41 protein-coding genes and 1 tRNA gene (1 of these 42 running past the window's edge) are annotated in these 48819 nt (G+C 59.0%); 23 read left to right on the forward strand and 19 right to left on the reverse strand.

Features of this window, described 5'->3' with window-relative positions:
* From AC4HNJ_RS13230 to AC4HNJ_RS13240, 3 genes are all read right to left on the reverse strand, one after another.
* Positions 1 to 2940 carry the 5' portion of an efflux RND transporter permease subunit gene (locus AC4HNJ_RS13230; protein WP_490480053.1) on the reverse strand. Its footprint begins 168 nt before the window's first position, so only the first 2940 of its 3108 coding nucleotides appear in the window; the start codon lies at positions 2938 to 2940; its stop codon lies off the left edge, out of view.
* 19 nt (positions 2941 to 2959) lie between these two features.
* On the reverse strand, positions 2960 to 4204 hold the full coding sequence (locus tag AC4HNJ_RS13235) for an efflux RND transporter periplasmic adaptor subunit (protein ID WP_490480054.1): 1245 nt from the start codon (positions 4202 to 4204) through the stop codon (positions 2960 to 2962).
* Between the two features lie 335 nt (positions 4205 to 4539).
* Positions 4540 to 5415: a DMT family transporter gene (locus AC4HNJ_RS13240; protein WP_490480055.1), complete on the reverse strand. Its 876-nt coding sequence runs from the start codon at positions 5413 to 5415 to the stop codon at positions 4540 to 4542.
* A 246-nt stretch (positions 5416 to 5661) separates the two neighbouring features.
* Here AC4HNJ_RS13240 and AC4HNJ_RS13245 point away from each other — a divergent pair, with 246 nt between their 5' ends.
* The 4 genes from AC4HNJ_RS13245 to AC4HNJ_RS13260 all read left to right on the forward strand — a co-directional run bounded on the left by AC4HNJ_RS13245 (position 5662) and on the right by AC4HNJ_RS13260 (position 9998).
* Positions 5662 to 6831: an acyl-CoA dehydrogenase family protein gene (locus AC4HNJ_RS13245; RefSeq protein ID WP_490480056.1), complete on the forward strand. Its 1170-nt coding sequence runs from the start codon at positions 5662 to 5664 to the stop codon at positions 6829 to 6831.
* Positions 6832 to 6936: 105 nt separating this feature from the next.
* Positions 6937 to 7476: a GNAT family N-acetyltransferase gene (locus AC4HNJ_RS13250; protein ID WP_490480095.1), complete on the forward strand. Its 540-nt coding sequence runs from the start codon at positions 6937 to 6939 to the stop codon at positions 7474 to 7476.
* Positions 7477 to 7478: 2 nt separating this feature from the next.
* A complete protein-coding gene (locus AC4HNJ_RS13255; RefSeq protein ID WP_490480057.1) occupies positions 7479 to 7619 on the forward strand; it encodes a hypothetical protein in 141 nt (46 codons plus the stop codon).
* 105 nt (positions 7620 to 7724) lie between these two features.
* Positions 7725 to 9998 (forward strand): thiamine pyrophosphate-dependent enzyme, encoded by a 2274-nt coding sequence (locus AC4HNJ_RS13260; protein WP_490480058.1) that lies wholly within the window; start codon positions 7725 to 7727, stop codon positions 9996 to 9998.
* 57 nt (positions 9999 to 10055) lie between these two features.
* Here AC4HNJ_RS13260 and AC4HNJ_RS13265 read toward each other — a convergent pair whose 3' ends face one another.
* Entirely contained in the window at positions 10056 to 11750 is a 1695-nt protein-coding gene (locus AC4HNJ_RS13265; RefSeq protein ID WP_490480059.1) for a sensor domain-containing diguanylate cyclase, read from the reverse strand.
* Between the two features lie 387 nt (positions 11751 to 12137).
* Between AC4HNJ_RS13265 and AC4HNJ_RS13270 the strand changes: the two genes are divergently transcribed.
* Positions 12138 to 12695, forward strand: a complete 558-nt coding sequence (locus tag AC4HNJ_RS13270; RefSeq protein WP_490480060.1) for an NADPH-dependent FMN reductase — start codon at positions 12138 to 12140, stop codon at positions 12693 to 12695.
* Between the two features lie 83 nt (positions 12696 to 12778).
* Here the strand turns inward: AC4HNJ_RS13270 and ppk1 are convergent, their stop codons facing one another.
* Positions 12779 to 14929, reverse strand: coding sequence for a polyphosphate kinase 1 (gene ppk1 / locus AC4HNJ_RS13275; RefSeq protein ID WP_490480061.1), 2151 nt, complete (start codon positions 14927 to 14929; stop codon positions 12779 to 12781).
* A gap of 119 nt (positions 14930 to 15048) precedes the next feature.
* Positions 15049 to 15834, reverse strand: a complete 786-nt coding sequence (locus tag AC4HNJ_RS13280; protein ID WP_490480062.1) for an AraC family transcriptional regulator — start codon at positions 15832 to 15834, stop codon at positions 15049 to 15051.
* Between the two features lie 120 nt (positions 15835 to 15954).
* On the opposite strand from AC4HNJ_RS13280, the gene AC4HNJ_RS13285 reads away from it, so the two are divergent.
* Positions 15955 to 17208 carry an MFS transporter gene (locus AC4HNJ_RS13285; protein WP_490480063.1) on the forward strand — a complete coding sequence of 418 codons (1254 nt, stop codon included), beginning with the start codon at positions 15955 to 15957 and terminating at the stop codon, positions 17206 to 17208.
* A gap of 65 nt (positions 17209 to 17273) precedes the next feature.
* On the opposite strand, the gene AC4HNJ_RS13290 is transcribed toward AC4HNJ_RS13285, so the two are convergent.
* On the reverse strand, positions 17274 to 19985 hold the full coding sequence (locus AC4HNJ_RS13290) for a M16 family metallopeptidase (RefSeq protein WP_490480064.1): 2712 nt from the start codon (positions 19983 to 19985) through the stop codon (positions 17274 to 17276).
* 219 nt (positions 19986 to 20204) lie between these two features.
* Between AC4HNJ_RS13290 and AC4HNJ_RS13295 the strand changes: the two genes are divergently transcribed.
* From AC4HNJ_RS13295 to murJ, 3 genes are all read left to right on the forward strand, one after another.
* Complete coding sequence (locus AC4HNJ_RS13295; RefSeq protein ID WP_490480065.1) at positions 20205 to 20528, forward strand: YbjQ family protein; 324 nt, start codon at positions 20205 to 20207, stop codon at positions 20526 to 20528.
* 12 nt (positions 20529 to 20540) lie between these two features.
* Complete coding sequence (locus AC4HNJ_RS13300; RefSeq protein WP_490480066.1) at positions 20541 to 20849, forward strand: hypothetical protein; 309 nt, start codon at positions 20541 to 20543, stop codon at positions 20847 to 20849.
* 108 nt (positions 20850 to 20957) lie between these two features.
* Positions 20958 to 22538, forward strand: coding sequence for a murein biosynthesis integral membrane protein MurJ (murJ, locus tag AC4HNJ_RS13305; RefSeq protein WP_490480067.1), 1581 nt, complete (start codon positions 20958 to 20960; stop codon positions 22536 to 22538).
* A 59-nt stretch (positions 22539 to 22597) separates the two neighbouring features.
* Here murJ and poxB read toward each other — a convergent pair whose 3' ends face one another.
* The 6 genes from poxB to amaB form a co-directional block, all read right to left on the reverse strand.
* Positions 22598 to 24328, reverse strand: a complete 1731-nt coding sequence (poxB, locus tag AC4HNJ_RS13310; RefSeq protein WP_490480068.1) for a ubiquinone-dependent pyruvate dehydrogenase — start codon at positions 24326 to 24328, stop codon at positions 22598 to 22600.
* 123 nt (positions 24329 to 24451) lie between these two features.
* Positions 24452 to 25480 (reverse strand): UDP-N-acetylmuramate dehydrogenase, encoded by a 1029-nt coding sequence (gene murB / locus AC4HNJ_RS13315; RefSeq protein ID WP_490480096.1) that lies wholly within the window; start codon positions 25478 to 25480, stop codon positions 24452 to 24454.
* A gap of 10 nt (positions 25481 to 25490) precedes the next feature.
* A complete protein-coding gene (locus AC4HNJ_RS13320) occupies positions 25491 to 26528 on the reverse strand; it encodes a quinone-dependent dihydroorotate dehydrogenase (protein WP_490480069.1) in 1038 nt (345 codons plus the stop codon).
* Positions 26528 to 27295 (reverse strand): class I SAM-dependent methyltransferase, encoded by a 768-nt coding sequence (locus AC4HNJ_RS13325; RefSeq protein WP_490480070.1) that lies wholly within the window; start codon positions 27293 to 27295, stop codon positions 26528 to 26530. The genes AC4HNJ_RS13320 and AC4HNJ_RS13325 overlap by 1 nt, the downstream gene beginning before the upstream one ends.
* 6 nt (positions 27296 to 27301) lie before the next feature.
* Positions 27302 to 28075, reverse strand: a complete 774-nt coding sequence (locus tag AC4HNJ_RS13330; protein ID WP_490480071.1) for an SDR family NAD(P)-dependent oxidoreductase — start codon at positions 28073 to 28075, stop codon at positions 27302 to 27304.
* Between the two features lie 81 nt (positions 28076 to 28156).
* The gene (gene amaB / locus AC4HNJ_RS13335) at positions 28157 to 29692 is read right to left on the reverse strand and encodes an L-piperidine-6-carboxylate dehydrogenase (RefSeq protein WP_490480072.1); all 1536 of its coding nucleotides are present in this window, start codon (positions 29690 to 29692) and stop codon (positions 28157 to 28159) included.
* 143 nt (positions 29693 to 29835) lie between these two features.
* Here amaB and AC4HNJ_RS13340 point away from each other — a divergent pair.
* A tRNA-Arg gene (locus tag AC4HNJ_RS13340) sits at positions 29836 to 29912 on the forward strand.
* 619 nt (positions 29913 to 30531) lie between these two features.
* A complete protein-coding gene (locus AC4HNJ_RS13345; protein WP_490480073.1) occupies positions 30532 to 30870 on the forward strand; it encodes a hypothetical protein in 339 nt (112 codons plus the stop codon).
* Positions 30871 to 30986: 116 nt separating this feature from the next.
* On the opposite strand, the gene AC4HNJ_RS13350 is transcribed toward AC4HNJ_RS13345, so the two are convergent.
* Together AC4HNJ_RS13350 and AC4HNJ_RS13355 are read right to left on the reverse strand one after the other, a co-directional pair.
* Positions 30987 to 32003 (reverse strand): LacI family DNA-binding transcriptional regulator, encoded by a 1017-nt coding sequence (locus tag AC4HNJ_RS13350; protein ID WP_490480074.1) that lies wholly within the window; start codon positions 32001 to 32003, stop codon positions 30987 to 30989.
* 170 nt (positions 32004 to 32173) lie between these two features.
* Positions 32174 to 34597 (reverse strand): TonB-dependent receptor, encoded by a 2424-nt coding sequence (locus tag AC4HNJ_RS13355; protein ID WP_490480075.1) that lies wholly within the window; start codon positions 34595 to 34597, stop codon positions 32174 to 32176.
* A 187-nt stretch (positions 34598 to 34784) separates the two neighbouring features.
* On the opposite strand from AC4HNJ_RS13355, the gene AC4HNJ_RS13360 reads away from it, so the two are divergent.
* Positions 34785 to 36368 carry a tryptophan halogenase family protein gene (locus AC4HNJ_RS13360; RefSeq protein WP_490480076.1) on the forward strand — a complete coding sequence of 528 codons (1584 nt, stop codon included), beginning with the start codon at positions 34785 to 34787 and terminating at the stop codon, positions 36366 to 36368.
* Between the two features lie 60 nt (positions 36369 to 36428).
* Here the strand turns inward: AC4HNJ_RS13360 and AC4HNJ_RS13365 are convergent, their stop codons facing one another.
* The gene (locus AC4HNJ_RS13365; RefSeq protein ID WP_490480077.1) at positions 36429 to 38969 is read right to left on the reverse strand and encodes a glycoside hydrolase family 3 protein; all 2541 of its coding nucleotides are present in this window, start codon (positions 38967 to 38969) and stop codon (positions 36429 to 36431) included.
* Between the two features lie 254 nt (positions 38970 to 39223).
* Positions 39224 to 39826 (reverse strand): glycine zipper 2TM domain-containing protein, encoded by a 603-nt coding sequence (locus AC4HNJ_RS13370; protein ID WP_490480078.1) that lies wholly within the window; start codon positions 39824 to 39826, stop codon positions 39224 to 39226.
* A 316-nt stretch (positions 39827 to 40142) separates the two neighbouring features.
* Between AC4HNJ_RS13370 and AC4HNJ_RS13375 the strand changes: the two genes are divergently transcribed.
* The 5 genes from AC4HNJ_RS13375 to AC4HNJ_RS13395 all read left to right on the forward strand — a co-directional run bounded on the left by AC4HNJ_RS13375 (position 40143) and on the right by AC4HNJ_RS13395 (position 42552).
* The gene (locus tag AC4HNJ_RS13375; RefSeq protein ID WP_490480079.1) at positions 40143 to 40352 is read left to right on the forward strand and encodes a hypothetical protein; all 210 of its coding nucleotides are present in this window, start codon (positions 40143 to 40145) and stop codon (positions 40350 to 40352) included.
* A 63-nt stretch (positions 40353 to 40415) separates the two neighbouring features.
* Complete coding sequence (locus tag AC4HNJ_RS13380; RefSeq protein WP_490480080.1) at positions 40416 to 40655, forward strand: hypothetical protein; 240 nt, start codon at positions 40416 to 40418, stop codon at positions 40653 to 40655.
* 276 nt (positions 40656 to 40931) lie between these two features.
* Complete coding sequence (locus AC4HNJ_RS13385; RefSeq protein WP_490480081.1) at positions 40932 to 41300, forward strand: hypothetical protein; 369 nt, start codon at positions 40932 to 40934, stop codon at positions 41298 to 41300.
* A gap of 300 nt (positions 41301 to 41600) precedes the next feature.
* A complete protein-coding gene (locus AC4HNJ_RS13390; protein ID WP_490480082.1) occupies positions 41601 to 41831 on the forward strand; it encodes a hypothetical protein in 231 nt (76 codons plus the stop codon).
* A gap of 442 nt (positions 41832 to 42273) precedes the next feature.
* Positions 42274 to 42552, forward strand: coding sequence for a hypothetical protein (locus AC4HNJ_RS13395; RefSeq protein ID WP_490480083.1), 279 nt, complete (start codon positions 42274 to 42276; stop codon positions 42550 to 42552).
* A gap of 43 nt (positions 42553 to 42595) precedes the next feature.
* On the opposite strand, the gene AC4HNJ_RS13400 is transcribed toward AC4HNJ_RS13395, so the two are convergent.
* On the reverse strand, positions 42596 to 42835 hold the full coding sequence (locus AC4HNJ_RS13400; protein WP_490480084.1) for a hypothetical protein: 240 nt from the start codon (positions 42833 to 42835) through the stop codon (positions 42596 to 42598).
* Between the two features lie 43 nt (positions 42836 to 42878).
* On the opposite strand from AC4HNJ_RS13400, the gene AC4HNJ_RS13405 reads away from it, so the two are divergent.
* From AC4HNJ_RS13405 to AC4HNJ_RS13430, 6 genes are all read left to right on the forward strand, one after another.
* Positions 42879 to 43289 carry a hypothetical protein gene (locus AC4HNJ_RS13405; RefSeq protein WP_490480085.1) on the forward strand — a complete coding sequence of 137 codons (411 nt, stop codon included), beginning with the start codon at positions 42879 to 42881 and terminating at the stop codon, positions 43287 to 43289.
* A gap of 82 nt (positions 43290 to 43371) precedes the next feature.
* The gene (locus AC4HNJ_RS13410; protein ID WP_490480086.1) at positions 43372 to 43884 is read left to right on the forward strand and encodes a hypothetical protein; all 513 of its coding nucleotides are present in this window, start codon (positions 43372 to 43374) and stop codon (positions 43882 to 43884) included.
* Positions 43885 to 44284: 400 nt separating this feature from the next.
* Entirely contained in the window at positions 44285 to 44647 is a 363-nt protein-coding gene (locus AC4HNJ_RS13415) for an ArsR/SmtB family transcription factor (protein ID WP_490480087.1), read from the forward strand.
* Positions 44625 to 45125 carry an SRPBCC family protein gene (locus AC4HNJ_RS13420; RefSeq protein WP_490480088.1) on the forward strand — a complete coding sequence of 167 codons (501 nt, stop codon included), beginning with the start codon at positions 44625 to 44627 and terminating at the stop codon, positions 45123 to 45125. The genes AC4HNJ_RS13415 and AC4HNJ_RS13420 overlap by 23 nt, the downstream gene beginning before the upstream one ends.
* A 21-nt stretch (positions 45126 to 45146) precedes the next feature.
* Positions 45147 to 46100: an alpha/beta fold hydrolase gene (locus AC4HNJ_RS13425; RefSeq protein ID WP_490480089.1), complete on the forward strand. Its 954-nt coding sequence runs from the start codon at positions 45147 to 45149 to the stop codon at positions 46098 to 46100.
* A gap of 757 nt (positions 46101 to 46857) precedes the next feature.
* On the forward strand, positions 46858 to 47112 hold the full coding sequence (locus tag AC4HNJ_RS13430; protein ID WP_490480090.1) for an XAC0095 family protein: 255 nt from the start codon (positions 46858 to 46860) through the stop codon (positions 47110 to 47112).
* Between the two features lie 419 nt (positions 47113 to 47531).
* Here the strand turns inward: AC4HNJ_RS13430 and AC4HNJ_RS13435 are convergent, their stop codons facing one another.
* Complete coding sequence (locus AC4HNJ_RS13435) at positions 47532 to 48329, reverse strand: hypothetical protein (RefSeq protein ID WP_490480091.1); 798 nt, start codon at positions 48327 to 48329, stop codon at positions 47532 to 47534.
* Positions 48330 to 48819: the final 490 nt, after the last annotated feature.

The following is a 48819-nucleotide window of genomic DNA, read 5'->3' on the forward strand; positions in this document are numbered from 1 at the left end:
GCCCGTGCCGAGCAGCATCGGCAATGCACCAAGCATGGCTGCCAGCGTAGTCATCAGGATCGGGCGGAAACGCAGCAGGGACGCCTCGAAAATTGCTTCTGCCGGTGATTTGCCGTGATCGCGCTCGGCTTCGAGCGCGAAGTCCACGATCATGATCGCGTTCTTCTTCACGATACCGATCAGCAGCACGATGCCGATGATGCCGATCACGTCCAGGTCGGCGCCCGCGACCATCAGCGCCAGCAGCGCACCGATGCCGGCGGAAGGCAACGTGGAGAGAATCGTCACCGGATGGATGAAGCTCTCGTACAACACGCCAAGCACGATATAGACGGCGACCAGCGCGGCGATCAGCAAGTACACCTCGCTGGAAAGCGAATCCTGGAAAGCCTGGGCGGCGCCCTGGAACGAGGAGGTGATCGATGGTGGCAGATGCACCGCTTGTTCGGCCTGGTGGATCTCGTCGACGGCCTTGCTCAGCGAGGCGCCCTGCGCCAGGTTGAACGAAACGGTGACCGCCGGAAACTGTGCCAGATGGCTGATGACCAGCGGCGACTTGGTCACCTGGATCTTGGCGATGGCCTTGAGCGGAACCTGCCCATTGCTGCTGGTCTGACTGGGCAGATAGAGATCGCCCAGCGATGCCAGCGTCGGCAGTTTCTCGGGTTTGGCGACCAGGATGACGCGATATTGGTTGGACTGGTCGAAGATGGTCGACACGATGCGCTGGCCGAGCGTGTCGTACAGCGCGTTGTCGATCGTTGCCGCGGTGATGCCGAAGCGCGCCGCCAGCTGGCGATTCACTTCAACGTTGACACTCAGGCCTTCATTATTCAAATCACTGGTGACGTCCCTGATCGACGTGATGTGTTTCATCTTGTCGATCAGCGCGGGCACGTACTTGTCGAAGGCCTGCTGGCTCGGTCCGCGCAACACGAATTGGTATTGGTTCGGCGAGACAGTAGTGTCGAGCGTCAGGTCCTGCTCCGGCTGCAGATAGAGCTTGATGCCTGGCACATTGGTGACTTCGGTTTGGATGCGACGTGCGATTTCAGAGGCGGTTTCCGAGCGATCATCGCGCGCCTTCAGGTCGATCAGGAAACGGCCTTGGTTGAGCGTGGTGTTGGTGCCGTCGATGCCCACGTAAGAAGTAAGGTTGGTGACGTCCTTATCCTTGAGGATCGCCTGCGCCAGTTGCGCCTGCCGGTCCACCATCGTTGTGTACGACACCGAATTGTCGGCGATGCTGATGCCCTGGAGTACGCCCACGTCTTGCACGGGGAATAATCCCTTGGGAATCGCAACATAAAGCATGATAGTGATCGCCAGCGTGACGATGAAGGTCACCAGCGTTGCCGTTTGGTGATCCATGACAAAGCGCAGGCCGCGTTCATAGGCAGCAAGCGTCTTGTCGAAAATACCCTCGCTGATCTGTTCGAAGCGGCTCGGATGGCGTTCGGCCTGCGCGCGCAGAATGCGCGCGCACAGCATGGGCACCAAGGTAAGCGATACCACGCCGGAGAGCACGATAGTCACGGCCAGCGTGACGGCGAACTCACTGAACAGGCGGCCGATCACGCCACCCATGAAGAGCAGGGGAATCAAGACCGCGATCAGCGATACGGTCAGCGACAGGATGGTGAAGCCGATCTGGCCCGCGCCGATCAGCGCCGCATTCAAGGGCGTTTCACCTTCTTCCAGGTAGCGCACGATGTTCTCGATCATCACGATCGAGTCATCCACCACGAAACCCGTGGCGATGATCAGCGCCATCAAAGAGAGATTGTCGATGGAGTAATTCAACTCATACATCATCGCCAGCGTGCCGATCAGCGAGACCGGCACGGAAATGCTGGGAATGATGGTGGCGGGCAGGTTGCGCAGGAAGACGAAGATCACCAGCACCACCAGCACCACCGCCAGGATCAGTTCAAAAGCGGCGTCCGACACCGATGCGCGGATCACGCCGGTGCTATCGGAAACGATTTCGACCTTCATGCCGGCAGGCAGCGTGGATTCGAGCTGCGGCAGCTCGCGTTTGATCTGGTCCACCGTGGCAATCACGTTCGCACCAGGCTGGCGCTGCACATTGAGCACAATGGCAGGCGTCCCGTTGTACCAGGCCCCTTGCTCGGTGTTTTGCGCCGCTTGCGTCACGCGTGCGACATCGCGCAGGAATACCGGCGCGCCGTTCTGATAGGAGACGACCGTATTCAGGTAATCCTTCGGATCCTGGATCTGGTCATTGCCGTTGATGGTGTAGTCCAGCTCAGGGCCATCGAAATTGCCTTTGGGCTGGCTTACGTTGACGTTGGAAATCAGTGAGCGAAGATCATCGATGTTGAGCCCGTAGGCGGCCAGCTTCTGCGGATCGGCTTCGACTCGCACGGCCGGTACATTGCCGCCGGAGGGCGTCACCAAGCCGACGCCCGGGACTTCAGCGATCTTCGTGCCCAGTCGGTTGTTGGCAACGTCCTGCAACTGTGGCAGCGACATCGATTTGGAAGTTACGGCGAGGGTAAGAATCGGCAAGTCAGCCGGATTCACCTTGGCGTATGTCGGCGGTGCAGGCAGTCCGCTCGGCAACAGACTGTTTGCCGCGTTGATGGCTTCCTGCACATTCTGTTCGGCCACGTCGAGGTTGAGCGACAGGTTGAACTGCAGGGTGATGACAGATGCGCCGGCCGAACTGTTGGACGTCATCTGCTGGAGGCCGGGAATTTCACCGAGCTGCACTTCCAGCGGCGCCGTCACGGTGGTGGCCATCACGGAAGGGCTGGCGCCGGGATAGAAGGTCTGCACCTGGATGGTCGGATAGTCGACGTTGGGCAGCGACGAGACGGGCAGGAAGCGCATGGCGACCAGGCCCACCAGCACGAGGGCGATCATCAGCAGCGATGTCGCCACGGGCCTGAGTATGAACAGGCGAGAGATGTTCATTGAACCGCGCGCCTACCGATCACGATGCCGAAGCGTTGGAGCTGGAGCCGTGTTTCCGTCGGCCGCCTGCGTGCGTGTTGCCCGTCGACGACGATGCTGCCGGGGCCGATGCACCCTTGGCGCCGGCAATGCGGATCTTCGCGCCATCGGCGAGGCGATCCGTGCCATCCGTGACCACCGTCTGGCCGGGAGAGACGCCAGACAGGATCACCGTGTATTTGCCATTGCTCGGTCCCAGCGTCACCTTTTGCACGGATACGGTGTCGTTACTGTTGACCAGGAACACGTAATTGCCTGGCGCACCGGTCTGCACTGCCGGCGTAGGTACCAGCAAGGCATTGCGCAACGTGTCGACCAGCAACTGCACGTTGACGAACTCATTGGGGTACAGCGACTCATCCTCGTTGGGGAACGTGGCGCGCAAGGTGATGGTGCCGGTGCTGGTCGCCATTTGGTTGCTGATGGCATACAGCGTGCCGGTAGCGAGCTTCTTGGTGTTGTCGCTGTTGTAGGCCGTGACGGGCAACTTCGCGCCACTGTTGAAACGCTCCAACACCTTGCCCAACGAGTTCTGCGGCACGGTGAATTGCACTGTGGTGGGTTTCATGGAGGTGATCACCACGATGCCGGTAGAGCTCGATGGCGTGACATAGTTGCCGGGATCGACCAGGCGCAAGCCGACGCGGCCATCCACCGGCGCCGTGATGTGGCAGTACGCAAGATCGAGATCGAATTGCGCGATGTTTGCTTGATCCGCTTTGACCGCCGCTTCGTCCTGCTCGACCAGAAATTTCTGGTCCATGTACGTTTGCTCGGCGATCGATTTTTGCTGGTAGAGCTGCGTAAAGCGGGCCAGGTCGGTGCGTGCCTGATCAAGGCTGGCCTGATCCTTGGCGAGTTGCGCTTCGGCTTGCTGCTTGCTGATCTCGTACTGGCGCGGATCGATCTGGGCGAGGAACTGCCCTTTCTTCACGTCCTGGCCTTCCGTATAGCCCACTTCAGTGAGGTAGCCGCTTAGCTGCGGCAGCACCGTCACGGTGGCAACAGGTGTCACCGTACCAAGCTCATCCAGAACCTCCGGCATGTTGCCCTCAGTGGCGACAGCCGTGCTCACTACCTGGGCAGGCATGCCGGTTCTGGCCGGCTTGGCGCGGTACAAATGAAACACGACCAGGATGATGGCTGCGGCAATGATCGCCACCGCGATCCACAGGCCGCGTCTGCTACGAAAATGTCCGGCTGTTCGCGGGGTATCCGCACTCATAACCATCTCCACATACTCGCTCCCGCGTTGGGTCAGGAGCACTTTCATTTGCCGAAAACGTGAACCGCCGGGGGAAAGGCGGAAAGTGGCCGTCGGCACGACGGTCGGGGGTGTCAGAATGCTTCTAACGGTTCTTCGCACACATGGTTGACGCGAAGATCCCCGATACATTGCACTAATGGATTAGTACGGATTTGAAGCGCCCTGAACCTTTGTAAGGATTTGGAGTGCCATTCTGAAGTGATTGCGGCGGGGCGAAGACTGCGAAGAGACCTATTGCACTACGCGTCCGACTATGGCTGGTTTTGAAAATGGATGTGAGGCAGGGCGACGGTTCAAACGATTTTCTGCCGCCGCCACCATGGCGTCACCTTTTCTTCGCGCACCAAAGTGAACAGGCCTGCCCCGAGAATCATCACGATACCGATCAGCATCGGCCAATCCAGCCCATCGCCAAACAACCAATAACCGAAGGCGATCGCCCATAGCATTTGGCTGTATTGCGTAGGCGCCACGCGATTGGCAGGAGCGATCAATGTGGCATACATCAACAGCACGCCGGCCAATGCGGCCAGCAAGCCATAGCCGGCCAGCAAGCCCCATTGATGCAGGTTGGGCCATGCAAATCGCGGAATCATGAGCAGCCCCCCGATGATGAGCGGGCCGAGCACGCCGGCACCGTAAAGGCTGAGGCGCTTTTCATGTGGGCCAGCCATGCGCAGCGCCACCACGGATGCCGCGGCGAACAGCCCGCATACCAACCCGGCGATATCGCCGATGCCTAATGCACGAAAGCCTGGCCGCAGCACGACTAGTACGCCCGCAAAACCTACGACGACTGCCGACCAGCGCCGCCAGCCGACGTGTTCTTTCAGGAAAATCACCGAAAGCAGCGTCACGAAAATCGGCATCAGGAAAATCATCGTGAATACTTCAGCCATCGGCAGCAACGTAAAAGCGGTGACCGAGGCAATATTGCCGAATGCACCGGCCGCCGCGCGCAGCCACCACAATGCCGGGCGTTGGGCCGTGACGACATCACGCCAGCGATCGCCCCTGTTCATGATGAAAGGCAACGCCGCCAACCCGAACATGGCGCCGAAGAACACCGATTCATACGGAGGGATGGAACCGTGCAGGGATTTCACGAAGGCGTCGCTGATCGCATAGGCCGCGAAGCTGGCGAAGCCAAGAAGGATGCCTTTGATCACGTACGGGGTCCGATCGATGGATGCGCGAGGTCTAGCTGCGATCGATCCGGCGGAATAGGCAAGAACCGCTCGCCACCGGCTTCAGTACCGGCAGCCGCGGCGGCTTCCGCGGATGACACGCTGCAGCATAGCGGGGAATACCGGAATGACAAGGCGCCGGCAGTGGCCCGGTGCTGCACCCCGGCGTGACCGCCAAGACACCCGCCAGCTACCATATAGGGCTCCCCAGATCGCTTCGGAACGTTTATGGCAGCCCGATTGAACCCGCTCGACCTGTATGACGTGCGCGCCCTCCTTACCGACGAGGAGCGTATGGTGCAGGACACCGTTGGCCGTTTCGTCGACGAGAAGGTGTTGCCCATCATTGCTGATTGTTTTGACCAGGGCCGCTTCCCCAGCGAATTGATTCCCGAAATTGCCAACCTGGGTCTGCTGGGCGCCACGATTCCCGAAAAATACGGTTGCGCCGGCATGAACGGCGTCAGCTACGGCCTGATCTGCCAGGAGCTTGAGCGTGGCGATTCCGGCTTGCGCAGCTTCGCTTCCGTGCAGAGCTCGCTTTGCATGTATCCGATCTACGCCTATGGTAATGAAGAGCAGAAGATGCATTACCTGCCGCGCATGGCGGCAGGCGAAGTGATCGGTTGCTTTGGTCTGACCGAACCGCATGGTGGTTCCGACCCGGCCAACATGAAGACCCATGCCAAAAAGGATGGCGGCGACTGGATCATCAACGGCGCCAAGATGTGGATCACCAATGGCAATCTCGCGCATATCGCGATCGTGTGGGCGCAGACCGATGACGGCATCCAGGGCTTTATCGTCCCCGCCGAGACCAAGGGATTCACTGCGCAGGAAGTGCACAAGAAAATGAGTCTGCGCGCATCGGTGACTTCCGCATTGTTTTTCGACAACGTGCGCGTGCCGGATGCGCAGCGCTTGCCGAACGTGAAGGGCCTGAAGGGACCGCTGGGCTGCCTGACGCAGGCGCGCTACGGCATCACCTGGGGACCGATCGGTGCCGCGCAGGCCTGCCTCAAGGAAGTGCTCGACTACACGCAGGAGCGCGTGCTGTTCGGACGTCCACTCGCCGCCAACCAGGCCATCCAGCTGAAGTTGGCGGATATGGCCCGGCGCATCACCACGGCGCAGTTATTGTCTTTGCAGCTGGGTCGTTTGAAGGACGCCGGCAAGATGGAACCCACCCAGGTATCGCTGGCCAAGTGGAACAACGTGCGCATGGCGCTGGATATCGCGCGCGAATGCCGCGACATACTTGGCGGCGCGGGTATCACGGTGGAGCACTCGGCTATTCGCCACGCGTTGAACCTGGAATCCGTCATTACTTATGAGGGCACGGAAACCGTGCACCAGCTCGTGGTCGGGCGCGAGCTGACTGGGATCAACGCATTCTGATTTACGTAGGGTTGCCCCCGTTTTCTTGCCTACCGTCATTTTCGTTTTTGCGGGAATGACGGTACGCAAGCTAGATGCCATGCATGAGAGTTCCGGGACATGACCGTGCCGATCCACGATATCCGCATCGAAACCGAACGGCTCATCCTGCGTCCTCCCATCTGGGAGGACTTCGATGCCTATGCTGCGAACATGGCCGATCCCGATGCCTCCCGTTTCATTGGCGGCCAACAGCTGCGTGAGGTGGCCTGGCGTGGTTTTCTTTCGCTGGCGGGTGCCTGGATGATCCAGGGCTTTTCGATGTTTTCGGTGATCGAGAAAGCGACCGGGCGCTGGATCGGGCGACTAGGTCCATGGCAGCCGGAAGGCTGGCCGGGCACCGAAGTGGGCTGGGGCCTTGCGCGCGATGCATGGGGCAAAGGTTATGCACTAGAAGGAGCTGCCGCCGCCATCGATTGGGCGTTCGAACATTTGAAGTGGAATGAGGTCATTCACTCCATCAACTCGGACAATGCGTCGTCAATCGCCTTGGCAAGGCGGCTGGGATCCAAAATGATTCGCTACAGCCAATTGCCGCCTCCCTATCAAGACCTCACCGTCGAAATCTGGGGTCAGACACGGCAGCAATGGTTGAGCCGGAAATGACGATGCGGCGCCATCCCGCGTTGCAAGAGGCGATGGCGGCAAGTGCGCCGTTATGGCAACAGCCATGTCGTGACGCATGGATCACCCCAATCCGCTTGCTGGAAAATTTCGGCCGTCCCACAGATTTGCTGCATCCGGAATGACTGCGCGCTTTATGACATCCAGGATTCGTCCAACGATTGTTTCGGCGTGTTTGTCCATGAATTCTTTTAGTGCCGCATGACGGCACCTTTGCTGAGAACATCACCATGTCCTCCACTCCTATCGCTGCCCGTCACAAGGGCTTCAATCGTGCCGAGATCGTCGATCAGAACTTCACGGAATTCGTGCAGCTCTGGCAAGGCGAGGTGTGCGCCGCGCCGCACGACCATGAGCCCGTGCTGCCGGGTAGTGCGCTGGATGCGCGCGGCTTTCGCGACTTGCTCGAATCGCAACTCATCTCGCGGCATCTCGATTTGATGGCACGCGTGCTACGCGTGCAGAACAAAGTGTTCTACACCATCGGCAGTTCCGGTCACGAAGGTAACGCGATGGTGGCGCGGCTTGCCCGTCACACCGATCCGGCTTTCTTGCATTATCGCTCCGGCGGTTTCATGGCCGAGCGTTTTCGCAAATTGCCGGGCATGGATCCGGTGATGGATTCCGCACTGTCGTTTGCCGCCAGCAAGGAAGATCCGGCTTCCGGCGGCCGCCACAAAGTATGGGGCAGCAAACCGTTGTGGGTGTTGCCGCAAACTTCGACCATCGCATCGCATTTGCCCAAGGCATTGGGCACGGCAATCGCCATCGAGCAGGCAAGGCGCATCGGTCATCCGTTGCCGGTGCCTGGGGACTCCATCGCCATTTGTTCGTTCGGCGACGCGTCCAGCAATCATGCAACCGCGCAGACCGCCTTCAATGCCGCGGCATGGACGGCGTATCAGAAGCTACCCGCGCCAGTATTGTTCGTATGCGAAGACAACGGCATCGGCATTTCGGTGAAAACGCCTTCCGGCTGGGTGGCGAACAATTTCCAGCATCGACGCGATCTGGATTACTTCTTTGCCGATGGCCTGGATCTGGCGACCGGATACGAGCAAGTGCAGCGCGCCGTGGACCACTGCCGTGAGACTCGCCGCCCGACCTTCCTGCATTTGAAGACCACCCGCATCATGGGGCATGCAGGCACCGATTTCGAAATCGAATGGCGCAGCATCGAAGAACTGGTCGCCGTCGAGGCGTCCGATCCGCTGCTGCGTTCCGCGGCGATTGCACTGGAATCCGGGCTTTATACGAAAGAGGCGTTGTTGGCGCTCAACGAGGCTACACGCCAGCGTTGCTTCGCCGCCGCCGAAGAGGCCGATCGTCGTCCCAGGCTTGAGCGTCTGGATGAAGTGATGGCGCCGCTTGCTCCGTACACGCCGGAAAAGGTCAAGGCCGAAGCGGAGCGTACCGATTATGCCGATCGGCGTATTGCCGTATTCGGTGGCGAAGAGAAGCTGCCGGAAAAGCAGGCTCCCCGTCATCTGGCCATCCAAATCAATCAGGCATTGCACGATGTGATGGCGAAGTATCCGGAGTCGCTGCTGTTTGGCGAAGACGTCGCGCAAAAGGGCGGCGTGTATACGGTGACCAAGGGCTTGCAAAAAGTCTTCAAAGGTAACCGCGTGTTCAACACCTTGCTCGATGAGACGGTCATTCTGGGGCTGGCGCAGGGCTATGCCAACATGGGCATGCTGCCTTTGCCGGAGATCCAATACCTGGCCTATTTCCATAACGCCTGCGATCAGATTCGCGGCGAAGCGGCGTCACTGCAGTTTTTCTCCAACAACCAATACCGCAATCCGCTGGTGATGCGTGTGGCATCGCTGGGTTATCAGCGCGGTTTCGGCGGTCATTTCCACAACGACAATTCCATTGCGGCCTTGCGCGACATTCCCGGCCTGGTGGTCGGTTGCCCAAGCCGTGGCGACGATGCGGCCACCATGCTGCGCACCATGATGGCGCTGGCCAAAGTAGATGGCCGCGTTTGCGCTTATCTTGAGCCCATTGCGCTTTACATGGCCAAGGATCTCTACGAAGCGGGCGATGGACAGTGGCAGTTTGCTTATCCGGCGCCCGGTGAAGCGATGCTGCTCGGTGAGGGACGCGTTTATAACGAGCAGGCCAGTGACTTGGTGATTTTCACCTTCGGCAATGGCGTGCCGATGGCTTTGCGCGCCGCGCGTACGATCGAGAAGGCATTGGGCTGGCAGGTGCGCGTGGTCGATTTGCGTTGGCTCGCGCCGCTCAACGATGCCTATATCGCAGCGCAGGCGCGCAGCGCCAAGCATATTCTTGTCCTTGATGAAGGACGCAAGAGCGCTGGGGTAGGCGAGGGCATCATTACTGCCATCGTAGAAGCCGGTCTTGGCAGTACGCCGCTGGAACGCGTCGTCGGCGCGGATACCTATACGCCACTGGCCGGGGCCGCTTTCCTGGTATTGCCGGGCGATGGCGATGTGGTGATGGCGGCGAAAAAACTGGCTGCCCGCGATGCGTGATCCATGCCGTCGGGTTGCGGTCGGCTATGAGCGCAACCTTGCATCGTTGTTAGAACGCTAGCATTCCGGCCCGCGCACGGGATGCGGCTTCTGCGGAGTTCCATGCATATCCGCGCGGCGCTCGAATGCATGGGCGTGATTGCGGCCGTGCAACTTCACGTAATACATCGCCTGGTCGGCGCGCTCGATCATGGTTTCGAGCGTGTCGCCCATACTGCGCATCGCGAGGCCGATGCTGATGCTCAGCAGCAGGTCCACGTCGTCGACTGGGATTTCCAGCCGATGTACGCGCCGGCATAGGCGCGTTGCGACATGCATGGCCTGTTCCTGATTCACATCATGGAGCATGGCAACGAATTCTTCGCCGCCATAGCGGCCCAGCAAATCGGTGGGGCGCAATTCTGCGTTGAGGACATCGGCCACGGCTATCAGCGCACGATCGCCGGCGGCATGGCCATGGCGGTCGTTGAGCAGCTTGAAATGGTCAAGATCGAGGAACAGCAAAGCGATAGGCTGATTCGTGGTTGCCGCCTTGGCCAGCACGTGGCTGGCGGCTTCCGCCCATGCGCGCCGGTTCAGCAGATTGGTCAGTGCGTCGCGATCAGCGAGTACACGCACATGATCGCGATCACGCCGCATCGTCAACGCACGATCTGCCAGGCCTAGCGACAGCACGATTGCCTCGAAGGCGCCCATCGCGATGCTGGCGTCGTTAAGCCAATCGAGGCTTGGCAATGCGCCGGTGGTCTGCGCGCTGGTCATGGCGGTCAGCACCAGCAAGGGCGTCCAGCCGAGCAGGAAAAACCACGCCTGGCGCGAGCCCCTTGCACTGGCGATGAGGGCCGTGAACAGCAGCAATAGTGCACCAAGTATCAGCACGGGATTGACCAGCGTCTGCGCCATGAGCACCAGGGAGGGCATGCCGCTGCAGCGCAGGAGCACGATCAGCGGCATGGCGATGCCGAGCCCGACGATGGGAACGCGCAGAACGGGCGCATAACGTGGAAGATCGCAAAACCGGCTGATGAACAGCGCTGCGAACGATACCGACAGCGCCACCGCCGATGCGCCGACCAGGGTCCCTGATCCCGCGAGCCAGTTCCATCCGAGCGGATGAAACAGAAAGCCGGTTTGAATGCCTTGTACGACCACATAGCAAAGCATGTAGCCGGTGTACCAGGCGAAGGTCATGTCGCGCAGCATGATGGCAAAACACATCGCCATCAGCGCCATGGTGACCATCACGGCGAAGCACGCGGTGGCGAAGGCCAGCCAGGTGGCATCTTCCTGCAGAAAATCGTCCAGGCTTTGCAGCTCGAACCGCTCCGGCGCGGCAACGGTGCCGCTGGGCTCGAACTTCAGCAGCAGCGGATCGGCATCCCCATGCCTTGGTGCAAGACGGAAAGCCAGTCTGCCATGACCATGCATCGGCGCGGTGAAGTCATCGAGCGACAATGTCTGGATCGGACCCTTTCGATCATAAAGCGTGACCGAACCCATGGGGGCCGGATAGATCGACAGTACGCGCTGTTCACCTGCTTCAGGCGGCACCGGTTGCAGAACCACCCAGCTTCCCAGCCCATCACGCGGAAAGCGTTGCAAGAGAGAGGGATTGAAGTGTTTGAGCCCGCCGTTACGGAAGGCATCCATGATGCGCGCAGGTGTGTCACCGTGAGCTGCTTCGCGCCATGCCCCCCGCAACGGTGCCTGAGCAGTGGCGTGCAGGAGCGAAAACCAAAGCAGCCATATCATCGGCAGGACGGCTGCCAGCCACCGCCGCATGGACCACGTTGTGTTGAGTACTCCCCCAGTCACCTGAGCCCCTTGTTTCCAAAGCGGTGCAACGCAATCGGCTTAGGCTTGCTGCGTCATCCCGATATGAGCCGTCCATCGACCCGGTATGGCATCTTTTCGGTCTCCCGCTTCGTCGCCATTGTCACCCTTCACCACGTCGATGACGCGACGTCATGATGAGGTGGCTGCTTATTCACGAGAACGTAAAGCAGGGGTTGTGCCAAGCCTCGATTTTTCGTAAGGGATGATTTCACAAGAAGTTTCGGCGCCGCATTGCATGCTTTACGGCATTCTATGACGGTGCGTGTGACACGTTACGACAACTCGGTGAGGCGGGAGGACGACATGGGTGCCATCAAGGTGGCTGTGTTGGTGGGAAGTCTGCGCAAGGGGTCGTTCAACCGCCGCCTGGCTCATGCGGTAGAACGGCTAGCCCCGGCTGAACTATCGTTCCAGCACGTCCGCATCGACAATCTGCCGTTGTACAACCAGGATTTCGACCATGACTACCCTGCGGTCTGCCGGGAGTTGAAGGACCAGATCAAGGCAGTTGATGCCTTGCTGTTTGTCACACCTGAATACAACCGCTCGATTCCCGGTGTGCTCAAGAATGCCATCGACATTGCTTCGCGCCCTTATGGCACTAACGCGTTTGCCGGCAAGCCGGGTGCTGTGATCGGTATTTCCGTCGGCGCCACCGGCACGGCGCTTGCGCAACAGCATCTGCGCAACGTACTGGCCTATCTGGATGTTCCTTTGCTCGGGCAACCGGAGGTGTTTATCAAATTCACGGAGGGCTTGATTGATGAGGATGGGAACATCCATGCCGAAGGCACCCGGAAATTCCTGCAGGAATTCGTCGATCGCTATGTCGCATGGGTACGTCGGCACGTGCAGGCCTAGCCACTGCTCAAGAGGGCAGAGGTGTCTCTGACTCTACCCTCGCAGGATCGATTGTCCGCGCTGTGATCGGATAGCAAATCGACTCAGGGGATGGCCGGTACGCCGAGACCGCAGTATTTTTCCAAAAGCTGCTGTTGTATGTCATGCGGCGATTGCGCGTCAGCAGGACGCAAGCGGGAATAGCTGCCGTCGGTATGCATTTGCCAGGCCGTCGTGTTGTCCGCCAGATAAAGATCCAGTTCTTTGCGGATGCGCTGGCGCAGTTTGCGGTCTTCGATGGGGAAGCCGGTTTCCACCCGGCGATCCAGATTGCGCTCCATCAGATCGGCGCTGGCCAGGTACATGCGTTCGTCGCCATCGTTGGCAAACCAATACACGCGACTGTGTTCCAGAAAGCGTCCGACAATGGAGCGTACGCGGATGTTTTGCGAAACGCCTGGAATGCCGGGGCGCAGGCAACACATGCCGCGTACGATCAGGTCGATCTTGACGCCGGCGGCGCTGGCTCTGTACAGGGCGCGAATTATCTTGGCGTCGGTCAGTGCATTGATCTTGATGATCATGTGTGCATGCTTGCCGGCCTCGGCATGTGCCGTTTCGCGCGCGATCATGTCGAGCAGGGACTTCTTGAGCGTGAAGGGTGCATGCAGCAGTTTTTTCATCTTCAGCAGCTTGCCCATGCCGGTGAGCTGGCTGAAGAGTTTATGTACGTCCTCGCATAGCGCCGCATCGGAAGTCAGCAGGCTGTAGTCGGTATAAAGCCGCGCGTTGCCGCTGTGATAGTTGCCTGTGCCCAGGTGCGCGTAACGCTGCAGCTTTTCACCCTCGCGCCGTTGGATCAGCATCATCTTGGCGTGGGTCTTCACGTCGACCACGCCGTAGATCACCACTGCGCCGGCTTGTTGCAGGCGACTTGCCAGGCTCAGGTTGGACTCCTCATCGAAGCGCGCGCGCAGTTCCACCACGGCGATCACTTCCTTGCCGGCGCGTGCGGCTTCGACCAAAGCATCCACGATTTCCGAACTGGCGCCGGTGCGGTAGAGCGTCTGTTCGATGGTGAGCACAGCGGGGTCCTTGGCCGCCTGGCGCACGAGATCCACCACGGGAGCAAACGACTCGTAAGGATGCAGCAGCAACACGTCCTGTTTGTTGATGACCTGAAACAGGTCTTCGGCTTTCTTGAGCGTCTTGGGAATTGCCGGAACAAACGGCGGATACTGCAGGCGCGGATTCTCACTGCGGCTGACGATGCCGAACAGGCGCGTGAGGTTCACCGGCCCGTTGACTTCATAGAGCTCCGCTTCGGTAAGTTCGAATTGCTTGAGCAGATAATCGGTCAACTTCTTTGGGCAATTGTCTGCCACCTCCAATCGCACCGCATCGCCGAAGCGGCGCGAAAACAGCTCGCCGCGCAAGGCACGGGCAAGATCGTCCATTTCTTCCGGATCGATGGTGAGGTCGGCGTTACGGGTCAGGCGGAATTGGTAGCAGCCTCGGACTTCCATGCCGGGGAACAGTTCTTCCGCGTGTGCATGGATGATCGACGACAGCAGCACGTGGTTTTCGCCGCCGTCGCAGATCTCGGCCGGCAGCCGCATGATGCGTGGAAGCACGCGCGGCGCCGGCAGAATGGCGAGACCGGAATCGCGTCCGAATGCGTCCACGCCTTCCAGTTCGACAATGAAGTTGAGGCTCTTGTTGACGAGCAGCGGGAAAGGATGGGTGGGATCAAGGCCGATGGGGGTCATCATCGGCGCCACTTCCTGGCGGAAGTAGCGTTGGATCCAGCGTTTTTGCGCGGGTGTCCAGCTTTCGCGGCGCACGATGCGGATGCCATGCTGGTCCAGTTCCGGCAGCAGGCGCTCATTGAGAATGGCGTACTGGCGGGCGATCTGGCGATGGGCAATGTCGCTGATCTCAGCCAGCGCCTGCTTGGGTGGTATGCCATCCGGCCCGACGATTTCGTGTCCAAAGGCGAGCTGGCTCTTCAGGCCCGCTGCACGGATTTCGAAAAATTCATCCATGTTGCTGGAAAAGATCAGCAGGAATTTCAGCCGTTCCAGTAGCGGCGTGCGTTCGTCCAGGGCTTGCTCAAGCACGCGATTGTTGAACTGTAGCTGAGAAAGCTCCCGATGAATGTAATGAGCCTTGTCGTTGAGGTCGATAGCTGCCGCTGCTTCAGGGGCGGCGGGGCCGACGATGGTGGCGACAGCTTGCTCATTACGTTTGTTCATCGATACGTCATCCGGTGATTAATGGTGCGTGGCCGTCGTCCCGATGATGGCGCGCACTATCGGGATACTGGGGGAAGGCCTTGACGTAGTTATGACATCGCGCGCTTGAAACGTCGATCTCATTGTCGGTGTCTGGCTGTAAGGTATTGGCTCGGCGAAGCACCCAGCGTACGCCGAAAAGCAGCAGTAAATGCGCTCGTACTGCTGTAGCCGAGTTCCATGGCGACGGTGGTCACGGGTTGCCCGCGGCCGAGCCGCGCGACGGCGGCCAGCAGACAGGCCTGTTGGCGCCATGCACTGAAGCTCATGCCGGTCTGTTCGCGGAACAAGCGGGTGAAGCTGCGTCGGCTCATGTCAGCCTTGTTGGCCATGGTGTCGATGTCTGTCTCTAGCGTGGGCGTTTGCAACAATGCGCGGCAAAGCACGGTCAGGCGAGGGTCGCTGGGCAGCGGCGTATTCAAGGGCAACACGGGCATGCCAGCGATTTCGTCGACCAGCAGGCGCATCAGTCGATCGTCACGGCTGTCGAGCAGGTATTCGGCCGGAAGATCTGCCGCCTCGGAGAGCAAGGCATGCAACAGCGGCGACACGTCGATGACGACGCAGTGCTGCGGCAATCCGGCCTTGGCCGCCATTTCTGGAAGCACATAGGCGCTGCGGGTGCTGGTCGGGCCACCCATGCGAACCACATGCGCCACTCCGGCGGGAATCCATAAAGCGCGCCGCGGCGGCACGACCCAGCTGCCTTCGGTGGTATTGACGGTCAGCACGCCGGTGATGGCGTACAAGCATTGGCCTCGCTTATGGGTATGGCTGGGCAGCACCGTACCGGATGGGTAGTCGTTGCCCGTCGCCACAACGTCGCGCGGGGTGTCTTCGTACGTGATGACGCGGATATTTCTCACGTTTGGCCCGGATTCGACAGAATTTGACCCAATAGTGTATGCAGGCCGCAGACGGCTACTTTAAGGTGAGCTCCCCAGCGAGACAATCTCGCGCGTTTTTCCCCTGACCCCCTAGAGACTATGCAGAATTCCGCCGAATCGGTTTCCCTGCCATCGACTGCGCCATCGACTGCGCCTGCGGCTTCCGCGCAACGCACGGATTACACCATCCTGGGTGCGATCAGTTTTTCGCACCTGCTCAACGACATGATCCAGTCGTTGATCCTGGCGATCTATCCGATCCTCAAAAGCGGCTTTCACCTGAGCTTCGGACAGGTCGGATTGATCACGCTGACCTATCAGGTCACTGCGTCCTTGCTGCAGCCGCTGGTGGGCGTGGTGACGGACCGTCGACCGATGCCTTACTCCCTGCCGATCGGCATGGGCTTTACTCTCGGCGGTTTGCTGCTGCTTGCCGTAGCGCCGAATTATCCGGTGCTGCTGGTGGCGGCTGGATTGGTCGGTACGGGGTCGTCCGTGTTCCATCCCGAATCGTCGCGCGTGGCACGTTTGGCATCGGGTGGGCAACACGGCCTGGCGCAATCGTTGTTCCAGGTGGGCGGCAATACAGGATCGTCACTGGGACCGTTGCTGGCTGCCTGGATCATCGTGCCGCACGGCCGCGGCAGCGTGGCGTGGTTCTCGCTCGCGGCCTTGTTGGCGATGGTGGTGCTATTGCAGGTGGGACGCTGGTATCGCCTTCACCATGTGAGCCGGAGCAAGGCGGTGCGTCATGTGGCGGGTGAAGGATTGGGGCGCGGCAAAGTAGCCATGTGCCTGCTGATCCTGGGTTTGCTGATCTTCTCCAAGTATTTTTATCTCGCCAGCATCAGCAGCTATTTCACCTTCTACTTGATCCATACCTTCCACGTCTCCGTCCAGAGCGCGCAGATGTACTTGTTCGTGTTCCTGTTCGCAGTAGCGGTGGGTTCGCTGATCGGCGGACCCGTCGGCGACAGGGTAGGGCGCAAATGGGTGATCTGGATATCGATCCTCGGGGTGGCGCCTTTCACGCTCGCGTTGCCACACGCCGACCTGTTCTGGACGGGCGTGCTGTCGGTGCTGATCGGCCTGATCCTGTCATCGGCTTTTTCGGCGATCCTGGTTTACGCGCAAGAGTTGATCCCGGGTCGGGTAGGCATGATCTCTGGGTTGTTCTTTGGCTTCGCCTTCGGCATGGGCGGTATTGGTGCAGCCGTGCTGGGACGCGTGGCGGATGTACGGGGTATCGACTACGTCTATTCGCTTTGCGCTTATCTGCCATTGATCGGCGTGTTGGCGGTATTCCTGCCTAATCTGGAGCGGCCGATGCGAAAGCTGGCTGCAGCAAGCTAAAGGCGCTGCACCGTTGCTGTACTCGCCTTAAAAAAACGGCCCATTCAGTGGGCCGTTTTTCATCTTCAATGTTTCGCTGGCGTCGGTCCTTGCACCACCTGCATCAGGTGCTGCGGATGCAAGTATTTCTTGAATGCTGCTTGCACCTGTTGCGGCGTGAGCGTCAGGTAATGCTTGGCGGCCACCATCGGCTGATCCAGCGGTTCACCATGCCAGGCCCATGTCAGCAGTGAACGGGCGATGCTGTTGACGCTGGAGACTGCCACCGGGATCGAGCGGATTTCATATTGGCGAGCGTTGTCGAGCTCGTCTTGCATCAAGGGTTTGGTTTGCATGTCGACCAGATTCTGGCGAACCAACCCATCCACCGCGGCGACTTTGTCCGGATCACTGCCGTACTGTACGAAGAAGATCGACCGTGAGCGATCAAAGCGTATGCCGGAACCCGCCCCGTAGGCGTAACCGTGTTTCACGCGGATATCCATCATCAGGCGAGAGGCAAAACCGTTGCCGCCCAGCACGTTGTTGCCCAGTTGCAGTGCGTAACGGTCCGGGTTGTGCATGTTGAGTTCAAGCATCTGGCCCATCAGCACCTGGTCCTGCGAGGAGTATGGGTTATTGACCACTGCGTATCCTGCCGGATTGACGCTCACCGGTTTGGAAATCACATCAGGCTTCGGACCCGTCGCCTTCCACTGGCCGAAATAGCGCTCCACCGTGGCCTTGGCTTGGTCGGGCGTGACGCGACCCACGACCACAATGGTGGTGAGATCGGGGCGATAACTCTTGGCGAAGTAGTCTTTGACGTCCTGCAAGGTCAGCGCCTTGATCGTTGCCGGTGTCGGGCGCCGCAGATCGGGATCGCCCGCAGGCAGCAAGCCCGTCATCAAGGCTTTCATCATTTTGTACTGCGGTGACTGCATTTCACCGGCGAGACTGCGCGCCAGCGTGTCCTGTTGCACGACAAAACCCTGCTGCGGTAGCGCAGGATGCAGTTCGTTATCGGCCAGCAGCTGCATGGCGCGATCAAACTGACTGCTGAGCGTGGCTACGCCAAAATCGGTGCCGCCGCTTTCGGTAGCGGAGATATCATCGAGCGCCTTGTGGAACGCATCGCGATCCATACTGGTCGAGCCGTAATCGAACAGCGAGCCGAGCAGGCGTGCAACGCCTTCTTGGTCGGCAGGCTCCTGCAGTTTGGGGTTGTTGTCGATATGGCCGAGCACGGTGACCGTCTTGCTGATGTTCTCCGGCTGCACGATGAGATGAATGCCATTGGGCAGCGTCATCTGCACGGGATCCAGTGTCCAGTGGGGCATCTCCAACTTGCTGAGTTTCTCCGCAGCCCAGGCGGGCAGAGGCGTATCCAGCTTGTCGTTTCCGGCGAACGATTCGGAACCACCAAAACCTGCACTGTTCGGAGGGCGCTTACCGTTGTCGTTAGGCGTCAAGACCACCGTGACGCGTTGATCGGGTTTGAGATATTCGCGCGCTACGCGATTGACGTCGGCGACAGTGACCTGACGAATTTGGTTCTCGGCCTCCTCCGGCGAGCTCAAGCCCATCCATGCGATGGCTTGCGACCAGGCACTGGCCAAGGTCACGGCGCTGTTCTTGTCGAATTCCGCCTGGGCAATTTCGGAGCGCTTGGAGGCCTCGACCAGATCAGCCGGGACGCCATTTTTCAGGATATTTTCGATAACGCCATCAAGATCGGCCTGCGCCTTCTTGGCGTCGCCACCTTTCGGGAAGCCGACTTCGATCACCCCGACGCCGCCGTGACTGAACGGCTGCAGTTGCGCGTCGGCGCTGAGCACCTTGCCTTCCACGGCGAGAGCGGAGAGGGAGCTGCGTGCATTGTTGAGCACGTCCAGCAACACCTGCGCAGCGGCATTGTCCTTGGACATCATGCCCGGCATGCGATACATGAATTGCACCGATCCCGTACCTTCCGGCGTCGTCGTGGCGATCGTTTCGGGTTTCACGGGCTGCAGTTTGACCGGCGTGCGTTCGGGCACAGTCCGCTTGGGAATCGCACCGAACAGATCTTTGACTTTCGCCAGGGTCTGTTGTGGATCGACGTCGCCGACAATCACCAGCAGCGCGTTATTGGGCCCGTACCAATTCTTGTAGAACGTTTGCAGGTCTGCAGCCGTGGTTTTGTCAAAGGAGGGACGCGTCCCCAGCGCATCGTCGGCATAGCCGGTGCCGGCATAGAGAACGCGTTCGGCTTTTTCGAAAGCAACGTATCCCGGGTCGGAGATATCGCGCGACACCTCTTGTTCGATCGCGCCACGTTCACGGTCCCAGTCCTTCTGGGTCAGCAGCGCACCTTCCATGCGCGTCGATTCGATGTGGAGAAGCAGGTCAAGATAATTCGAAGGCGCCACGAAGTAATACTGCGTGGCATCGTTGGTGGTGAAGGCGTTGTTGTCAGCGCCCATCTTGCCGGTCATTTCATTGAGCTGATCGCCGCTCATGCCGCGGCTGTCGCGGAACATCATGTGTTCCAAAGCGTGCGCCGTGCCGGGAAGGTCCTCTGGCGTCTCGTAGCCACCGGCGAGATAGGTAATTTGCGTGGTCACCATCGGTGACAGGGTTTCGCGCACGATCACGACGCGCAGGCCGTTGTCCAGGGTGGCATGCAAAACCTGGCCATCGCCAGCTATGGCGTGGGCCGCCGCGGGGGCCTCCGCGCGTGCGGGAAGACTGGCGCTCACCAGTCCCATCCCCAGCATGACGCTCCATGCCAATGTCTTGAACGGGTTTGACAGCATGATAGGGATTCCTCGAAAGACCAAGCGTAGACCGCCGGATGGTGACATAGTGCCCGAGAGTGGACTACGTGCCGAAAGGCGGGCGCGAAGGGCGGCCGCCCATGTACAGTGCCGGCTCACGCTCGCAAGAAACGTGTACATGCTGCAGCACTATCGATAATTCCTTGCGAGGGGGTATTGTGCTGGCATCGTGATTTCCTGGGGAAAGGAGCAACGCGTATGTTGGTAGTAACGACCGAGAACGTGCCGGGCCATCAGGTGGTCCAGGTGAAGGGACAGGTGTTCGGTGTCGTCGTACGCAGCCGTGGCATCGGCGGCAACATGATGGCGGGCTTGCGATCGCTCGTCGGCGGCGAAATCCATGAGTACACGCAGATGCTGGAGGAGGCACGCCGCCATGCCCTCGATCGTCTGGTTGCCAACGCCAAGCTGATGGGTGCGAACGCAGTGTTGATGATGCGTTTCGATTCCGCCGAGATCGGCCAGACGATGAGCGAAATCGTGGCCTATGGCACTGCCGTGGTGCTCGATCCCCCGACTTGAGCGGAGCTGTGCGTGCTGCCAATCGTATTGTATGTATTGGGTGGTTTGCTGCTGGTCGGCGCTGGCATTGCGGCGCTGACCGGCGTATTCGTGGCACTGCTGCCGCAATTGATATTCGGCGGCTTGTTGCTGGTGGTCGGGCTGGCGATTGAGCGCTGGCGCTACAAGCCATTGCTGCGGACGCGACCGGATCCGTGCTGGAAGGATACCGGCGAGCGTTTCGTCGATCCCGGCAGCGGGCAACTCACGGCCGTTTATTTCGATCCGCAGCGTGGCGAGCGGCACTACATCGTCGTCGACGATCAGGTGTTGCCGCGTTGAGCACCACGGGCAGGCGCGTTCTCGCAGCGCCATCGCGGCGCCCTGTGCTTCAGAGAAGAGTCGCCGACGGATGCTACGCTTAGCGTTTTTCCGACCGGGCGGATGGGTATGACGAAAGAGGCTGGCCGTGGACATGCCCTGCTGGTGGGTGCAGGCATTCTTTGCAGCCGCCTGTTCGGACTGGCCCGCCAGCGGGTGTTCTCCCATTTTTTCGGCCTGTCGGATGCGGCCGATATTTTCAGCGCGGCGTTGCGGGTGCCGAACTTTTTGCAGAATCTGTTCGGTGAAGGCGTGCTTTCGGCTTCCTTCATTCCGGTCTATGCGCGTCTGTTGGCGCAGCATAAGCAAGACGACGCGGATCGCCTTGCCGGCGCCATTGCCGCGATCCTGGCCTTGCTCATTTCGGTGATCGTCGCCCTGGGCGTGATGGCTACGCCCTATCTGCTGTGGTTGATCGCTCCCGGCTACACGGGGGAAAAGCGCGAACTGACCATCCTGATCGTACGGATTCTTTTTCCGGGAACCGGCATCTTGGTGTGGTCGGCATGGTGCCTGGGCATCCTCAACAGCCACCACAAATTTTTTCTCTCATATGCAGCGCCGGTGGTCTGGAATCTGTCGATGATCCTGACCATGCTGCTCTTCCGGCACCTGGATGCCAATCGCCTGATCGTTTACTTGGCATGGGGCACGGTATTGGGCTGCCTGCTGCAGTTCCTGGTGCAGTTGGGGCCGGTATTGAAGCTGGTGCCCGGCTTGCGCCTGCGGTTTGATCTGCGCAATCTGCATGTGAAGCAGGTCGGGGGCAGCTTCCTGGGTGTTGCAGTGGGACGCGGTGTGGTCCAGATCAGCGCGTTTGTGGATCAAGCCATTTCCACCTTGCTGGGTAGTGGCGCGATTGCCGGCATGACGACCGCATCCTCGATCAATCTGTTGCCGGTCAGCCTGTTCGGCATGGCGATTTCCGCCTCCGAATTACCGACGCTTTCGCGCATGGCAGGCGATGACGTCGATGCAGACATCGCATCGAAATTATCCGCACGCTTGAACGGCGGCCTGGAACGCATTGCCTTCTTCATCGTGCCGTCAGCCATGGCGTTTTTTGCCTTGGGTAACGTGATCGTTGCCGCGCTCTATCAATCGGGTGCTTTCACGCGCAAGGATTCGTACTACGTGTGGGCGATTCTCGCCGGTTCGGGGGTGGGCTTGTTGGCGTCCACCTTTGGACGGCTATACGCTTCCACATATTACGCTTTGCGTGATACACGCACGCCGTTGCGTTTTGCCTTGGTACGGTTGGCTTTCACCGTCGTGCTGGGACTGGCGAGTGCGCTGCTCGGGCCGAGGTTGCTGGGCATTCCACTGCAATGGGGCACCGTAGGCCTCACGGCGTCGGCGGGTGTGGCGGGCTGGATCGAATTTCATCTTTTGCGCCGCGGGATGAACCGGAGGCTTGGGTTCACCGGCGTCGCCTCGTCGATGATGGTCAAGTTATGGGTGGCGGCCGTTCTTGCGGCAGCCAGCGCCTGGGCCGTCGAATGGGCTCTGTCCGGCAGCGGGCCGATCGTGACGGCCTTGTTCGTATTGTCGGTATACGGGGTCGTTTACTTTGCTGCCACGTTCTTGCTGCGTATCAAGATATGCCGGGACGTGATCGGAAACATCATGCGGCGCATCGGCCTTGCTTGACCGGGGCGATGAGGCGATGGGCGAAACCATCGCCTCTGTGTCTCTGCGAGGCCTGCAGCTCAACGACGCAGATTGCTGCGCGCGAGTTCGACCAGTTCATCACCGCGTCCGTTCATCACCGTGCGCAATGCCCACAAGCTGAAGCCTTTCATCTGCTCCAGCTGGATTTTCGGCGGCATGGACAGTTCTTGCCGATTGGTTACGACGTCGACCAGCGCAGGGCCGTTATGCGCAAACGCATCGCGCACGGCGTCTTCCAGGTCGCCGGGATCTTCCACGCGCGTGCCGTAGATACCCACCGCGCGCGCCAGCGCGGAGAAGTCCGGATTGTCCAAGGTTACGCCGGTCGGCAGAAAGCCGGATGCCTTCATTTCCAATTCGACGAAGCCCAGCGTGCCGTTGTTGAACACGATGATCTTCACCGGCAGCTTATGTTGTACCAAGGTGAGCAAGTCGCCCATCAGCATCGAAAAACCGCCATCGCCGGAGAGGCTGACGATCTGGCGTTGCGGATAGGCTGTTTGCGCCCCGATGGCTTGTGGCATGGCATTGGCCATCGAGCCGTGCACGAAGGAGCCGAGCAAGCGGCGTTTGCCGTTCATCTGCAGATAGCGTGCGGCCCAGATAGTGGGTGTGCCTACATCGCAGGTAAAGACGGCATCCTCGCTGGCCAGATCGCTGACGACTTTTGCTACGTACTGCGGATGGATCAATTTGCTGCCGGGTTTGCCCGTTGCGAGATCGTTGAGTCCTTCGCGCGCTTTTTGATAACGATCGAGACTGCTCTTCAGATGCCCATCGTTCGTGGAGGCCTTCAGGCGAGGCAGCAAGGCTTCGAGGGTCGCGCCGACATCACCCACCAGGCCCAGGTCGAGCTGGCAGCGGCGTCCCAGGTTTTCCGCACGCAAGTCGATCTGGCAGATCTTGGCGCTCTCCGGGAAAAATTGGCGGTAAGGAAAATCAGTGCCGAGCAGCAGCAAGGTGTCACAGTTCATCATGGCTTCATAGCCGGAGCTGAAACCGATCAGGCCGGTCATGCCCACGTCATACGGGTTATCCCATTCGACATGTTCCTTGCCGCCAAGCGCGTGCACGACGGGCGCCTTGAGTGTTTCGGCAAGCTGCACTACGGCATCATGCGCGCCTGCACATCCGCGTCCGCAGAACAACGTGACTTTGCGCCCGCTGCCCAGCAAGGTTGCGAGTTGATCCAGTTGCGCATCGGCCGGAATGATTTTCGGTGCCTTGGGAATGAGGCCGTCAGGGCTCGGCACGGGGCCGCTGGCTTCGCTCAGCGCCACGTCTCCCGGAATAACCAGCACGGCAACCCCGCGCTGTCCCACCGCTGAGCGGATTGCCGATGCCACGGCATGGCGGGCTTGGGCGGCGCTGTTGACCAGTTCGCAGTAATGGCTGCATTCCTTGAACAGTTGCTGCGGATGGGTTTCCTGAAAATAGCCGCTGCCGACTTCAGCGGAAGGAATATGCGCGGCAATCGCGAGTACTGGCGTACGCGAGCGATGTGCATCGTAAAGCCCGTTGATGAGATGGAGGTTGCCGGGGCCGCAGGAACCCGCACATACCGCCAGTTCACCGCTGAGCTGCGATTCCGCACCAGCGCCGAAGGCCGCTGACTCTTCGTGCCGGTAATGGATCCATTGCATGTCTTGGCGACGACGCAGCGATTCCGTAATGCCGTTGAGGCTGTCGCCGACCAGTCCGTGTATGCGTTGCACTCCGGCTTGCGCGAGTGTTTCGACCAGGATGTCTGCAACATTGCGAATGCTCATGACACGGCTCCTCGGCGATGGGGACCGTTCCATCTTGGCAAAGTTTTTCTTTGCTTTCCGTAAAAGCCGTCATCGATCCCCCATTGGAGGGATCGGCAGACGTGAACACGTTTGTGGGAGGCTTTAGGGTGTGCCGACGACCATCGGCTCAGGTTCCAGGCGCACGCCGAAACGTGCCTGCACGCCATCGATGACGTGCTGGGCAAAGGCCCATAATTCCTTGCCGCTTGCCTTGCCGTGATTCACCAGCACCAAGGCGTGGCGGTTGGAAATGCCTGCATCCCCTTCGCGCATTCCCTTGAAGCCAGCGGCCTCGATCAACCATGCGGCCGACAGTTTCCAGCGTGCATTATGGTCGGGCCATGCCACGAGCTGCGGATGTTCCCGTTTCAAGGCTTCGCCTTGCACGGCATCGACGATCGGGTTTTTGAAAAAGCTTCCTGCATTGCCGATGACGGCCAGATCAGGCAGCTTTCGGGTGCGCAGATGGATGACAGCTTCGGCCACATGGAACGGTGCCGGCTTGTCCACGCCCATGCGTTCGAGTTCTTCGCGGATACCGGCGTAATCGAGCCGTAGCGTATGGCTACGTGGCAGGGCAAAGCGCACGGCAGTCACGATAAAGCGATCCGGTTCGTGCTTGAACAAGGAATCGCGATAGGCGAATGCGCAGGCGTGGCGCTCCAAGGTGACCACACGGCGGTCGATCCGGTCCCAGGCTTCCACGCTTTCGATGAATTCGGCTACTTCTGTACCGTAGGCGCCGATGTTCTGGATCGGCGCCGCGCCGACGGTGCCTGGAATGAGAATGAGGTTTTCCAGGCCTGATAAGCCTTGGCCTAGTGCCCAGCGCACGAAGTCGTCCCAGCGCTCGCCGGCGGCCACGGCAACGCGGGCCACATCGCCGTCCTGTTCGACATGCACGCCACGCGTCTCCATCGCGAGCACCGTACCTGCGACATCGCCAGTCAGCAGCATATTGCTGCCTTCTCCCAGCACCAGCAAAGGGTTTGTGCGGATGGCCGGAAAATCGAGTAGCTCCGGCAATTTCGCGGCGTCATGGATTTCGGCCAATAGCTTGGCACGCACGTCGACGCGCAAGGTGTTGCGTGTTACCAGCGATGCGTTTTCGATCAGGGTGTAGCCGCCCATGGCGACGCGCTCAGGCGGCATGACGTTGTTCCTGACAGCGACGAATTTCATTCACGCATTCGGCGACCAAGGCCGGGCCGCGATAGATAAGTCCCGAATAGATCTGTACCAGGGATGCGCCGGCTTCCAGTTTTTCCACTGCGGCATCGCCTTCGACAATACCGCCGACACCAACGATGGGTACGCGCTCACCCAGACGCTCGCGCATCCCGCGAACCACCTCAGTGGCGCGCTTGCGCAGCGGTTTGCCGGAAAGACCGCCGGTTTCCTGGCCATGCGGATCGTCGGCTACGGAAGTGTGATCGATCGTGGTGTTGGTGCAGATGACGCCATCGACGCCGGCAGCCAGCAGCACCTCGGCAATACTGTCCAGCTCGGTTTCGGAAAGATCGGGCGCGATTTTCAGCAGCATGGGCTTGCGGGTTGCATGTTGCGAAGCGAGCCGCTCCTGCGCTTCGCGCAGCGTTTCGATGAAACGGCGCAGCGTTGCTTCTTCCTGCAGATCGCGTAAGCCCTTGGTATTGGGCGAGGAGATATTGACGGTGATGTAGCTTGCCAGCGCATACACGCGCTCCAGGCAGAACAGATAATCGTCGACGGCCTTTTCGTTGGGCGTGTCTTTGTTTTTGCCGATATTGATGCCCAGCACACCGCGATAGCTCGATGCCTGTACATTGCGCACCAGCGCGTCCACGCCCTCGTTGTTGAAGCCCATGCGATTGATGATGGCTTCATGACGCGGCAGACGAAACAGGCGAGGGCGGTCATTCCCGATTTGCGGACGAGGCGTCACCGTGCCGACTTCGATAAAGCCGAAGCCTAGCGAACCGAGCGCGTCCAAGTGTGCGGCGTTCTTGTCCAGTCCCGCTGCCAGTCCCACCGGATTGGGAAAGCGCAGGCCAAACACTTCCGTCGGCAGATCGGCGGGAGCTGTCGCTACAAAGCGCATCAGTTCGCTGCGATAGGCGACGTCCAGCCCGTACAGAGTCAGCCCATGCGCCGTCTCCGCATCGAGTGTGAATAGCAACGGACGAAGCCATGCGTACATCAAAGTACCTCGCCGACGTACACGCGGGTATCGTAGTCGAAGCTGACATGACCGTTTGTTTCGCAGGCATCGAACAATGTGCGCAAGGCTTCGATCATGGGCTCATGCTTAGGATGCCCTGGCGTGGGTGCGTAAGAAGATGACATCAGCCGGCCGCGCAATGCCTCGAAATCGAGCAACTGGCAATGATCGAATTGCGCCGTGCCATGCCAGCCCGCGCCGAACCATTCGCGCATGCGCGGCTCGTCTGCGTAGCGTTCCGCGACACTGGTGTAGTCCGTGCCATAGGTTTGCAGCAGTGCTTCGTAGCCTTCCAGAAAGCGTGTGCCAGTGAGACGGCGCGAATTCCAGTAGATAGCAGCCAAACCACCGGGACGCAGGATGCGGTGGAATTCGCGATGTGTGCTAGCCGGATCGAACCAGTGAAAAGCCTGAGCCACCGAAACAAGGTCGACACTGTCATCATCCAGCGTCGTCGCATCGGCACGCCCATCCACCGCTTGAAAGCGCGGATTGTCGCCCAGCCACGCGACGGCAGCTTCGCGCATGGCGGCATTCGGCTCCACGGCGGTCACGCTGTGACCAGCATCCAGAAACATCTTGCAGGATATGCCGGTGCCGGCTCCCACGTCGGCCACGCGCCAATCCGGCGTTACGCCTTGCGCATCTCGCAGCCATGCGAGCAGGGCGGCAGGATAGTCGGGGCGATAGCGAATGTAATCGGCAACGCGATCGCTGAAACGTTCGGTAGATTTCAAATCGTTCATGAGTGCTTATCCCGAAAGATACTGGCCGCCGTCGACGCAGAGTGTTTGTCCGGTAATCCAGGCAGCCCAGGGTGAGGCCAGAAATAATGCCGCGTGTGCCACTTCTTCAGGCTTGCCATAACGGCCGAATGGGATTTTCGTCAGCACTGCGGCGTAGCGCGTGGGATCGTCCTGCTTGACCCGGTCCCACAAACCATCTTCGAACTCGATCGAACCGGGTGCGATGGCGTTGACGCGGATACGCTGTGGCGCAAGCGCGAGTGCTTGCGAAGCGGTGTAATGGCAAAGCGCCGCCTTCATCGCGCCGTAAGCCGGCGTACCGGGTCTGGGGAGCAAACCTGCTATGGAGCTGGTGTGCAGGATGCTGGCATGCGATGAGGCAGACAGGTAAGGCAGTGCGGCGCGCGAAGCACGCACGGCTGCCATCAAATCCACGTTGAAGCCGGCCAGCCAGGGTTCGTCTTCGTCACCGAAACCGTAGCCAGTGGCGTTGTTGATAAGAATATCGATACCGCCCAGGGCTTGTGCGGCTTCAGCGATATAGCGTTCGATAGCTGCCGCATCGCTCAGGTCGCAGGATTGGTTGTGCACGGGAACATCGTAGGCCCTGGCGGCATCGGCGGTTTCGTCCAATGCGTCTTTGCCGCGAGCGCAGAGAGATACGGCAGCGCCCGAGGAAGCGAACGCGAGGACCATGCTACGGCCGATGCCTCTGCTCCCGCCTGCGATCACCACGCGATAACCGTGAAAGTCGAAGGGGGGAGACGTTGCAGAGGGCATACCGTTGTCCTTCAAACTGGGTTCGTTCGTCGCGGACCATCGCCCTCTTTAAGAGAGAGCGATGGCCAGGTCATGCATGCATTACAGATCGAACTTGATGCCTTGCGCCAGCGGCAACGCGTCCGAGTAATTGATGGTATTGGTCTGACGGCGCATGTAGACCTTCCATGCATCCGAACCGGATTCGCGACCGCCGCCGGTTTCCTTCTCGCCACCAAACGCACCGCCGATCTCGGCGCCCGAGGTGCCGATGTTGACGTTGGCGATGCCGCAATCCGAACCGGCAGCCGACAGGTATTGCTCGGCGGCTCTCAGATTCTGCGTGAATATGGACGAGGACAGGCCTTGCGGGACGCTGTTCTGCAACTCGATGGCTTCGTCGATACTCTTGAACGGCATGATGTAGAGAATCGGTGCAAACGTTTCGGTCTGCACGACGTCATCGCTGTTCTTCAATCCGGTGATGATGGTCGGCAGCACGAAGTTGCCTTTGCGATCGCTCAGTGCAGCACCGCCGGTACGCACCGTGCCGCCGTTTGCCTTGGCTTTTTCGATCGCGGCAACGTAAGCGCTAACCGCCTCCTTGCTGTTGAGCGGCCCCATCAGGGTGGTGGCGAGCGTCGGATCGCCGATCTTGCCTTCGACCTGTTTGTATGCAGCGACCAGTTTGTCGGTCACGTCACCGATGATCAACTCATGCACGAACAGGCGGCGCGTGGTGGTGCAGCGTTGACCGGCTGTGCCGACCGCACCGAAAACGATAGCCGGAATGGCCAGCTTCAGGTCGGCACTTTCGTCCACGATGATGGCGTTGTTGCCGCCCAATTCCAGCAGCGAGCGTCCCATGCGCTTGGCGACGCGTTCGCCGACCAGACGACCGACTTTGGTGGAGCCCGTGAAGCTGATCAGCGGAATGCGCTTGTCGTCGACAAAGGCCTGCGACAGTTCGGTGCCGGCATCGTTGAACAGGAAGAAAAGGTCCGGGAAGCCGCCGGCCTTCAGCGCTTCATTGCAGATCTTCATCGTGGCAATCGCCGAGAGCGGCGTCTTGGGCGACGGTTTCCAGATACAGATATCGCCGCAGATGGCAGCGAGCATGGCATTCCACGCCCACACCGCCACGGGAAAATTGAACGCGCTGATGATGCCGACCAAACCCAGCGGGTGATACTGCTCGTACATGCGATGGCCGGGACGCTCCGAATGCATGGTGGAGCCATAGAGCATGCGGCTCTGGCCCACGGCGAAATCGGCGATGTCGATCATCTCCTGCACTTCGCCGTCACCTTCCGGCTTGATCTTGCCCATTTCCAGCGCGACCAGCGAACCCAATGCATCCTTGTGCTTGCGCAAGGCTTCGCCGCATAGGCGCACTGCTTCACCGCGACGCGGGGCAGGCGTGGTGCGCCATACTTTGAAGGCTTCCTGGGCGCGCTTGACGATGATGTCGTAGTCCTCCGCGCTGGAGGCATACACCGTGCCGATCACCTCGTTGGTCGCTGGATTCATTGGCTGCAACGTGCCGGCCTGGGTGGTCTTGGACCATTCACCCTGGCCGAGATAAGTGCCCGACTGCTCGCCGGTGAGGCCGAGCGCCTTGAGGATTTCGTGGGACATGCGTACTCCTGAGCCGTGGCGCCGAAGCGCCTGAAAAAGGTAATTGCCTATTCTATCAGGCATGTCAGCCAGGCCTGCTTTCACCGGATCGCGCTTCCCTGCGATCCATGCGAAAATCGCGGCTCATCAGGGTTTCCTGCTTCGCCCCCGTAGCTCAGTTGGATAGAGCGTCCCCCTCCTAAGGGGAAGGTCGTACGTTCGAATCGTATCGGGGGCACCATTTTTTTCTCTCTTGATCGGGCCGGCGCGCGACTATCGCGGCGATCCGCGCATGAGCGCTGTCCTGACGCGCGGTTGCAGGAGTTGCGCGCTGCAGCATCCTCGGTGTCTCGCATTTCTGATCGGCGGCCACGCTTGATGCGAAGCAGGTGGGCCCTCGCGTTTGCGAAAGGCGACTGACGCTGCAAACGTCTTGCTTCATCGCGGTCATGCCGTCTTTTGCTTGCATGACGCTTCCGCACGAACGAGCCCATCGCTCTGACGGGTATATTTTCTGCGTGCCTTGCAGGGGTAGTGCTGTGCTTCGTGGGTGGATGAGCGCCCGCTTTATGCCGTTTCGTTGTCAGTCCGGCGCAAGGGAAGATGCAGGCCAACCCGTGAAACTATGCGGCAGCTGAATTTCGTGCGATCAGCCATAGTCCGGCGTCAACCCGCAACATGTTCTTTCGTTTATGGCGACTGCGAGGGTGAGGGGCACGCGATGGTGCAGGATGCTGGAGGAGACACCATTGGCAACACGAAGAAGATGACTCCGCTCGACGCATGCATGCCGCTTTCCGCAGGTGGGCGGCGCAATCCAGGCACCTAACGTCCGCTTACAAAAATCAAAGGAATTTGCCATGAATGCAAAATCGAAGTGCATGCTTGCCGGCCTTGTCATGGGTGTCGCCATGATCGCCGGTCCGGTGTTGGCGCAAACCGATGTACCCGGCCATCCGCGCGTCAACGAGGTGAACAATCGTGTGCAGAATCAGCAGAACCGCATCCAGAACGGCCTGAAGAACGGCAGCATGACGCAAGCCCAGGCGGCACGTGATGAAACGCATGATGCGAACATCGCCCGACGCGAAAGTGCAGATGAAGCCAGGCACGGCGGCCACCTTACCAAGCAGGAAAAGCACAATCTCAATCGTGCTGAAAATCGCAATAGCCGGCACATCTATAAGCAAAAGCATTGATTGGATGCGTTGACTACGCCGGTTCCGGGCCTCCCGTATTTATGCGGGAGGCCTTTCTATGTAATGCAGCCGACATCGATGTCGTTTCGAGCTATGGCGATTGCCGCCCGAGACAATCAGCGGTTCGGGGTAGCGGTCGATTCGCGTAATTGCAGCGAGTAGGGCACCTGCACCAGCAGGCCTGCGCCGCGTCCCTTGAGCAGCTCCATCAGCTGGAGCGCGGCCAGCTTTCCCATATCACGGCTTGGTTGTCTCACTGTGGTGAGCGGCGGCCACAGCTGGCTTGCCATGGGGGTGTCGTCGAATCCGCACACCGACAAATCGCGCGGCACCTTGAGCCCGCATTCGTTAGCCGCCCACATGACGCCCGCCGCCATGTCGTCATTGGCGGCGAATACGGCGGTGGGGAGTTGCGGCAATGCAAACAGGCGGCGCGCAGCCATGACGCCGGAGCCGAAGGTGAATTCGCCCTGCACGACGAGGTCGGGGTCGTAAGGAATGCCTGCCGCGGACAGCGCTTCGCGATAACCGGCCAGGCGCCAACGGCTCGCGCCGTGATTGGCGATACCTAGTACATGGGCAATGTGCCGATGACCTTGTCCGATCAAATGTTCAACCAGCGCCTTGGCTGCTTTTTCTTCGTCCATGCACACGCCAATGGCACCTTCGCGGTTGACCGGCGAAACGCTGGCGTAGGGGACTTCGCGTTCTTTCAGGCGGCGTAGCAAAGGGGCGTGATCGGTAAGCGGCGGCGCCAGGATCACGCCGTCTACATGGTGATCGGAAATCAGGGCGTCAACACGCCGGATGAAGTCCGGGCCGCGCATTCGCAGCGGGCACACCATCATGCTGTACCGATGCTCGTTGCAGGCGTCGAGCATGCCGTCCTGGATTTCAGCGAGGTAGGTGGACGCCGGGTTATCGTTATTGTCGTAGAGCATGGCGACCAGAAACGAACGACTGCCGGCGAGTCCGCGCGCCGACGGGCTAGGCCGATAGTTCATTGACTCCATCGCGGCAAGGACGCGCTGCCGCGTGGACTCCTTGACGTACGTCTCTTCGTTGAGGACACGCGACACCGTCTTGGGTGATACACCCGCAGCGCGCGCCACATCTTCCAGGCGTACCCGCATGAATTCTCCCGGCGTCATCGTATTGCTGGATGACTATGCCGTCCGCAGTGGGTTATTTACAAGACTTGTCATGTCTGACGATACGCGGTTGAGCCGTGTGTGAAGCGATAAAAAAGGCGCCCCCTATGAGGAGGCGCCATGCCGGAGCAGGCCGGGGAGTGTTTTCCTGCTCAGAACCACACGCCCAATTCAACGCCATACGTGCGGGGAGGCAGGTATTCAGACACATAGACGAAGCTGCCGTTGGCTTCCTGGAAGCGGGAAGCGTTCGTGCGGATCTTGTCGTTGCTGAGGTTCTGCACGTAACCGTTGACCCACCAGCGGTCCTGCGGCTCCGTGTAGCGCAGCGAGAAGTCACTACGCACGTAGGCTTTTTGCTGATCGCCGGGTCCCAGGTTGAATTCGCTGAGCCACTGCATGCTTTGATATTGGGTACTGATGCGCGGCGTCAAACGGCCGCCATTGGGCAGATGGAAATCGTGTTCGTAGATGGCCGTCAACGAAATATCCGGTGCATGTGGCAAATCGTTGCCGGTAATGTTCATGCAGTTGGCCAGGTTCGACTGAGGCGGGCAGGCCGGCAGGCCGGCGTAATCGTTGCTGCCGGCATAAATCAGCCTGCCGAGTGTTTTCTTCGGAATGGACGAGAACACCAGGTTGGCGCGGTCGTCGTGGTTTTGGTAGGCCAGTTCGGACTCAAAGCCGGCGACGATGGTGCTGCCCTGGACATTGGAGAAGCCCAAGCCGTGATTGCCGTCGGGATAGACGATAGGCGCGGATAGCTGGAAGTTCTTGAAGTTTTCGTAGTAGGCCGCGCTGTTCCACGTCATGTGTCCGTCGAGGAACGTGAACTTGCTGCCGATTTCGTAGTTGGTAAGTTTTTCAGGCTGGTACAGCGTGCCGCCGTCTTCCGTGCCGCCGGACTTGTAGCCGGTCGAAACGCTGGCATACACCATCGCATTGTTGCTGAACTCATAGTCGGTACGGGCCAGCCAGGTCACGTTGTTCTTGTGATAACGGGCATCGTTGTGCTGCGACACCGTAAAGCCCACGTCCTGCGGCAACTCGCCGGGCGTAATCGGCAGTTGCGGTACGTTCGGATCATAGGCCCAACCCCAGTTGATGCCGCCTTCGTTCTTTTTGGTGTCGTCGGAGAAACGTGCACCAACGGTGAAGTTCAATGCATCGGTGGCATGCCAGACTGCTTGTCCGAATACGGCTTCGGATTGCACAGTTTCCTTGGGCTGGATGAACGAACCTTGCCAGTTCACCGTGCCCAGCTCCGTGCCATTCATGATCGGAATGTCGAAGCGAATGTTGTTGTCTTCCGCAGCGTAATAAAGGCCGAGAATCCAGTCCACGGTGTTTTGGCCGGTCGATTTCAAATCGAATTCGTGGCTGTAGCTGGAGTAGTTGGAGTAGTTGGTACGGTCGTCCTGATAAACGCCGCCCGTGGTGAAACTGGTTGGAAGAATGGAGCCGACGTCCTGGTCATAGTCGCTGGCGCCGGAATAGCGGTTGTAACCCGCGATGTAGGTCAGCGCGATGCCGTCATTGATCTGCCAGTCCATGCGGCTACGCACCGTCTTGGAGGTGCGATGCAGGTAGGGGGCGGTGTCGATCAGCGCGGACCAGAAATCCTGGCCTGGCCTTGGATCTTGCATCAGGCTCAGATCCGGCGTGCCGCGATCGAGGAAATATTCGTACGAGAGATTCCACTTGAACGAATCAGTGGGCTGCCATAGAGCGCTGATACGCGCAGCCGACTGGTTCTGTGCGTTGTATTTGTTGCCGTTGGTGACATACAGCGCCTGGTTGATCGGCTGGAAATTCGCCGGATTGCCGCCACTGGCGAGATAGGCCGTTCGCTGCTGGCCTACGGAAGGCAGTTCGCTGCCCGGGTTCTGATAGTTCACATAGCCATCGTGCTGCTCGTGCGCCACCGCGATGCGCATCGCAAAGGTGCTGCTGATCGGCAGATTGATCGCCGCTTTCTCACCGGATTGGTTGTAGTTACCCAGCGACATCTGGGCATTGCCATAGAACCCGCCGTTGATGTCCGGTTTGACAGTTTCGAAGTCGACCGCGCCGGCCGTGGAGTTGCGGCCCCATAGGGTGCCCTGCGGACCACGCAGCACCTGCACGCTATCAATGTCCAGCAACAGGCTGGTAGCGGTTTCGGCGCGCGGTGCATAGACACCGTCAATGAACAAGGCGACCTCGGGGTCGGCATACTCGGTCTTGGCGCTGTCGTTGCCGATGCCGCGCAGGGTGAGTGTGGTTACGCCGTGATCGCCTTCCGTGGTGGCCTGCAGGCCCGGCACCAATTTGGTGATGTCCTCCACCGTGTTCACATGCTCTTTATCGAGCGTATCAGCAGTGATGGCAGTGACGGCAACAGGGGTTTTTTGCAGCGGCGTTTCACGCTTGGTCGCGCTGACTTGAACGGCTTCCAGGCTTTTAATTTTTTTCTTTGACGGGCCTGTGTTCGAAGCCGCGTCCTGTTGTGCGGCATTCTGGCCGGCGGCCAGTACGGGGCCCGAGGCAAGCACGGCGACGAGCGCTACGTACATGGCCGAATGGCGAAGCATCATTTCATTCCCCTCCTAATGAATTCATGTTGTCAGGTGCCCCGGTTCTGTTTCCCCGAACCTTTGGCGGCACCACGGTGGCGACAGCGCCGCTACCCTTATGACAGCGCTGTCATAAGTGGATAATAGGGTGCTTCTGGCAAAGAAGCTTGTCGCATAGCAACACGGATATCCCGGGGAGGGGAGTCGCATGGCACGTTTGCAAAGCATCTTGGTTGTGGGAGGTGGGGCCGCTGGCTGGCTGGTGGCCTGCTATCTGGCCAAGCATTTGAATGCTGCCGCGCCTGGCAGTATTCGTGTGGAATTGGTGGAGTCGCCAGGCATCGGATTGCTTGGTGTAGGCGAGGCTACGTTTCCATCGATTCGCGGAACGTTGGCCGCGATCGGACTCGATGAGCGTCAACTGTTGGTAGGAGCGAATGCCACGTTCAAGCAGGGCATTCGTTATGACCATTGGGTGCGTCCTCCCGGTAGCGCGGGGGCGCCTCGCTTCTTTCATCCTTTCAGCTTGCCGAGTCAGCGTGCCGGTTATCCAGAACTATTGCCTTACTGGCTTTTGGGAGGCGCGCCGACCGGTATGCCATGGGCGCAAGCTGTCACGATGCAGTCTCGTCTCGTTGCAGAAGGACGCGGCCCGAAGCGTTTAAGTGATCCCGCTTACCAAGGGCCAATGAATTACGCGTATCACTTCGACGCGGCACATTTTGCCGTTGTGCTCGCGGAACACGGGCAGAAGCTTGGTGTGAAGCGTCACGAAGCAACCGTCGAACGTGCAGTGATGAATGACCGCGGAGCGATCGCAGGCTTGATCACTCGCGAAGTGGGTGAGTTGACAGCGGATCTCTACGTGGACTGCACGGGCTTGCGCAGCCGCCTCATCGGCGAAGCCCTGCAGTCACCGTTTCGCAGCCGTGGCGACGTGCTGTTCGCGGATCGCGCCGTGGCGATGCAGGTGCCATACCCGAGTGCCGACACACCTATTGCATCCTGCACTATCGCCACGGCACAGGAAGCCGGCTGGATCTGGGATATCGGGCTGCAACAGCGGCGCGGCGTGGGCTATGTGTATTCATCGCGGCACTCGAATGCCACGCGCGCCGAAGATGTGATCCGTCATCACCTGGGTGCAGCGGCCGATGGGCTGGAACCCTTGCACATCACGTTTGAAACCGGCTACCGGCCAGAGCACTGGCGCGCAAACTGCGTAGGCATAGGGTTGGCTGCCGGTTTTGTGGAGCCGCTGGAATCGACCGGCATCGCGCTGGTGGAATTAGGTACTTATCTGCTTGCCCATCTGCTGCCAGTGCAGGGCGATGACATGGAGCGTGCAGCCAGGCAGTTCAACGCCATGATGTGCGCCCGCTACGAGCGGGTGCTCGATTTCATCAAGATGCACTACTGCCTTTCCCAGCGGCGAGATTCGACATTCTGGATGGATAACACCGACGCGGCGAGCATCCCGGAAACTTTGCGTGATCGTTTGGCGGCATGGCGCCATCGTCCGCCGCACCGGTTGGATTTCGTGACCGATCTGGAAATGTTTCTTCCCGCGAGTTGGCAATACGTGCTTTACGGGATGGAGTTTCAAACCGATCTGGAGCCCATGCGCATGGCTTATCCGCGCATGGCCGAAGCGCAGCAGGAGTTTGCCGCTATCCAGCAGGTTTCCGGACGCGCTTTGAATGACTTGCCACTGCACCGCACCTTGGTGGAGCAGATGTGCCAGGCTTATCTGCAGCAAGGCGGCGCGGTGCATGAAGCCCGCCTTACCTGAGCCTTGATGATCAATCGCGGTCCTCGTTGCAGTCTGATGCAGCGAGGACCGCGTTGTGCATTAAGGGCCAGCGCAATCCACGCTGCGATCCGAATTGGAGGCGAGCATCACGGCGGCGATCGAGAGCGTCGTGCCGGGGGTGCCCCGCAAGATGAATGGGCGATCGACATGATGCATGTCCGCGCCGTGGCGCTGGAAACACTTCAGGGGCACGCCCAGGCGAACCCATTGCCCTTGAGGTTCGGACTTGAGCGCATCGTCCAGAGAAACCTCGGCATCACAGTGTTGCCCGCAGCCGAGTCCCAGTGATAGGCCTTTGGGAACAGGTGCATCGACGCGCAGTGTGGTCACTACCTGTATATCGCCATTGGCCTGGCGTGACAGGTCCTGAGCATTCGCCGTAACCAGCATGATCTGGGCAGAGTGCTTGCCAGTCCATGTAAAACGTCGCGCGTCTTCTTGCACCTGATGATCCACCGCATGCACACGTACATCGCCTTCCAGGCTGCTTGCCGGCATGGCGATAACCGGTTTGGTTTTACCCGCCGTATCCTGCAACACCAGCGCATAGCCGGACGCCGGTTTGCCGCGCAGGAAATAAGTGCCGCTTTGAATTTTCTCCAAACGGATGCCCGGATCTTCGGAAAGCTGAGGCAGATCGCCGTTATCACGATAATTCAGGCCGTAACCGTAGGCGAATTGAGGATTGGCGGCGGTCTGACTGGTCTGCGCCGCGTTACGCGGCCAGTTGTAAGCGAGTTTTCCGTGGAAATCGTATGAGATGCTGCCATCGCGTTTGCGCAGGAGTACGTCGGCGATGCCACCACCTTCCGATCCTGGCAGCCACGCAGCCACAAACGCGTTGGATGCGTTGATCTCGGGATTCACCCATAGCGCACGTCCCGACAAAAACACCGCGACGACGGGAATTCCTTCGCTACGCAGGCGACGCAGCAACTGAAGATCAGAATTGTTGCCTGGCTTGTAGGCAAGATTCGGGCGATCGCCTTGGAATTCGGCATAAGGATCTTCACCGAAGACGACGATGGCGACATCTGGCTTGTGCGTATACGAACCATCTGTCGATAGCGTGGCAGTACCCCCCGCAGCGTCGACTTGCTCCTTGATCCCGCTCCAGATGGATTGGCCGTGCGGAAAATTAGCATTGGTGGTTCCTGTGCCTTGCCAGGTCAGGGTCCATCCGCCGCACTGTTTGGGAATGTTGTCCGCACCGTCGCCAGCCACCAGGATGTTTTCGTGCGGATTGAGCGGCAGCAGGTGATGCTCGTTTTTAAGCAGCACCAGCGATTCACGCACCGCCTGTCGCGCCAGCGCACGATGAGCCGGACTCCCCAGTAGATCGAATTTGCCGCCCAGTGGCTGAGTGGAAGGGGCTCCCATCTTGAACAACCCCAAGCGCAGTTTTACTCGCAGAATGCGGCTGACGGCATCATTCAGGCGGGCCATGGGGATGGTGCCATCGCGCACCTCGGCGAGAGTGTGCTGGTAAAGCCCGCGCCAACTGTCTGGAGCCATCAACATGTCCAGCCCGGCATTGATCGCCTTGGGGCAGTCTTCATTGGTGCAGCCCTTGACCTGGCCGTGTGCGTTCCAATCGCTGACGACAAAACCGTCGAAATGCATGCGTCCTTTCAATACATCCGTGATCAGCGCCTTGTTGGCGCTCATCTTCACGCCGTTCCAACTCGAAAAGGATGTCATTACGGTTTGCACGCCGGCATCGATGGCAGGGGGATAGCCTGCGTCGTGCACCTCGCGCAGCGTTGCCTCACTGATCTGGGCATCACCTTGGTCGACGCCGTCATGAGTTGCTCCGTCGCCCAAGAAATGCTTGGCGCTGGCGATGACGTGATAAGCGTCGAGAAAGGCACGGGTCCCCGCTTTTCCCTGCAATCCCTCCACCGCTGCCGTAGCGTATTGCGCCACCAGCTTGGGATTGGATGAGTAGCCTTCGTAACTGCGCCCCCAGCGCAGGTCCTGGGGAACGGCAAGCGTGGGCGCAAACGTCCATGGAATACCGGTGGCGCGCGCTTCCTGCGCCGTGGCGGCGCCGATTTCACGCACCAGTTCCGGATCGTGCGTTGCACCCAGTGCGACGTTCTGCGGAAAGATCGTGGCGCCCAGCACATCGTTGTTGCCATGCACGGCATCGATGCCAAAGAGCACCGGGATGGCAGGACGTCCCTTCGGTACGTTCATGGAGGCGCGATAGAAGGCGTCGGCCAGTGCAAGCCATTGCTCCGGTGCAGCCAGCCGGCCACCGCCCGGCTTGGAGTTTCCGCCTGCGAGGATCGACCCCAAGTGGTACTTGCGGACATCTTCGGGCGTCACGCTACCAATGTCGGCCTGGATGATCTGCCCGACTTTTTCTTCGGGCGTCATGGTCGCCAGCAGCGATCGAATGTGCGCCTCCAATGACGGATCGGGGGGCAGGGGGGAGTGGGCTTCCGGCCAGGTGTTGGGGTGTACCGCCGTACCGGCGTGATCTTGATCTGAGGCAGATGTGGCGCCAGCAAGGGCGGCAAAGAGAAGAACACCGGCACCTAGGCGAGACAAGCTGACTCCTCGGGCGTTTGGCATGCGCAGTCCTTTCTATGAGTCGCCGACACGACGGGACCCGGAAGAGGGGTGGGTTTTCGCCAAGTATTCTTAGGATATGACAGCGCTGTCAATCTGCAGTGCGGAGCAAGACGTCATGATGGCGGGACGCCCTGCGGGACGATGCGGGGCGTGGCAAGGGGAAAACGCCCGGCTCCCGTCAGCAAGACCGGCAAAAAAAAAGAGTGGCGGGTGATCGCCACTCTTCGACTTTTGCAAACGAACCGGAAAGGGCGTCAGTGGGCGTCTGAAACGACGCTGACACCTTCCTGCACCTGTACGCGATTGCCCGGATCGTGATCCATGCGCGTCGTGCGGGTCACGCCGTTGTACACATATTGCACATCGTAGCCGACAATCCGATCGGTCGTTTCGTTGACTGTCTTGCACTCGTGTTCAGTCGTGGAAACGACTTGGTCATGCTGATGCGCGGCTTCAATGCGATTGCCTACGTATCCGCCACCGACGGCGCCTGCAACGGTTGCCAAGGTGTTGCCCTTGCCGTGGCCGACTATGTGCCCCAGCAAACCGCCTGCCACGGCACCGATAGCGGTTCCTGCGATGCGATGCTGATCTTTCGGCGGCTCGGTGTGATTGACCACCACATCCTGGCAAACCTGCCTTGGATGATTTACCGATTGATGAACCGGCGTAACGCTAACGACCTGCGCGTACTGCGGCCCTGCATTCTGGGCGGGTGCAGCGGCCGGTTGCGGTGACGAGGCGGCGGCATCCACAGCAGGATCGGTCGCACTCGCCTGGTGGCTGCATCCCGTCAGTCCGGCGACAGCTGCCGCCATACTGGTCATGCAAAGCGTTTTGACTATTAACTTGCTCATTTTTGAATCCCCCATCGAGTCACGAAACAAAGGCCTTACCCCTGCTTTCCCTAAAGAAAATATTGAATGTCGTTCCACCTGAACGCAACCTTCACGAGTCATTGGCAACGGCTGAATAGGATCACGCGGACGCGGCTTCGCGATGAAAGAGACTGCTGAGATCATCGCGTTCAACGGCCTATTATGCCTTTGATGACGATCTGTGGCCGAATCAGCGTTGCAGATATGCATACTGGGCCACATTAGTCGGTGGTCTCTGCCCGATGATCACATCAGCGCCGTTAACCTGCCGATGTCCTTCGAGCAGGAGCCGAGCATGTCCATAACGACCACGCGTGTATACCGGGGAATCGAGTATTCCTATCGCTGCTTTCCAAAAGCAGACAAGCAAGATGGTCAGTACCAAGTCTTCATTCGCTTACCCGAACAGGACTGGCACGACACCATGGCCAATGCCGCGCCCGGCGACGTGGAAAAGCGTTGCCGCGAGGCTATCGATCGGCACTATGAAACGTCCGGCCCTTAGTTGTCTGCCGGATGGGTGCATGCCATCTTGAAGCACAAACTTGTCATGGCGGGGAGGGAAGCTATGCCACGGGATACATCGCAGAACGACGCTTCGATCATCCAGGATGCATACGCGGAAAGATTGAAAGGCCTGGTGGACACTTTCTTTCTTGGTGTGGTTCAAGCTCCCGATAAGTCCGAGCAAGCCAAAGAAGCATTCGTTCGAGGTGTCTTGTTGGCGCGTGCCGTTCGCGACGCAGCCATCAAGGCGTTACCTGATGAAGGCATCCCTCCACCCAAGCCATTTGACACGCTAGCCTGATAAGTGGCGTGACTGTGACTTCATCCGAGCGTGCCTGCTGGTTGTGCAATGCTCGCTCGCGGCATCGCAGGCGAATGTGATTACGAAACGGTGCGGCGGCATTCGTAGGGATAACTAAGCCTGTGATAAGCACGTCCTAAGCTTCACCTAAGAAACCCGTTGCGTGGCATAACCAGGGATGACTCACGTCGCAGTTGTGCATGCAAGGCTTGAAAACTTCAGTACGCATTAAGCGTTTTAAGTCGAGCATCGAAACCGAATCAACGGAGGTGTGTCATGACCAAACGCATAGCAAGCAAAAAGGTGTTGATCGGTTTGGCTGTTGCGGCGCTAGCCGCTGCACCACTCGCCGCATCGGCGCACGATGGTTGGGGTCATGGCGGCGACTGGCATCATCATGGATGGGATCGCGGTGGCTGGCATCATGATGGAGGGTACCGTGGCGGTTATTGGCGTAATGGGCATTGGATAGCCGGTGCGGTCATAGCCGGTGCCGTAGCGGGCCTTGTCGATGGCGCGGTGGCACCAGCACCCGCCTACTATGCACCGCCTCCGACGGTGGTTTACACCCAGCCCACGGTGATCTATCAAAGCGCACCTGTCGTAACGCGAACAGTAGTTTACGGTTCGCCATATGGTTACTAGCACGTCACGATAGCCAAGCAGCGACAAAAAGCCCGGCATTGCCGGGCTTTTTGTGTGCGTGTCATCCGTGTAGTAGGGCTGGCGGGTGGTGATCGCCGAACATCTTACCGGTGCTGACCGTGACGGATGGCCTGCTGTCAGGCGCTATCGTCTGTGCTCAAGCGGAGTGCCTCTAGCCGATCGCAGCCCGGCGATACTAGGCAAGCTGCAACAGATAGATGTCGACCCTTTCCTCCCGGTCACGAACGGCTACTTTCGATAAGTGGATGAAAGGCAGGTAGAGTCGTACATCAGCTACTGGTGGCACAGTCTGACCTAAATGCGCAGCCCATTATCTTTGGTACCCGTACAGAAACCGGCTTTAGCTACCAACAACTTCGAGTCGATGTTCTCGGACCGGCTATCACCATCATCGAATTTCGGAACCTATCCTCGCTGATCGACAGCCGTGCAATGGAAGAGATGCACCGACTCGCTCGCGAGACGTTACCGCTAAAAACCGCGACTGTTTATCGTATCGGCGCTGAATGATCCGGATGCTAGCTGCTTATGCCCAGGCACCACATCGTATCAATGGTCTTGATAGGTAGGTGTACTGCGGGCCGCTGAGCAAACTGCCTAAATCATTCGAATGCGGGTTGCCAGAAGAGCGATCGAACATACCCAATTCGATCGGCCATTGATCCGACTAGACTTCCGTTTTCCCTGCAATATCAAGAGCATCTTCTACTTCGATACCAATGGATCGCACCGTGTTTTCGAGCATTGGTATGTCCAAGGAGCAGTTGCCTGGCACGCCGGTTCTTGGTGTGTCGGTATGTCAAAATAAGGGTTTGATCTCGTGTAGCATTAAGGTGGAAGAGGTGGCGCAAAGGGAAGCTAAACATCTGGTGCATATTGCCGGATCAAGGCGCTGGTGAAGCATTGGGCTTCAGGGGGGCGATTGAATACTATCGAAATATTGAGATATGCCATGCTTGCCGTTACCTTGGCGAACGGAATCGCGCTCTTATTTCTTCAATTAAGAGCTTTCCGCGAGCATCATCATTACAGCTTCCGTCTTCTGGCGCTGGCTACAATCGTGGCGCTGCTTTCAATCGGTGTGTTGTTCGTTCCCCGCCTTGTTTCGAAGGTAAGCGATTTGTCTGCATTGATCGCCAGCGCGTTGCTTTACGGCTTATACGCGGTGCTTGGCATCTGGGGCACTGCATCATTATTCCGTTCTTACGGCGCGCTTCGGCAACGCGCCTAACTCGTTCAAGGCGCAAGCCCCGGGCGCCGCTTAACATAAGGCGTTAGGCATCAAAATGAGAGATCCCAAAAGGATTGATTCTGTACTTCAGATGCTCCGCACCGTCTGGGAGCAGCAGCCCGACTTGAGGCTTGGTCAGCTCTTGGTCGTTGCGGCTCGTCCGAAAGAGCCTTGTCCAGAAGTCTTCTACATGGAAGATGAAGTCTTTATACGTGAGTTGCTCCGCTATCGACAGGCGTTGACATCCGGAGCCATTTCGCCCGATACCTAACAGATCATCCAAGCGGACGCGCGTTCCGCATCGCTTAACTCAGGCGTTAGACAACATGTTCAAGTTCCGCGCATTCATGTTGGCTATCGTGGCGCTTACTGGTTGCAGCGGCGTGACGATGAGGCATCGCTCAATAAACCTGATTTCGTTCACCGAAACCGACGGTGTAGGGCATCAGGTTCGGCAACTGTCTTTCATTCTCACGAACGAGCCGGCGGAAACCTGTATCTCTGGAGATTGGAAGAAGGCCAAAGTCGTCAACGACATCGGTGCTTACACAAAAAAGCCCGCGTATAAGCTGGAAAATGGACAGCTTGAGGTTCTACTGATCAACCAAATGTGCGACGCCTACGACTCTTATGTCGGTGAACTTTCCAATGGGCAGTTTCACGGCGACCACGTTGCTTATGGCTTGAGTTTCGACAAGACTCTTGGCAACGTGTCGGGCACGTATGCAGGTAACTAGCATGTTGCCTGACTACTCGTCCGATCGGACGCGTGTACGCGCGTCGCTCAACGCCGGCATTAGGTAGTACGGAGCTAGACCAATGAGGTGGCTACCGATTCTATTGTTGGCGCTTATCCCCGCTGCTCATGCGAGCGAGCCTTATAGTTTCTTGCCGGCAGATCTCAAATCTGCTGCGGGCGTATACGCACACGCCGCTGGCCTTTTGCCGCTAACGCCAACGGCAGATTTTGAACTCCGCATCTGGACCCGTGACTACATGTCTGGATCGGTCACAGGAGTCGTCGTATTCAACGGCACCCGGCGCTCATTTGAAAGTGTCTCCATTTATAAGCAAGGAAGGATAGTCGTGAAAGCGGCCCATTTAGGCCCTGAGAGACCAATACGCAATTTGAATCAACTAAAAAGACTGATTGAAGGATTGGGGGCTTACGACGGAACCGCCGTATCGTGTGGTGTCATGGATGGCGGATCAGATCTGGTAGACGCAGTTGTGCAAGGTCATGCAATTACGGTCAAAGTCGATAACCCAGAATTTTGTACCGACAACGCGTCCCAAATTGTTGTAAAACTTCTTAGCAAGCTTCGAGATTGAAACTGGGCGAAGTTTAGCCTAACCACTTATTCAAGCGGACGGCTTCGCCGCCGCTCAACTCCAGCGTTAAATTTCTCGGGAATGGCTGCTTTGCGGCATGCATTTGCATTAGGCGACTGGCCATTGTTTGCCGAACAACGACCATGCCTCGTGTCGCTATCCGTCTTCGATTTGATCCGATCAGACTTCCGTCTGCTCTGCAATTATCTCGAATGGTCAATGTTCGACCCTGAGGTCTCGTCCGGCGTCTTGATCTGGTTGCCACAAAGCCACCGGTCGGAACTTTGCCCGTGCTAGGCATGCGTCGTTTGAGTTCGGAGCGCCAGGGGAGCTACGTGCGATTGGCGTCATTGGAGCCATCCGCTTGTAAATCACCCATGCGCGGTTTACAGTGAACCATATGGTTCACTATCAAGCTCGCCTCGACACAACGTTCGCCGCGCTCTCCGATGTCACCCGACGCGGCGTGCTGGAGCAGCTCGGCGGTTCAAACGCTTCAATTACCGACCTTGCCCAAAGGTTTCACATGACCCTCACGGGCATGAAGAAACACGTCAGCATCTTGGAGCAGGCGGGGCTCGTGACCACGGAGAAGGTCGGGCGCGCACGAATCTGCAAGCTCGGACTGCGCCGGCTGGAAGAAGAGGCCGCCTGGATCGAGCGGCATCGCCAACTTTGGAGCGCACGCTTCGATGCGCTGGACGAAATCGTCGAACACTTGAATAGCAAGGAGAAGGCAGATGCTCGAAAGAAACGAAAGTAATGCCGCCGCCACGAATCGCACCAACGTGGAACGCAAGTCCGATCGCGAACTCATGGTGACACGAACATTCAATGCCCCCGCGCACATCGTCTTCGAAGCGTGGAGCAAACCCGAATTGTTCCAGCGTTGGTGGGTGCCGAAGTCGGTGGGCATGACACTGGTCTCGTGCGACATGGATGTGCGCACCGGGGGCATGTATCGCCTCGTGTTCAGCCATCCGGCCTTCGATCAACCGATGGCGTTCTTTGGCACGTACCGCGAAGTGACACCGAACAAACGCATCGTCTGGATGAATGAGGAAAGCGACGAGGGCGCCGTGACCACCGTGACGTTCGAAGAAAATGACGGCAAGACGCGAGTCACCTTCCACGAACTCTATCCCACCACAGCGGCCCTCGAAGAAGCCCTCGCCGGTTCGGCAGAAGGCTTGCCCGAACAGTTCGCGCAGCTGGATGAGTTGCTCGCAGGCCGGTCGTGACCACCTCGCGGCCACCGGTGTATGGAAGGGGCGGCGACGAAATACACGATCGCCGCTGCGCAGGCCCGTTCGGCGCCATGTGAGGACGATATGCTCAGACGCGATTTCCTGAAGACTGCCATAGCCACCACAGTGCTGACTGCGGTCCTTCCTGTTCAAGCCAAGCAGAGTCTCACCATGCCGAACGAGCATTTTGCCGACGTCAATGGCCAGCATCTCTTTTACAGCGTGCATGGCGCCGGCAAGCCGCTCATTCTTCTCCACGGTGGCATCGACCCAGATAGCTTCGGGAGCAATCTGGCCAAACTGGCCAAGGGGCGGCAGGTGATCGCCGTCCATCTCCAGGCACATGGGCGCACGCCAGACACGCACAGGCCACTGCACTGTGAAACGATGGGCGACGACATGGCCGCGCTGATCGGCCATCTGAACCTCGGCAAGGCCGATGTCATGGGCTACTCGCTGGGCGCCAGCGTCGCGCTGCAGACCGCTATCCGCCATCCGAGCGTAGTCGACCGACTCGTACTCGTGTCCGCGGCGATGAGGCAGGACGGCTTTTATCCAGAGGTCGTGGCGGCCTTCAAACAGTTGGAGGCCAACGCTGCCACGCTCGGCCCTAGCGTCAAGGCATCACCGTTAGGGAGGACCTATCCCGATGTGGATTGGACCAACCTTTTCAGGAAGGTCGGTGACCTGACCAAACGTCCCTTCGACTGGAGCGCCGACGTCGCCACGCTTCACACACGCACACTGCTGATGTTTGCCGACGCTGACGCCATCCGGCCCGAACACATGGTCGAGTTCTGGAAAGCGTTGGGTGGCGGCCAGCGCGATGCCGGGATCGACGGTTCTCTGCGGCCCGCAAATCAGCTCGCCATCGTGCCGAACACCACCCACTACACGATCCCCATCGATCCGCTGCTGCCGGAGATTGTCGAACGCTTCCTCGGATCTGCATGGAAGGCAGTAGGTTAGAGGCCCGCGAAGCGCTCACGCAGCTATCAGCGCGCGGGAAAGTCGCGCGTGTCCTTTGTGTTTTGAACAACCGGACACGCCAGCGCAGACGCGTGAGGGTTTATGGGTGAGGAGGGTTGTGATGTGCAGTGCCTGGCGTGGCGGAAGGCATCATCCGGCTTCGAGCAATTTTTCTCGGCGGATTTAGCGTTGGCTTTGTAGTTCGGTAATGTCAGATATTGGCCGACGCCGCACCCTGGAGACATCGGCAGGCTGTCAACATCAGCGCCGTGTTCAGGCATCACCAGCATCCGTGCACAGGCAGAAGTCGCGTCTATGTCGCTGCAACACAACTGGGGCAAAGTCTCAAACTTGCATCGCATCGGCAAAACGCGCTGGACAAACCACGGTGCTTTCCGCGATGGTTTGCAGGTCGGGCGTGCTCATCGCACAACAGATGGCACAGCACGCCCGACCTTGGAAGTGAGAGCGCGGGCCGTATGAGGTACGAACTCATCCGACCCGCTGACCATAACAACTTACTCGAGGAAGTTATCATGGCTAAGCCGAATGATACGGCACGCACAGGGTTCTGTGTTCACCCCCTGCCGATCTTCATCCCTCTCACCGCCACGCTGCTTGCGTGGTGTCAGGCGATAAGGGGCACGTAGTCCAAAAGGGCTTACCACCTTTTTAGATAATGCAGCGGGGCGTTCGCCCTGTGTCCCGTCACGCCGCGTGCAATGCGCGGCGTGATTTAAAGACATGGAATCATGCTATGCAAAACAAACATCATCCCTTGCTGGATTCACACCCTTACCAGCTGAGTGAAGACGGCCATATCAAGCTGCAGGAAATCCGCGATCAGCTTTTCTTTCTCGCCGCACTCGCTTATCCGCACAACGAGCCGGAAGATGGGGTCCTGCTCGAAGTCAGCCGGTCAGCATTAGGCGAAAGCTTCGAACGCTTTGCGGGCCAAATTAACGAGGTATTGCATCATGCCGTGACGCGGCCTCGCCTGGAGTTTGTCTAAAAGAGCACGGTGTAAACAGGTATGCGGTGAACATGGAAATCGAACCTACGCGTTACGGATACGTGGGGTTCGACTAAAAATAAAGATGTTTACTGCAGCTTGAGAAAATATCGGGAAAATCCACCGCAGCGACGGCCTCACCGGAGCAGTGCGATGGATCGTCCCTAAGCATCGGCGCTTCCACTCCAGGCCTTTGCAAAACTAACGAGTCATCACTCGCCCGTCATGCGGATGCGCTACTACAACGTCCAGCACGATCAGGCGATGGAAACGGGAAGGGCCTTGCCGCGCTAACGCGCGCGCGTGGACGCCGATCGAACGAGATGACCTATCCCGAGCGGTAGCTTTGCGTCAATCGCTTCGACTGATCGCGAAATGGCTTCATCGCGCTTCCTCAATGATTCCCCGTTTGGCTTCAGTCAGAGCAACTCAAGTCGAGCTGCGCTGAACAAGGCCACGCGAGCGCCATTGTCCCACCAGTTGTTATCCATCTCTTGATATCGGGCAATCTTCATGTCGTCTATGAGAACTGCCAGGTCGTAGGGCGCATACGGATGAGCAGCGTTGCTGTCGCCACCGGTATAGGCCCACTCGACCGCTTCAGCAATGTTCAAATAACGACCGGCGATGGCGACATCTTCCGCACCCAATGAAGGAAGGTGGAGCGTGATGGCTTTTTTTGCATGCGCGGCGATCTTCAATACGGCCTCGCGACGGAATGCAAAGTCGTCTTCGAAAACCTCTTTGAAGGCATCAGAGCCAATAGGGTGCGCCAAAGCCTTCTGCAGATCCCTCAGGCCATTGGCACCGACACGAGCCGCTTCACCGGCCCCATCGAGATCCTTCTGGATACGCGCGACCTTCGGCAACTTGCCGGCGTGCGGCGTCAGGATCATGCAAAAATAACCGCCGACCAAGTAATGCGCATACTCCTGAGATTGGCCTGGCTTGATGCCGCGGAGAAACGAATCAGCAGTGCCTCGGAACGCCCACTCCTGCGCATGGTCGAACACGCGCTCAAGCATGGGCGACATCCAGGCGGGAAGGCCAAGCGTGGCTTCAAACTCCTCCGGGGCGTAGCGCCCAACTATCGCAGCGGTCGGACCGCGCTCACGATCGCCTTGAACAAAGAAGCCCTCGCGGGCCTTCCTCGCAATCGTTGCCAGCATCTCATCCTTGAGAGATTGCTTGCCGTGGAAGGAGATGTATTTCGTCATGGCAGTTCATGTCCTTGCTGGATGATTGAATGAACGAACAACCCAGCAAGTCCCGCGCCACCCTGCTTGGCCAGATAGGGATGATGGGAATGTTTCTATTGACGAATAAACCCGCCCAGCCGGCTCCTTGACTCCGCGCAGGTTGCGGTTATCTCACGCGAACCAGTCGCCTGGCTTCGGGTGGTGAGGCACATGGTCCTGGAGTCAGCGTCGAACTATTGGCGTCGATGGGTCGACTTTCCGACAGTCTTCCGGCAAAAGCTAAAAGGCTTAAGGAGCCTCTGAACAAATCGAAATGGACAGCCAAACATCTTTCGCCGCACTGAATCCGGGAAATCGAATGCGCTCTTGTGGGACAAGCTTCCCGAAGGTGCCGCCGTTCTTTACGCAACCACAGGCGTCATGGCCATCAGCTGGCGCCTGACCATCCACAGGTTCGACAGCGCAAACAGCGTCTTGATCTGCGCTGTGTTCTTCGCCAGCCCCTTGT

It is taken from the genome of Dyella sp. SYSU CM1112, assembly GCF_058216415.1.

Excerpts from the sequence above, each read along its gene's own strand:
- AC4HNJ_RS13405 (WP_490480085.1), top strand. The coding sequence starts at position 42,879 with ATGTTCAAGTTCCGCGCATTCATGTTGGCTATCGTGGCGCTTACTGGT.
- amaB (WP_490480072.1), bottom strand. The coding sequence starts at position 29,692 with ATGTCCCACGAAATCCTCAAGGCGCTCGGCCTCACCGGCGAGCAGTCG.
- AC4HNJ_RS13295 (WP_490480065.1), top strand. The coding sequence starts at position 20,205 with ATGTTGGTAGTAACGACCGAGAACGTGCCGGGCCATCAGGTGGTCCAG.
- AC4HNJ_RS13245 (WP_490480056.1), top strand. The coding sequence starts at position 5,662 with ATGGCAGCCCGATTGAACCCGCTCGACCTGTATGACGTGCGCGCCCTC.
- AC4HNJ_RS13325 (WP_490480070.1), bottom strand. The coding sequence starts at position 27,295 with ATGAACGATTTGAAATCTACCGAACGTTTCAGCGATCGCGTTGCCGAT.
- AC4HNJ_RS13255 (WP_490480057.1), top strand. The coding sequence starts at position 7,479 with ATGCGGCGCCATCCCGCGTTGCAAGAGGCGATGGCGGCAAGTGCGCCG.
- AC4HNJ_RS13430 (WP_490480090.1), top strand. The coding sequence starts at position 46,858 with ATGCAAAACAAACATCATCCCTTGCTGGATTCACACCCTTACCAGCTG.
- AC4HNJ_RS13380 (WP_490480080.1), top strand. The coding sequence starts at position 40,416 with ATGCCACGGGATACATCGCAGAACGACGCTTCGATCATCCAGGATGCA.
- AC4HNJ_RS13330 (WP_490480071.1), bottom strand. The coding sequence starts at position 28,075 with ATGCCCTCTGCAACGTCTCCCCCCTTCGACTTTCACGGTTATCGCGTG.
- AC4HNJ_RS13415 (WP_490480087.1), top strand. The coding sequence starts at position 44,285 with ATGGTTCACTATCAAGCTCGCCTCGACACAACGTTCGCCGCGCTCTCC.
- AC4HNJ_RS13345 (WP_490480073.1), top strand. The coding sequence starts at position 30,532 with ATGAATGCAAAATCGAAGTGCATGCTTGCCGGCCTTGTCATGGGTGTC.
- murB (WP_490480096.1), bottom strand. The coding sequence starts at position 25,480 with ATGGGCGGCTACACCCTGATCGAAAACGCATCGCTGGTAACACGCAAC.
- ppk1 (WP_490480061.1), bottom strand. The coding sequence starts at position 14,929 with ATGAACAAACGTAATGAGCAAGCTGTCGCCACCATCGTCGGCCCCGCC.
- AC4HNJ_RS13320 (WP_490480069.1), bottom strand. The coding sequence starts at position 26,528 with ATGTACGCATGGCTTCGTCCGTTGCTATTCACACTCGATGCGGAGACG.
- AC4HNJ_RS13350 (WP_490480074.1), bottom strand. The coding sequence starts at position 32,003 with ATGCGGGTACGCCTGGAAGATGTGGCGCGCGCTGCGGGTGTATCACCC.
- AC4HNJ_RS13395 (WP_490480083.1), top strand. The coding sequence starts at position 42,274 with ATGCTTGCCGTTACCTTGGCGAACGGAATCGCGCTCTTATTTCTTCAA.
- AC4HNJ_RS13360 (WP_490480076.1), top strand. The coding sequence starts at position 34,785 with ATGGCACGTTTGCAAAGCATCTTGGTTGTGGGAGGTGGGGCCGCTGGC.
- AC4HNJ_RS13370 (WP_490480078.1), bottom strand. The coding sequence starts at position 39,826 with ATGAGCAAGTTAATAGTCAAAACGCTTTGCATGACCAGTATGGCGGCA.
- AC4HNJ_RS13435 (WP_490480091.1), bottom strand. The coding sequence starts at position 48,329 with ATGACGAAATACATCTCCTTCCACGGCAAGCAATCTCTCAAGGATGAG.
- AC4HNJ_RS13270 (WP_490480060.1), top strand. The coding sequence starts at position 12,138 with ATGGGTGCCATCAAGGTGGCTGTGTTGGTGGGAAGTCTGCGCAAGGGG.
- murJ (WP_490480067.1), top strand. The coding sequence starts at position 20,958 with ATGACGAAAGAGGCTGGCCGTGGACATGCCCTGCTGGTGGGTGCAGGC.
- AC4HNJ_RS13365 (WP_490480077.1), bottom strand. The coding sequence starts at position 38,969 with ATGCCAAACGCCCGAGGAGTCAGCTTGTCTCGCCTAGGTGCCGGTGTT.
- AC4HNJ_RS13265 (WP_490480059.1), bottom strand. The coding sequence starts at position 11,750 with ATGATATGGCTGCTTTGGTTTTCGCTCCTGCACGCCACTGCTCAGGCA.
- AC4HNJ_RS13410 (WP_490480086.1), top strand. The coding sequence starts at position 43,372 with ATGAGGTGGCTACCGATTCTATTGTTGGCGCTTATCCCCGCTGCTCAT.
- AC4HNJ_RS13425 (WP_490480089.1), top strand. The coding sequence starts at position 45,147 with ATGGAAGGGGCGGCGACGAAATACACGATCGCCGCTGCGCAGGCCCGT.
- poxB (WP_490480068.1), bottom strand. The coding sequence starts at position 24,328 with ATGAGCATTCGCAATGTTGCAGACATCCTGGTCGAAACACTCGCGCAA.
- AC4HNJ_RS13235 (WP_490480054.1), bottom strand. The coding sequence starts at position 4,204 with ATGAGTGCGGATACCCCGCGAACAGCCGGACATTTTCGTAGCAGACGC.
- AC4HNJ_RS13355 (WP_490480075.1), bottom strand. The coding sequence starts at position 34,597 with ATGATGCTTCGCCATTCGGCCATGTACGTAGCGCTCGTCGCCGTGCTT.
- AC4HNJ_RS13260 (WP_490480058.1), top strand. The coding sequence starts at position 7,725 with ATGTCCTCCACTCCTATCGCTGCCCGTCACAAGGGCTTCAATCGTGCC.
- AC4HNJ_RS13375 (WP_490480079.1), top strand. The coding sequence starts at position 40,143 with ATGTCCATAACGACCACGCGTGTATACCGGGGAATCGAGTATTCCTAT.
- AC4HNJ_RS13290 (WP_490480064.1), bottom strand. The coding sequence starts at position 19,985 with ATGCTGTCAAACCCGTTCAAGACATTGGCATGGAGCGTCATGCTGGGG.
- AC4HNJ_RS13385 (WP_490480081.1), top strand. The coding sequence starts at position 40,932 with ATGACCAAACGCATAGCAAGCAAAAAGGTGTTGATCGGTTTGGCTGTT.
- AC4HNJ_RS13420 (WP_490480088.1), top strand. The coding sequence starts at position 44,625 with ATGCTCGAAAGAAACGAAAGTAATGCCGCCGCCACGAATCGCACCAAC.
- AC4HNJ_RS13285 (WP_490480063.1), top strand. The coding sequence starts at position 15,955 with ATGCAGAATTCCGCCGAATCGGTTTCCCTGCCATCGACTGCGCCATCG.